The 57671-nt window shown below is 71.3% G+C and carries 43 protein-coding genes and 1 pseudogene (1 of these 44 running past the window's edge); 30 read left to right on the forward strand and 14 right to left on the reverse strand.

The genetic code is table 11. The features are described 5' to 3' along the window. The coding region (locus KUM38_RS20785; protein WP_217130914.1) for a non-ribosomal peptide synthetase at positions 1–4670 on the reverse strand (4670 nt) is incomplete at its 3' end. Positions 4671–4975: 305 nt separating this feature from the next. Here KUM38_RS20785 and KUM38_RS20790 point away from each other — a divergent pair. From KUM38_RS20790 to KUM38_RS20800, 3 genes are all read left to right on the forward strand, one after another. Next, positions 4976–5806, forward strand: coding sequence for an alpha/beta fold hydrolase (locus KUM38_RS20790; RefSeq protein ID WP_217130915.1), 831 nt, complete (start codon positions 4976–4978; stop codon positions 5804–5806). 64 nt (positions 5807–5870) lie between these two features. After that, the gene (locus KUM38_RS20795; protein ID WP_217130916.1) at positions 5871–7064 is read left to right on the forward strand and encodes a cytochrome P450; all 1194 of its coding nucleotides are present in this window, start codon (positions 5871–5873) and stop codon (positions 7062–7064) included. 90 nt (positions 7065–7154) lie between these two features. Continuing rightward, positions 7155–7703 (forward strand): hypothetical protein, encoded by a 549-nt coding sequence (locus KUM38_RS20800; protein ID WP_217130917.1) that lies wholly within the window; start codon positions 7155–7157, stop codon positions 7701–7703. Positions 7704–8256: 553 nt separating this feature from the next. On the opposite strand, the gene KUM38_RS20805 is transcribed toward KUM38_RS20800, so the two are convergent. Continuing rightward, on the reverse strand, positions 8257–10476 hold the full coding sequence (locus KUM38_RS20805) for an MMPL family transporter (RefSeq protein ID WP_217130918.1): 2220 nt from the start codon (positions 10474–10476) through the stop codon (positions 8257–8259). Positions 10477–11219: 743 nt separating this feature from the next. Here KUM38_RS20805 and KUM38_RS20810 point away from each other — a divergent pair. From KUM38_RS20810 to KUM38_RS20870, 13 genes and pseudogenes are all read left to right on the forward strand, one after another. Continuing rightward, positions 11220–11477, forward strand: a complete 258-nt coding sequence (locus tag KUM38_RS20810; RefSeq protein ID WP_217130919.1) for a LysR family transcriptional regulator — start codon at positions 11220–11222, stop codon at positions 11475–11477. An 841-nt stretch (positions 11478–12318) separates the two neighbouring features. Then, positions 12319–12441: pseudogene (locus KUM38_RS20815) on the forward strand (MbtH family NRPS accessory protein); the annotation flags it as partial. Positions 12442–12551: 110 nt separating this feature from the next. Further along, complete coding sequence (locus tag KUM38_RS20820) at positions 12552–12803, forward strand: acyl carrier protein (RefSeq protein ID WP_217130920.1); 252 nt, start codon at positions 12552–12554, stop codon at positions 12801–12803. Between the two features lie 42 nt (positions 12804–12845). Beyond that, positions 12846–14102: a beta-ketoacyl synthase gene (locus KUM38_RS20825; RefSeq protein WP_217130921.1), complete on the forward strand. Its 1257-nt coding sequence runs from the start codon at positions 12846–12848 to the stop codon at positions 14100–14102. After that, positions 14099–15226 carry a beta-ketoacyl synthase N-terminal-like domain-containing protein gene (locus KUM38_RS20830; protein ID WP_217130922.1) on the forward strand — a complete coding sequence of 376 codons (1128 nt, stop codon included), beginning with the start codon at positions 14099–14101 and terminating at the stop codon, positions 15224–15226. Before KUM38_RS20825 ends, KUM38_RS20830 begins: the two co-directional genes overlap by 4 nt. After that, positions 15223–16113 carry a beta-ketoacyl synthase N-terminal-like domain-containing protein gene (locus tag KUM38_RS20835; RefSeq protein ID WP_217130923.1) on the forward strand — a complete coding sequence of 297 codons (891 nt, stop codon included), beginning with the start codon at positions 15223–15225 and terminating at the stop codon, positions 16111–16113. The genes KUM38_RS20830 and KUM38_RS20835 overlap by 4 nt, the downstream gene beginning before the upstream one ends. Next, on the forward strand, positions 16110–16865 hold the full coding sequence (locus tag KUM38_RS20840) for an alpha/beta fold hydrolase (protein ID WP_217130924.1): 756 nt from the start codon (positions 16110–16112) through the stop codon (positions 16863–16865). The genes KUM38_RS20835 and KUM38_RS20840 overlap by 4 nt, the downstream gene beginning before the upstream one ends. A gap of 55 nt (positions 16866–16920) precedes the next feature. Beyond that, positions 16921–17928 (forward strand): hypothetical protein, encoded by a 1008-nt coding sequence (locus KUM38_RS20845; protein WP_217130925.1) that lies wholly within the window; start codon positions 16921–16923, stop codon positions 17926–17928. Beyond that, positions 17925–19031: a beta-ketoacyl synthase N-terminal-like domain-containing protein gene (locus KUM38_RS20850; protein ID WP_217130926.1), complete on the forward strand. Its 1107-nt coding sequence runs from the start codon at positions 17925–17927 to the stop codon at positions 19029–19031. The genes KUM38_RS20845 and KUM38_RS20850 overlap by 4 nt, the downstream gene beginning before the upstream one ends. A 193-nt stretch (positions 19032–19224) precedes the next feature. Beyond that, on the forward strand, positions 19225–19968 hold the full coding sequence (gene fabG / locus KUM38_RS20855; RefSeq protein ID WP_217130927.1) for a 3-oxoacyl-[acyl-carrier-protein] reductase: 744 nt from the start codon (positions 19225–19227) through the stop codon (positions 19966–19968). Further along, a complete protein-coding gene (locus KUM38_RS20860; RefSeq protein ID WP_217130928.1) occupies positions 19965–20666 on the forward strand; it encodes a 2-hydroxychromene-2-carboxylate isomerase in 702 nt (233 codons plus the stop codon). Before fabG ends, KUM38_RS20860 begins: the two co-directional genes overlap by 4 nt. 128 nt (positions 20667–20794) lie before the next feature. Then, positions 20795–21577, forward strand: coding sequence for a thioesterase II family protein (locus KUM38_RS20865; RefSeq protein ID WP_217130929.1), 783 nt, complete (start codon positions 20795–20797; stop codon positions 21575–21577). Between the two features lie 838 nt (positions 21578–22415). Continuing rightward, the gene (locus KUM38_RS20870) at positions 22416–22655 is read left to right on the forward strand and encodes a DUF6269 family protein (RefSeq protein ID WP_217130930.1); all 240 of its coding nucleotides are present in this window, start codon (positions 22416–22418) and stop codon (positions 22653–22655) included. Between the two features lie 73 nt (positions 22656–22728). On the opposite strand, the gene KUM38_RS20875 is transcribed toward KUM38_RS20870, so the two are convergent. Further along, positions 22729–24636 carry an AfsR/SARP family transcriptional regulator gene (locus KUM38_RS20875; RefSeq protein ID WP_217130931.1) on the reverse strand — a complete coding sequence of 636 codons (1908 nt, stop codon included), beginning with the start codon at positions 24634–24636 and terminating at the stop codon, positions 22729–22731. Positions 24637–24851: 215 nt separating this feature from the next. Here KUM38_RS20875 and KUM38_RS20880 point away from each other — a divergent pair, with 215 nt between their 5' ends. Then, a complete protein-coding gene (locus KUM38_RS20880) occupies positions 24852–25004 on the forward strand; it encodes a hypothetical protein (RefSeq protein WP_217130932.1) in 153 nt (50 codons plus the stop codon). A gap of 44 nt (positions 25005–25048) precedes the next feature. Here KUM38_RS20880 and KUM38_RS20885 read toward each other — a convergent pair whose 3' ends face one another. The 4 genes from KUM38_RS20885 to KUM38_RS20900 all read right to left on the reverse strand — a co-directional run bounded on the left by KUM38_RS20885 (position 25049) and on the right by KUM38_RS20900 (position 30926). Beyond that, entirely contained in the window at positions 25049–28042 is a 2994-nt protein-coding gene (locus KUM38_RS20885) for a BTAD domain-containing putative transcriptional regulator (protein ID WP_217130933.1), read from the reverse strand. 100 nt (positions 28043–28142) lie between these two features. After that, positions 28143–28379: an acyl-CoA carboxylase subunit epsilon gene (locus tag KUM38_RS20890; protein WP_217130934.1), complete on the reverse strand. Its 237-nt coding sequence runs from the start codon at positions 28377–28379 to the stop codon at positions 28143–28145. Positions 28380–28390: 11 nt separating this feature from the next. Then, positions 28391–29938 (reverse strand): acyl-CoA carboxylase subunit beta, encoded by a 1548-nt coding sequence (locus tag KUM38_RS20895; RefSeq protein WP_217130935.1) that lies wholly within the window; start codon positions 29936–29938, stop codon positions 28391–28393. Between the two features lie 10 nt (positions 29939–29948). Further along, on the reverse strand, positions 29949–30926 hold the full coding sequence (locus KUM38_RS20900; protein ID WP_254397531.1) for a polyprenyl synthetase family protein: 978 nt from the start codon (positions 30924–30926) through the stop codon (positions 29949–29951). A gap of 209 nt (positions 30927–31135) precedes the next feature. On the opposite strand from KUM38_RS20900, the gene KUM38_RS20905 reads away from it, so the two are divergent. Continuing rightward, a complete protein-coding gene (locus tag KUM38_RS20905) occupies positions 31136–31816 on the forward strand; it encodes a hypothetical protein (protein WP_217130937.1) in 681 nt (226 codons plus the stop codon). Positions 31817–31958: 142 nt separating this feature from the next. On the opposite strand, the gene KUM38_RS20910 is transcribed toward KUM38_RS20905, so the two are convergent. The 4 genes from KUM38_RS20910 to KUM38_RS20925 all read right to left on the reverse strand — a co-directional run bounded on the left by KUM38_RS20910 (position 31959) and on the right by KUM38_RS20925 (position 35534). Beyond that, a complete protein-coding gene (locus KUM38_RS20910; RefSeq protein WP_217130938.1) occupies positions 31959–32720 on the reverse strand; it encodes an IclR family transcriptional regulator in 762 nt (253 codons plus the stop codon). Then, entirely contained in the window at positions 32717–33661 is a 945-nt protein-coding gene (locus tag KUM38_RS20915; RefSeq protein ID WP_217130939.1) for an ACP S-malonyltransferase, read from the reverse strand. The genes KUM38_RS20910 and KUM38_RS20915 overlap by 4 nt, the downstream gene beginning before the upstream one ends. Before the next feature lie 198 nt (positions 33662–33859). Beyond that, positions 33860–34666: a LuxR family transcriptional regulator gene (locus KUM38_RS20920; RefSeq protein ID WP_308409006.1), complete on the reverse strand. Its 807-nt coding sequence runs from the start codon at positions 34664–34666 to the stop codon at positions 33860–33862. 91 nt (positions 34667–34757) lie between these two features. Continuing rightward, the gene (locus KUM38_RS20925; protein ID WP_217130940.1) at positions 34758–35534 is read right to left on the reverse strand and encodes a DNA-binding response regulator; all 777 of its coding nucleotides are present in this window, start codon (positions 35532–35534) and stop codon (positions 34758–34760) included. 1036 nt (positions 35535–36570) lie between these two features. Between KUM38_RS20925 and KUM38_RS20930 the strand changes: the two genes are divergently transcribed. Genes KUM38_RS20930 through KUM38_RS20940 form a run of 3 tightly spaced genes read left to right on the forward strand, consistent with a single transcriptional unit; the run spans position 36571 to position 40824 of the window. After that, entirely contained in the window at positions 36571–39414 is a 2844-nt protein-coding gene (locus KUM38_RS20930) for a non-ribosomal peptide synthetase (RefSeq protein ID WP_217130941.1), read from the forward strand. Further along, positions 39408–40346 carry an NAD(P)-dependent oxidoreductase gene (locus KUM38_RS20935; protein ID WP_217130942.1) on the forward strand — a complete coding sequence of 313 codons (939 nt, stop codon included), beginning with the start codon at positions 39408–39410 and terminating at the stop codon, positions 40344–40346. Before KUM38_RS20930 ends, KUM38_RS20935 begins: the two co-directional genes overlap by 7 nt. 10 nt (positions 40347–40356) lie before the next feature. Then, entirely contained in the window at positions 40357–40824 is a 468-nt protein-coding gene (locus tag KUM38_RS20940; protein WP_217130943.1) for a nuclear transport factor 2 family protein, read from the forward strand. A 109-nt stretch (positions 40825–40933) separates the two neighbouring features. On the opposite strand, the gene KUM38_RS20945 is transcribed toward KUM38_RS20940, so the two are convergent. Then, a complete protein-coding gene (locus KUM38_RS20945; RefSeq protein WP_217130944.1) occupies positions 40934–41965 on the reverse strand; it encodes a polyprenyl synthetase family protein in 1032 nt (343 codons plus the stop codon). An 884-nt stretch (positions 41966–42849) separates the two neighbouring features. Between KUM38_RS20945 and KUM38_RS20950 the strand changes: the two genes are divergently transcribed. Continuing rightward, complete coding sequence (locus KUM38_RS20950) at positions 42850–45660, forward strand: SpoIIE family protein phosphatase/ATP-binding protein (protein WP_217130945.1); 2811 nt, start codon at positions 42850–42852, stop codon at positions 45658–45660. A gap of 389 nt (positions 45661–46049) precedes the next feature. On the opposite strand, the gene KUM38_RS20955 is transcribed toward KUM38_RS20950, so the two are convergent. Further along, positions 46050–46406 carry a hypothetical protein gene (locus tag KUM38_RS20955; RefSeq protein WP_217130946.1) on the reverse strand — a complete coding sequence of 119 codons (357 nt, stop codon included), beginning with the start codon at positions 46404–46406 and terminating at the stop codon, positions 46050–46052. 302 nt (positions 46407–46708) lie between these two features. Between KUM38_RS20955 and KUM38_RS20960 the strand changes: the two genes are divergently transcribed. The 8 genes from KUM38_RS20960 (at position 46709) to KUM38_RS20995 (ending at position 56907) form a co-directional block, all read left to right on the forward strand. Next, positions 46709–47221: an SRPBCC family protein gene (locus tag KUM38_RS20960; protein ID WP_217130947.1), complete on the forward strand. Its 513-nt coding sequence runs from the start codon at positions 46709–46711 to the stop codon at positions 47219–47221. A gap of 74 nt (positions 47222–47295) precedes the next feature. Then, positions 47296–49638: an FdhF/YdeP family oxidoreductase gene (locus KUM38_RS20965; RefSeq protein WP_217130948.1), complete on the forward strand. Its 2343-nt coding sequence runs from the start codon at positions 47296–47298 to the stop codon at positions 49636–49638. Between the two features lie 323 nt (positions 49639–49961). Continuing rightward, positions 49962–52094 carry a cellulose binding domain-containing protein gene (locus KUM38_RS20970; protein WP_217130949.1) on the forward strand — a complete coding sequence of 711 codons (2133 nt, stop codon included), beginning with the start codon at positions 49962–49964 and terminating at the stop codon, positions 52092–52094. A 180-nt stretch (positions 52095–52274) separates the two neighbouring features. Further along, a complete protein-coding gene (locus tag KUM38_RS20975; protein ID WP_217130950.1) occupies positions 52275–52667 on the forward strand; it encodes a VOC family protein in 393 nt (130 codons plus the stop codon). A gap of 395 nt (positions 52668–53062) precedes the next feature. Beyond that, positions 53063–55495, forward strand: coding sequence for a nitrate- and nitrite sensing domain-containing protein (locus tag KUM38_RS20980; RefSeq protein WP_308409007.1), 2433 nt, complete (start codon positions 53063–53065; stop codon positions 55493–55495). Further along, positions 55492–55938, forward strand: a complete 447-nt coding sequence (locus KUM38_RS20985) for a roadblock/LC7 domain-containing protein (protein WP_217130951.1) — start codon at positions 55492–55494, stop codon at positions 55936–55938. The genes KUM38_RS20980 and KUM38_RS20985 overlap by 4 nt, the downstream gene beginning before the upstream one ends. Next, entirely contained in the window at positions 55935–56333 is a 399-nt protein-coding gene (locus KUM38_RS20990) for a DUF742 domain-containing protein (RefSeq protein WP_217130952.1), read from the forward strand. Before KUM38_RS20985 ends, KUM38_RS20990 begins: the two co-directional genes overlap by 4 nt. Next, positions 56314–56907 carry an ATP/GTP-binding protein gene (locus tag KUM38_RS20995; RefSeq protein ID WP_217130953.1) on the forward strand — a complete coding sequence of 198 codons (594 nt, stop codon included), beginning with the start codon at positions 56314–56316 and terminating at the stop codon, positions 56905–56907. The genes KUM38_RS20990 and KUM38_RS20995 overlap by 20 nt, the downstream gene beginning before the upstream one ends. A 45-nt stretch (positions 56908–56952) precedes the next feature. Here the strand turns inward: KUM38_RS20995 and KUM38_RS21000 are convergent, their stop codons facing one another. Then, positions 56953–57671 carry the 3' end of a VanW family protein gene (locus KUM38_RS21000; protein ID WP_217130954.1) on the reverse strand. It continues 1024 nt past the right edge of the window, so 719 of the gene's 1743 nt are visible here — the last part of the coding sequence; the start codon falls outside the window, past its right edge; the stop codon is at positions 56953–56955.

The raw sequence follows: 57671 nt of genomic DNA on the forward strand, positions 1-57671 counted from the left end.
CGCGCGATCAGCTCGTGCGCCAGCCGGTTCGCCCGCACCTCCAACTCGGCATACGACAGGACCTCGTCTTCGAAGACGACCGCGACCGCGTCCGGAGTGGAGGCCGCCTGCGCCTCGAACACCTCCGCCAGCGTCCCCGCGGCCACCTCACGCCCCGTCGCGTTCCACCCCTCCACCACCCAGCCACGCTCGACCGGCGACAGCACCTCCAGCTCACCGACCCGCACCCGCGGATCGGCCGCCACCGCCTTCAGCAGGCGCACCAGGCCCTCGGCCAGCCGGCGCGCGGTCTCCTCGTCGAACAGATCCCGCGCGAACTCCAACCGGCCCTCGACACCACCGGGACGACCCTCCCCGTCCCGCGACTCCACGAGCTCCAGGGTCAGGTCGAAGCGTGCGTTGTCGAGCGGCACCGCGTGGGCGGTGGCCTGCACCCCGTCGAGGCGCAACGACGTCTCGGGGTCGGTGTGCAGCGAGAGGAACACCTGGAAGAGGGGGTGGCGGGCCAGCGACCTGGGCGGATTGAGAATCTCCACCAGCCGCTCGAAGGACAGGTCCTGGTGGGCGTGCGCCGCCAGATGGGTCTCACGCACCCGGTCCAGCAGCTCACCGAACGTCGGATCCCCCGACGTGTCCGTGCGCAGCACCAGCGTGTTGACGAAGAACCCGACCAGATCGTCCAGCGCCGCATCCGTACGCCCCGCGATCGGCGAGCCGATCGGGATGTCCGAGCCCGCGCCGAAACGCGACAGCAGAACCGCCAGGCCCGCCTGGAGCACCATGAAGAGACTGCTGTCACGCTCCTGGGCCAGGGAGAGCAGCCGCTGGTGCGTGGCCGCGTTCAGCCGCACGGGCACGTCGGCGCCGCCGTAGGTCGCCACCGCGGGCCGTGGCCGGTCGGTGGGGAGCGCCAGCTCCTCCGGAAGACCGGCGAGCTGGGAGCGCCAGTAAGTGATCTGCTGCGTCAGTACGCTGTCGGGATCGGACTCCTGACCCAGTGCTTCTTGCTGCCACAGCGTGTAGTCGGCGTACTGCACCGGCAGCGGCTCCCAGACCGGGGCCCCGCCGGCGCACCGCGCCGCGTACGCGACGGACACGTCGCGGGAGAGCGGGGCCATGGACCAGCCGTCACCGGCGATGTGGTGCAGCGTCACCAGCAGCACGTGCTCGTCGGGCGCGAGCCGGAAGAGGTTCACCCGGATCGGTATCTCCGACGCCAGGTCGAACTTCTCCGTGGTGGCCCGGACGAGCGCGTCCTGCAGTTCGTCCTCGCCGACCTGGGTGAGGCGCAGGTCGAGACGGACCTCGTCGCCGGACAGGATCTCCTGTCGGGGCCGGCCGTCCGTGTCGGGGAAGACGGTGCGCAGGCTCTCGTGGCGCCCGATCACATCGGTGAAGGCCAGCCGCAGCGCGTCGACGTCCAACGGGCCGCTCAGGCGCAGGGCCGCGGGCAGGTTGTAGTTGCCGCCGGCGCCCTCCAGCCGGTTGAGGAACCACAGCCGCTGCTGGGCGGGCGACAACGGGATCTCCGCCGGGCGCTCCACGGCGGTCAGCGGCTTGCGGGCGGGGGCCTCGGCGGCCCGGATGCGGGCCGAGATTCCCGCCACCGTCGGGTCCTGGAACAGATCCCGTACCGTCAGCTCCACCTTGAGCTGGCGGCGGACGCGTCCGAGCAGCCGGGTGGCGGTGAGGGAGTGGCCGCCCAGGTCGAAGAAGCTGTCGTCGATGCCGACCCGCTCCACGCCCAGTACGTCGGCGAAGAGCCGGCACAGCTGCTCCTCACGCTCGTTGCGCGGCCCCCGGCCGCCGGTGCCGCCGCCGAACTCGGGCTTGGGCAGCGCCTTGCGGTCCACCTTGCCGTTGGCGGTCACCGGCAGGGCGTCCATGGGGACGAACGCCGAGGGGACCATGTACTCGGGCAGCTGCTCCGCGGTCCGGTCGCGCAGTTCGGCAGTCAGGACGGCCGGGTCCCGGTCGTCGGCCTTCAGCACCACATAGGCGACCAGGTGCTTGTCGCCGGGCTGGTCCTCCCGTACCACCACCGCGGCCTGGGACACCAGCGGGTGGCCGGAGACGACCTTCTGGATCTCCTCCAGTTCGATGCGGAAGCCGCGGAGTTTGATCTGGTCGTCGACGCGGCCGACGAACTCCAGCTGTCCGTCCGGCCTCCAGCGGGCCAGGTCGCCCGTGCGGTACATCCGCTCACCGGGCGCGCCGAAGGGGTTCGCCACGAACCGCTCGGCCGTCAGGCCGGTGCGGCGCAGGTAGCCGCGGGCCAGGCCGGCGCCGGCGATGTACAGCTCACCGGGGGCACCCGCCGGGGCGGGCCGCAGCCTGCCGTCGAGCACGTAAAGGCGTGTGTTGTACGACGGAAGTCCGATGGGCGGGGCACCCTTGCCGGCCTCCAGTGGCGCACTGAAGGTCGCGCCGACGGTCGACTCGCTGGGGCCGTACCCGTTGACCATCCGCAGGCGCGGGGCCCACCGGTCCATCAGCTCGGCGGACGTGGCCTCACCGGCCACCGTCAGGCAGCGGAAGGCGGGGAAGTCCGCGGGCCGGACGGTGGCCAGGGCTGCCGGCGGGATGATCGCATGGGTCACCTCCTGGTCGACGAGCACCTTGGTGAGAGCGTCGTCGGCCAGCGGGCCGAGCGGTGGGATGACGAGCGCGGCGCCCGCACCGTAGGCCATGCAGAGCTCCGCCACCGAGGCGTCGAAGCTGGGCGAGGCGTACTGGAGCACCCGGCTGTCGGCGGTGACGTCGAGCCGGTCGACCACCGTCGCGGCGAGGCTCGCCACGCCGTGGTGGGTGACGACGACGCCCTTGGGGCGGCCGGTGGACCCCGAGGTGTAGATGACGTACGCGGGATGTGCCGACGCGACGGCGACGGTGGGGTTCTCCTCCGTGCTGCCGGTGAGGTCGACGCCGTCGATCAGCAGGCGGGGCACTCGGTCGTGTTCGGGGAGCCGGGTGGCGTGCTCGGTGTCGGTGATGAGCAGGGCGGGGGCGGCGTCCTCGAGGATGTAGTCGATCCGCTCGGCCGGGTAGTCCGGGTCGACGGGCAGATAGGCGGCTCCGGCCTTCATCACGGCGAGCTGTGCGACGGCGATGTCCACGGACCGGGGCAGCGCGAGGGCCACGATCTGCTCACTGCCCACACCGCGCTCGATCAGCAGATGAGCCAGCCGGTTGGCACGGGCGTTGAACTCCGCGTAGCTGTAGGTCACTTCGGTGGAGGAGATCGCGGTCGCCGCGGGAGTGCGGGCCGCGTGGTCCTCGACGATCCGGTGGAAGGGCACCGGGTCGATGGCGCGTCCGAAGTCGTTCCACTCGACCAGGACCTGGTGCCGGCTCCGCCCGGTCAGCAGGTCCAGCTGCCCGATGGGGCGGGCGTCCTTGTCGGCGATTCTGCCGAGCAGCGCGACGAAGCGGTCCAGGACGTCCTGGGCGGTGACGGTGTCGAAGACGTCTCCGCGGTAATCCAGCCGCACCTGCATGCGCTCGCCCGGGACGGCGGTGAGCACGGCGGTGTAGTGGCTGGCGTCGCGGGCGTCGAACCCGGTGATGCTCAGCCCGTCACCGGGGAGCTTCAGGTCGGAGGTGTCGACCGGGTAGTTCTCCAGGACGATGCACGTGTCGAAGAGGTCGCCCACTCCGGCGATCTGCTGGAGATCGGTCAGGCTGACGTGGTGGTACGGGGTGAGGGCGGCCTGCTCGGCCTGGAGCCGGTCGGCCAGGGCGCCGAAGTCCTCGGCGGGATCGAGGGTGACGCGCACGGGCAGCGTGTTGATGAACAGGCCGACCATCGACTCGATGCCGGGAATGTGGGCCGGCCGGCCGGAGACCGCCATGCCGAACACGACGTCGTCACGACCGGTGAGCTGCCCGACCACGGTTGCCCAGGCCGACTGCAGAAGGGAGTTGATCGTACGGCCGTCCGCCCGGCTCTGACCGACGAGCGCGGCGGTCAGCTCGGCGGACAGGGTGGTGGACACCCGCTCGGGCAGGTTGTGGCTCCTGCCCCGGCTGACCGGGGCCACCAGGCTGGGTTCCTCAAGACCGCGGAACGCCTGTGTCCAGGCGGCGTCCGCCGCGGCCTGGTCCTGCTGGGCCAGCCAGCCGAGGTACTCGCGGTAAGGGGTGACCCGGGGCAGGGCGGACGCGTCGCCCCGGGTCCCGTACAGCTCGAACAGCTCGGTCAGCAGGACGGGCATCGACCAGCCGTCGAGCAGGATGTGGTGGTTGGTGAACACCAGCCGGTACTCATCGGGCGCCAGCTTGACGAGCGTGAACCGCAGCAGCGGCGGCCGCTTCAGGTCGAAGCGGCGCGTCCGGTCCTCGGCGAGCCAGCGCTCCCACTCCGCCTGACGGGCGTCCGCGGGCAGCCGGCTGAGATCGGTCTCGGTCCACGGCAACTCCACATCACGTGGAATCACCTGCACGGGCTCGTCGAACTTCTCGTACAGGAATGCCGACCGGAGATTGGGGTGCCGCTGCAACAGAGCCGCCGCCGCCTGCCGCATCCCGTCGGCATTCAGCGGACCCTCGATGTCGAGCACGAGCTGGACGGTGTAGATGTCGTCCGAGGTCTCGTCATAAACCGCGTGGAACAGCAGCCCCTGCTGCAGCGGCGACAGTGGAAGGATGTCCTCAACTCCGGGCCTATTCACCAGAACTACTCCCGATCTATCTGCGCGAAATTCCGCGCCCGCATACAGTCAGTGCATTCCGGCGTTCACTCAACAACGGGGAGTGTTGGCTCACAACCACGACTGCAACAACCTGCCAGGGGGCGGGACGCGGTGTGATGAGCCGCAGGGGGAACAGCAGTTGGCTGTCGCGGTCATGGTCCGTCGAGGGGCCGCTCGATAACGTCCACGGGACGCCTCCGCCCGGGGCGGGGTGAAGGCCGTAACCGGAATCCCCGACGTGGACGCGGGTGTCTTTCCGGCGTGAACGGTGAACAGGGGGGCGTATGCGGATTCCAGTGGGTGACCTGGTATTCGACGTGGAGGTGTCCGGTCCGGAAGAAGGCGATCCGGTTCTCCTGCTGCACGGCTTCCCGCAGAGCAGGCACACCTGGGACCAGGTCGTACCGGAACTGCACGGCGCCGGCCTGCGTACCGTCGTGCCCGATCAGCGCGGTTACTGCGACGGCGCCCGCCCCGCCGGAGCGGACGCCTACGCGCTGCCGCTGCTGGCAGGCGACGCGGTGGGCCTCCTGGACGCCCTCGGCATCGAATCCGCCCATGTGGTCGGTCACGACTGGGGTGCCGTCGTCGCCTGGTGTCTGGCGGCGCGCCACGCCACGCGGGTGCGCACCCTGACCGCGGTGTCCTTCCCGCATCCGGAGGCGTTCTGGTACGCGTTGCGGAACGATCCCGTACAGCGTGAGCTGTCCCGGTACGTCGCCTACTTCGTGTCGCCGGAGAGCACCGCCGGAATGCTCGAGGACGATGCCGCGATGCTGCGGTCCCTCTTCGGCGACGCGGTCGCCCCCCAGCAGGCGAAGCGCTATCTCGACCTGCACACCCGGCCCGGCGTGCTGGACGCGGCCCTGAACTGGTACCGCTCCGGAAGCCTGTTCGCCGAGCACGAGGGCTTCGGCCCCGTCGCGGTGCCCACCACCTACATCTGGAGTGACGACGACAGGGTGGCGAGCCGCGTCGCCGTCGACGGGACGGCGGAGCATGTCACCGGCCCCTACCGGTTCGTACTCCTGGAAGGGGTCGGACACTGGCAGCCGGAGCAGGCGCCGGACCGTATCGCCGCGGAAGTCCTGCTCCGGGCGCGCCCGGGCGGCTGAGCCCGTTTTCCTGCACGGCCGGCGCAGTCGCCCGTCCGTGCTCATCACACGGAGGGAGTGCGGAATGACAGACCTGGCCGACCCGGAACTGCCCAGAAGCGGTCGTACCGAGGAGATATGGGCGGAGCTCCGCGCGCAGTCGCCGCTCTACCGGAACGAGCGGGAGAACGGCCGCCCGTTCTGGGCCGTCCTCTCGCATCCGCTGGCGAATCAGGTGCTCAAGGATTCCGCGAATTTCACCTCGGAGAAGGGGATGCGGCTCGACCACAATCCCCTGGCCACCGAAGCTTCCGCGGGAAAGATGCTGATCGTCACCGACCCGCCGCGACACGGGAGGATCCGGCGGATCATCAACTCGGCGTTCACGCCGCGGATGGTCAGACGGCTCGAGGACACCATGCGCTCCACCGTCGTCGAGACACTGGACGAGGCCCTGGAGAAGGGCACCAGCGACTTCGTCGACGCCGCCGCCCGGCTGCCGGTCTCCGTCATCTGCGACATGCTCGGCGTGCCCAAGGAGGACTGGGGGTTCATGCTGGACAGGACCATGGCCGCCTTCGGCTCTGATGCGGTGGACGGCGGTGAGGATCACGCACTGCGCGCGGCCGCGGCCCACACCGACCTGCTCATGTACTACGACGAGTTGGTGGAACTGCGCCGCAGGGACCCGCAGGAGGACGTGGTCAGCGCCATGGTCCGGGGCGAGGTGGACGGCGAGCCGCTCACCGACGAGGAGATATTCCTCAACTGCGACGGGCTGATCTCGGGTGGCAACGAGACCACCCGGCACGCCACCGTCGGCGGGCTGCTCGCCCTCATGGACAATCCCGGCCAGTGGGACCGGCTGCGCGCCGATCCCGAACTGCTGCCGAGTGCGGTGCAGGAGGTGCTGCGCTACACCAGTCCCGCCATGCACGTGCTGCGCACCGCCAACCGGGACACCGAGCTCGAGGGCCGGCCGATCGCGGCGGGCGACGAAGTGGCGGTGTGGCTGTCGGCCGCCAACCGTGACGGGCGGGTCTTCGAGGATCCCGACGCCTTCGACATCGGCCGCACCCCCAACCGCCACCTCGCCTTCGCCTCGGGCACCCACTTCTGCCTCGGCTCGGCACTGGCGACCATGGAACTGTCCGTGATGTTCGAGGAGTTGACCCGACGGGTCGGGACCGCCGAACACGCCGGGCCCGTGCAGCGGATGCGATCCAACCTGATCTGGGGCTTCGAGTCGATGCCGGTGACCTTGGGCCGCAGAGGTTGACCGCGTGCGCGACCGGTCTCCGCCGCACGAAGCAGCGGGTTCATCCCCGAGGCTGACTTCGGCCACCGAACCCTGCGGAACAATGAAAGCATGGCAATGCCGATGAAGAGTTCAGAAGCGATCGTCACGAGCACCGAAAGGCCCGTGCCGCGCTGGGCGGAGCGGTTCGCCCATCTCATTCCGCTGATCGCTCTGCCGGTGTGTTTGTGGCGAATTCCCATCGCATTCGGATTCACGATGGGAACCGGCCTTCCGCCCATCGACGGACCTCTGTGGGTGTCCATTTCCTACGTGGGCGGACTCAGTGTGGTGTCCGAGTTGTTCGCGCTGGCGTGTTTCAGCTTGGTGCGTCCCTGGGGTGAAGTCCTGCCCGGCTGGGTTCCGGTGTTCGGCGGCAAGCGCGTTCCGCCGTACCTGGTGATCGTTCCCGCCGCCATCGGTGGCCTCGCCATCACCGCGGTGCTGATCAGTTGGTTCCTCAGCACATTCCAGCTCGCGGGATTCGAGCGCGATCAGTTCGACAATGTGTGGTGGGAGTTGCTGGCGGTGTCAAGCAGCGGACTGTTCTCTCTGTGCGGCCCGATGGTGCTGGCCCTGACCTATGCCTACTACCGGCGCCGCTGCCACCCGGAGGGATGAGGAGCAGCAGGACGACGAAGCCCCGACGGCAGGGGCTTCGTCCCGTTTCCCTCAGGGGCCGAACCCGGCAGGTCGACGCCGGGTTCGGCCCCTTCCCCGTGTGAACCGCGCGAGGAGGTGCGAAGCCGCTCGCACCCCGCGCGTACGTGAGCACCGCGGTGCGCGGGCGCGTCGGCACGAACCGGGCCCCGGGCGCGGAAGGAGGCTGCCGGCCGTCGGTTCGTCCGCGCCCCTGCCGGTGACCGGCCGGCGCATCCCGCATCCCGCGTCGCGTGTGTGCCCGAGGCCCTGCCGCGCGTGGAGCACGGGCCGTCCGCCGAGCTGATCGTGACGGCCGTCCCGAGTGCCTGATGCGCGTACTGTTCCCGGCCCGACGATTCACGGTCATCGGGCTTCGACGACCGGGGGAGGAGATCGCCGCACGCCCGGCCGCGACCCGCCGGAGCGGTTCTCCCCCAACGGCCGCCCACGCCAAAAGGGCGGGCTCTCCCGCCCTGTCATGGTGGGAGAGCCCGCACAGCCCATCGGCGTGCCGATGGGCTGTCGATCAGGTTCAGCGCCCGCTCGGGATCAGCCTGTCATCGTCCTTCGTGTCGTCGTCCGTCGCCGGCCGGGGCGCCGGAGCGGGCTCGTCCGGAAGCTCCACCGACAGGTGCGGCATGCGCTTGTCCAGCCAGCCCGGCAGCCACCAGTTGTTCTTGCCGAACAGGTGCATCAACGCCGGGACCAGCATGGTGCGCAGGATGAAGGCGTCCAGCGCCACCGCCCCGGCCAGGCCGACACCGAACATCGCGCCGGCCCGCTGACCCGACAGGACGAAGGAGCCGAACACCGCGATCATGATGACGGCGGCGGCGTTGATCACCCGGCTGGTCTCGGCGAGACCGTTCCGGACCGACGTGGCGTTGTCCTTGCCCTTGACCCACTCCTCGTGCATCCGGCTGACCAGGAACACCTGGTAGTCCATGGAGAGGCCGAAGAGCATGGAGAGCATGATCACCGGAAGGAAGGCCTCGATCGGTCCCTCGCCCACGCCGAGCAGGTCCGATCCGAACCCCCACTGGAAGATCAGCACCAGCACGCCGAAGGACGCGGCGACCGCGAGCACGTTCATCAGCGCGGCGGTGGCCGGAATGACGAAGCTGCGGAACGCGAGCATCAGCAACAGGAAGCCGAGCACCACGACCACCCCGATGAAGAGGGGCAGCTTCTCGGCGAGCGCGTCGGAGAAGTCGTCGGAGACGGCCGTCGTACCGCCGACGTAGACCTCGAGCGAACTGTCGCCGGACGCGTCGGGGATCACGTTGTCGCGGAGCCGACTGATCAGTTCGGACGTCTCCTCGGACTGGGGTGAGGTCTCCGGTACCACCTGCACGATCCGCAACTCGGTGTCCGGCGCGGCCGGGGCGGCCACTACCTCGGTCACCCCCTCGGTACTCCTCACCTTGGCCACCACCGCGTCGAGCGCGGCGCTGTCCTGCGGGGTCTTCACGACGGCCACCAACTGCAGCGGTCCGTTCGAGCCCTCACCGAATCCCTCGGCGAGAAGGTCGTAGGCCTTCCTCGTCGTGGTGGTGGTGGGGTTGTTGCCCTGGTCGGAAAAGCCCAGGCGCAGTGAGAACGTCGGGATCGCCAGCGCCACCATGACGACGGCGGCGACGGCCGACAGGGCCCTCGGACGCTGTTCCACGAAGACCGACCAGCGTGCCGCGAGCCCCGTCGCGAGCTCTCCCTGCGGTCCCCGCTCGGCGAGCTTGCGCCGTTGACGGCGGCTGAGGACCCGGCCCTTCATCAGGCCCAGGAGGCCGGGCAGGAGCGTGACGGCGGCGAGCATCGTGGTCAGCACGACCAGCGAGGCGGCGGCGGCCATGCCGTTGAGGAAGTCGAGGTTGATGACGAACATGCCCAGGAGCGAGATGCACACCGTGCCGCCGGCGAAGAGCACGGCGCGACCGGAGGTGTTGACGGCTCCGGTGGCCGCGTCCTCCGGAGTCATACCGCGGTTGATGTTGCTCCGGTAGCGGGTGACGATGAACAGCGCGTAGTCGATACCGACGCCCAGGCCGATGAGCGTGCCGAGCATCGTCGAAAACTCTGGCACGGACATGACATGACTGGCCAGGGCGACGGCGCTCAGTCCCACGCCGACACTGAACAGCGCGGTGACGATCGGGACCAGCATGGCGAGGAAGGAGCCGAAGGCGAAGTAGAGGACGACGGCCGCGGCGATCACACCGACGATCTCGCTCAGATTGGCCGGCGGCTCGTCGGCGTACGAGATGACGCCCCCGCCCAGTTCCACCTCGAGCTGGTCACCGGAGACGCCCTTCGCCACCTTCACGAGCTTCTTGACGTCCGCGGGCTCGATGTCCTCGAAGGGCACGCCGAAGGTGAGCTGCGCGTAGGCGATCCTGCCGTCCTCGCTGATCTGCGCCGCGCCTTCGGGCCCGTACGGTCCGGTCACCCGGCCGATCTTGGGGAGCCCTTCGACCTCGTCCAGCATGCGGGTGATCTTCTGCTGGACCGCCGGATCCCGGACCGATCCCGACTTCGCCTCCCAGACGATGGACGCGGATTCACCGGCCTGCTCCGGGAACGCGTCCTCCATCAGCTCGAGCGCTTTGGTCGAGTCATTGCCCGGAAGGGTCAACGAGTTGGAGTACTTGGCCCCACCGGCGGCGTTGGTGGCCACGGTGAAACCCGCGAGTGCGACGATCCACAGGATGATGACGATCCACCGGTGTCGGAAACACCAACGGCCTAATGCGCCCACAACTTACTCCACTTCACTGTCGATCGACCGAGTACGGCCAGGGGGTGGGGGTCCGGACACCTCTGGTCCTGGTGGACCGGTGCTCCGGTGGTTCTGGCGGGCCGGCGCTCCGGCGTGCCGCCCGGGCCAGAGGTGACGAAACGCCGCGGCAAGCCTTCATCGGCCGGTTCGGGGCGGTCAACGCGGACTACAGCAACCTGCCAGGCCGAGGGCCCTCCGGCCGGGTGCGGAGCGGACGGCCTCCCCGCCTGCGTGGCGTTCGCCGTCTGCGCACCGGCTGAGGCGTCCACCGGCTTCCCGGCTCCGTCGCCCGGCCGCCCACCGACACGTCCCACACCTGTGCCGGGCCGCTGAATCCGTTGCCGTCGGCCTCCTCGGTCGCTGTCCGCGAGGCGTGGGAAGGAATCCGGGCGATCACCCGTACGCGTCCTGAGAGCCACCGTGCGTTCGGCGTGGCACCGATTCCCCGGCGGCCGGGAAGGCCCCTGACGTGGCAGCAAGTGGCCACCTTCGTGGTGCCCGTGGCGGGGGACCGGCCGCGGGCGCCGGGGCCGGGCACCGAGGAGGAAGATGGCGGCTCGGCGCCGTCACCGCCGTCGCCCACGGCCGGCCGTGCAGCTTCCTGCACCTCCCATTGCCCCCAAACCCCAAGTGAGCTGACATGGAGGGGAATTCAAGGATCCCGGCGCTACGGGGCGGAATCCTTCGAACTCGCTTGTGTTCACCGAGAGACAGGGGGAGTGATGCACGAGCGTGAGTTCCGGGCTTTTGTTTCCGTGGCCGAGACTGGGCGCATGGATCAGGCGGCGAAGGTTCTCGGATATTCGCAACCTGCCATCAGCTATCAGATCAAGTGCCTGGAACAGATCCTGGGTACCAAACTGTTCACCCGGGACTCCACCGGGGCGAGACTCACCAGGGAGGGGCAGATGATACTGCCGTCGGCCCGGGCCGTTCTCGCCCTGATCGACAGCATGAAAGTCGTCTGCTCCCAGGTGTGACGTCTCATGGCTCCTGAGCGGGCTCTCCCCCTCCGGCTCCGGAGCCGCGTCACGCCCGAGGCCGTTGCCGCGACGGCTGATTCCACGTCGTACGCGAACTCGTACAGGAACGCGGGTATGCCCCCGGTGTCCGTGGCGGCATGAACCGCGGCTGACGGCCCCGTCCTTTCGACGGGCGGACCGCCGGCACGGTACAGCCCGCCACGCCGCCGCGGAAGCACCGTGTCCGCCGTCGCCGGCCACTCGACACGTCGTCCAGCCCAACGCACTGTGCCCCACGGGATGTTCCCGTGGGGCACAGTGCGTTGGGCTGCCCGCGGTCCGTGGGCCGGTCGCCGGGGGACTCCCCTGCGGGAGGGGGCACCGGCTCGCTCCACCCGCCGCAGCGATCCGGCCGGATCGGTGGTGACGGCGTCGCGTCACCGGGCGCCGACCGGCGCCTGCCCGTACCGGCCCGGCACCGTCCCGTACCGGCCCCGCCCCGTATCTGTCCGTACCGGCCCCGCCCCGTGCCGCCGACGGCCAAAAATTCTTCGATGTCCCGGCGTGACGCTCAGCGACCACAGGTGCCGGCGGAGTGATCGCGGCGGCCGGTCCGGCCCCGCTGCCCGGCGAAACCGTCCGTGTTCCCGGTGGACGGGAAGCGGCGGACCGTCCGGAAGGGGATCGGCGGAAACAACGCAATGCATTATTCGATTTCTCTCATTGCGAAGTCTCGAACGCGGGGTCGAATCGGTCGCCGGCAGGGCTTGTTGATGTCAAACGATGCTGCTTAGGGTTGTCCCGAATTCGGTGACGCCGCCGGGAAGCGGACAGCTCGACGGCCCCTCCGTTCGAGGGTGACAGCGCCGAGTACCACGTGCTCGTGAGCGGCGAGGGCCGGCACTCCGTCCGGCCCGTCTTCGCCGAGATCCCGCAGGGCTGGGAAACGGTGCACGGTGTGGCCTCCTGCCAGGAGTGCCCCGACCACGTCACCGAACACGGGACCGATACGCGTCCGCGCAGCCTCGCCGCGACCCTGGGCGCCCAGGGCTCCCGAGGAAGACCTCACAGACCGTCTAGGAGAGAAGCATCATGCCGATACTTGCCGAAGACCGCCGCACCACCGTCAAGGAGATCGTCTGCGACATCCTCGAACTCGAGGAGGACGAAGTCACCGAGACGAGCCTCTTCATCGACGAGCACGGCGCCGACTCGCTGCGCGCGATCGAGATCCTGGCCTCCCTGGAGAAGGAGTTCGGCATCACCATCGACCAGTCCGAGCTGGCCCAGATGGTGAACCTGGAGGCGGTCTACAAGGTCGTCGCGGAGGCTCCGACCCGCTGACCCGTCGCCGTCCCGCCGACCCGAAGGTTTAAGGGGAAAAACATGTCCTCAGTACGCCCCGGCGGTATCACCGGGAAACGCCGGGTGGTCCTCACCGGCTTCGGAGTGATCTCCAGCATTGGCATCGGGGCCGAGGAATTCACCGAGAGCCTACGGGCCGGCCGAAGCGGTGTCAGTCCGATCTCGCTGTTCGACGTGGAGGGTTTCGCACACGTCAACGGCTGCGAGGTCAAGGGCTTCGAGCCCGAGCAGTGGATCTCCCGCACCCCGGTACGGGAGTTGGGCCGCGCCAGCCGCTTCGCCGTCGCGGCGGCGGTCATGGCGCTCCGGGACGCCGGACTGGACCCCGTGGAACTCGCCGGCCGACGGGGACTGATCTCCGTCGGCACCACGGACGGCGAGTCCTACGAGCTGGACCGGCTGGTGGCCGCCGAGCTCGCCGACGGACCGGAGAACATGGATCCGGGCATCGTCAGGCGGGTCTCGGCGGCCCGGCTCTCCACCGCCATCGCCCAGGAACTGGACCTCACCGACGTGGAGGCCCCCACCATCGCCACCGCCTGCTCCGCGGGCAACTACGCGATCGGGTACGGCTTCGACGCCGTCAGCTCCGGCGAGGTGGAGTACGCGCTGTGCGGCGGCGCCGACGCCATGTGCCGCAAGACGTTCACCGGCTTCTACCGCCTCGGCACCATCGCCCCCGACAAGGTCCAGCCCTTCGACGTCGACCGCAAGGGCATCCTCACCGGCGAGGGTGCGGGCGTGCTCGTCCTGGAGAGCCTGGACAGCGCCCTGGCCCGCGGCGCCACCATCTACGCCGAGGTGCTCGGCTACGGCCTCAACTGCGACGCGTACCACCAGGTCGCCCCCAACGGCGACAGCGTGGCGCAGTGCATGAGCCTCGCCCTCGACAACGCCGGAGTGAAGCCCGACGAGGTCGACCTCATCTCGGCCCACGGCACCGGCACCAAGGCCAACGACATCACCGAGGCCGGCGCCATCCGCAAGGTGTTCGGCGCGGCCACGCCCCGCACCATCTCGCTGAAGTCGATGCTCGGCCACACCATGGGCGCCGCCAGCGCGCTCGGCGCGATCGCCTGCGGCCTCGCCATCACGCACGGCTTCATCCCGCCGACCATCAACCACAACCGCACCGACCCCGAGTGCGAGATCGACTGCGTGCCCAACCACGCCGTCGAGGCCGACCTGCGCGTGGTGCAGAACAACGGCCTCGCCTTCGGCGGCAACAACGCCATCGTCATCCTCGGCAAGTACGACAGGGACGGTGAGCGCCGGTGACGTACGCCATCGTCGGCACGGGAGCGGTCGCCGGCATCGGCGCCGACCCGGCCGAGATCTTCGACAGCCTGTGCGCCGGGCGCAGCGGCCTCGCCCCGCTGAAGGCCTTCGACCGCACCCGCTTCAAGGCGCAGCAGCTCTTCGAGATCGACGACCGGCCGCAGGACGGCACCGACGAGCCGGGCCGCGCGAGCCGCTTCCTGGTGGAGGCCGTCCGGCAGGCCGTGCGCGACGCGGGGCTGCCGGAGGACCTCTCCGGCGTCCCGGTCCTCGTCGGCACCGGACTGCGCGAGCTGCGCTCCCTGGAGCTGTGGTGGCGTGACGGCGTCCCCTTCGACGCCGACGGACTGCACTTCGAGGACGCCCTGCGCACCGCGTTCGGCGCCGTCGACACCCACACCTTCGCCGGTGCCTGCTCCGCGTCCCTGTACGCCCTGGCGCTCGGCTGGGACCTGCTCGAACTCGGCGAGGCGGAGACCGTCGTCGTGGCCGGGTGCGACGTGGTCACCGAGAGCATGTTCGGCCTCGCCGACCGCGTGCAGTTCGACCCGCCCCCCGCGGTGCGGCCCTTCGACACCGACCGCCGCGGCACCATCCTCGGCGAGGGCGCCGCCGCCGTCGTCCTCACCCGCGCACCGGGCGACCGTCCGGTGCGCGGCCGGCTGCGCTCGGTGGCCGTCAACTGCGACGCCCACCACCAGACCGCGCCCGACGAGGCGGGCGTCACCGCCGCGGTACGCCAGGCGCAGCGACGCGCCGGAGTCGAACCCGCGGACATCGACCTGGTCATGCTGCACGCCACCGGCACCCCGCTCAACGACCGCACCGAAGCCGTCGTCACCGCGCGGGTCTTCGACGGCGCGCGCCCGGCCCTCACCGGCATCAAGTCGCTGACCGGGCACACCTCGGGTTCGGCCGGGCTGCTCGGTCTGATCGTCGCCCTGCACTCGCTCGGCAGCTCGGTGGTGCCGCCGATCGCGGGCCTGGCCGACCCCCTCCCGGAGGCGGACGGCCTGCGCCTGGTGACCGGTGAGCCCCTGACCGCACCGCTGCGGCTGGCGCAGGTCAACAGTTTCGGCTTCGGCGGGGTCAACGCCGTCGCCGTCGTGGGAGGTACCGCATGACGATCGCCGTCACCGGCGTCGCCGTGGCACTGCCGGGCACGTCCGACCCGCGGGACCTCCTCCGACCGGCTCCGCCGGGCGCCGAACCCGTCGACCCCGCGGCCCGCATCGGCAAGAAGGGCCTGCGCTTCAAGGACCGCGCCACCCGGCTCGGCCTGCATCTCGCGCATGCCGCGCTCACCGACGCCGGCCTCCTGGAGGCCGGCAGGACGACCGTGCCCGGCGACCGGATCGCCACCGTGGTCAGCTCCAACCTCGGCAACGCGGACACCGTGTGCCGGGCGGTGGAGACCATCGCCAAGGAGTCCACCGAGGCGCTCAGCCCGATGGACACCCCGAACGCCTCCAGCAACATCATCGCCTCGGAGACCGCCATCCGCTACGGTCTGCGCGGCCCCAACCTCACGGTGTGCAACGGCCGTTCCTCCGGCCTCGACGCGGTCCGCTGGGCCGCCGTGCTGCTGCGCGCTGGCCGCGCCGACCACGTACTGGTCACCGGCGTGGAACCGGACAACGAGGTCACCCGCCGGCTCGTCGGCGGCCCGGTGGCCGACGGCGGTGCCGCCCTGGTGCTCAGCCGCGCCGCCACGGCCCCGGCCCGCGTCCTGCTCGGCCCGGTCGTCCGCACCGCCCGGCCGGACGACACCGTCACCGAACTGGCGCGGCGCACCCCGGACGGCCGGCTCTGGCTCAGCCCCGGCGAGCACCCCGTGCCGACCGGCGCCCGGCGCCTCGACCTGGGCGGCTGGGGCGAACTGTCCGGCGCGCTCGGTGTGGTCCAGTGCGCCGCCGCGGCCGGCTGGTTCGCCGAGGGCGGCACGCCGGTGGCGTACGCCCTGGCCGGCGCCACGGGCGCGGTCCTGCTCGCCCCGGAGCGCACCCGATGAGGAACGTCGTCCTGCTGCACGGTCTCGCCAACAACGAGCACGTCTGGTCCTCGCTCACCGGCCACTGGAACCCCGGCGTCGAGGTCCACGCGCCGCGGCTGCCCTGGCACGGCGGCGGGATCGCCGACTGGCGTCACGAGACGGACTCCGCGGCCCGTCTGGCGGACGTGCTCGACCGGGTGCCGGGCGGCCCCGACCTGGTCGTCGCCCACTCCTTCAGCTCGGTGCTGCTGCTGGAACTGCTCAGCCGCCGTGCCGCGGCGGGCGAACCACCGGGCCTGTCCGGTGTCGTCCTCGTCAACCCCTTCTACCGGAGCGACGCCGACGACTTCCACTGGGACATGATCGCGCCGACCCTGGACGACTTCCCGCGCACCATGGCCGAGTCCATGAGGCTGCGCACCCGGGACCGTCCCGTCGATCCGGACCTCCTCACCGACATGGCCCGGCGGATGACCGAGTGGATCGGACCCTACGGCTGGCTCCGGTTCTTCGACGCGTACCTGCGCACACCGCTGTTCCGGGTCGACCTGGTCACCACGCCGGCCCTGGTGATCGGCGGAGAGGACGACCGGTCCGCGCCCGTGGAGCAGGCCCGTGGGCTCGCCGCCCGGCTGCCCGGGGCGCAGTGCGTGACCGTCCCCGGCTGCGGTCACTTCCCGATGCTCGAACGGCCCGACTGGTTCACGGCCGGCGTGCAGGCCTTCCTCGGCCTCCTCCCGCCCCGCGTCCGGCCCCTGGCCGACGCCTGACCCCGCCGCGCTCGACCCGGCCGACCCGACACGACCCGACACGAAGGAGTCCGTGATGGACCCGACGCCCCACCCCGCGGTGACGGCGCTGCTGCACACCCCGACCACGGCGCGGCTGCGACCTCTGTTCGAAGGCAACAACATCAGTTTCGCCATCGGCTTCAAGCACATCAACTACGTGGCCGAAGCGGCGGTCCTGCACCACTTCAGAGCGGCCGGGCTGCCCGTCGGAGACCTCTACCGGCGCTTCGGGCTCGGCTTCGACGTGGTCGACATCCGCTCCCGGCTCGGCGCGCTCCTCGCCGTGGACGACGAGGTCGAGGCGGTCGTCACCCCGAAGACCAAGGACGGCGAGGGCCGTTTCCGCTTCCGCGTCGAGCAGTTCGTCGAGCGGGACGGCCGCCGCGTGCGGTGCGCCGACTCCACGCTGGTGGTGGCGCTGCGCGTCGACGGCCACATCCAGCCGGAGGAGGCGTGGCCCGCCGGTCTGGACCGGTTCACCACCGCCCGCCTCGGCACCGGCGACCGCCTGGAGCTCGCGGCGAAGCCCGTGCCGTACGGCGAGTTCACCGCCGGCCGCGGCACCAGCGCCGACCCGGTCCTGACCGAACTCATCGGTGAGACCAACGCGTTCGGCTGGCGCTGGCGCGTGGGCTACTTCTACTGCCACTACAACGAGCGCGTGCAGATGTCCGGCTTCCTGCGGATCATGGAGGAGGTCGAGGACCTCTTCCTCGCCGACCGGGGCCTGCCCATCAAGGAGGTCCTGGACACCCGCGGCTGGATCCCCGTCGTCACCCAGTCCCGGATCGAGCTCCTCGACGAGACCCTCATGGAGGAGGAGCTCTACACCGTCTACACCGTGGAGCAGGTCTTCAAGACGCTGCTCTACACCACCCGCATGGACTGCTACGTCCTGCGCGACGGGCAGCTGGTGAAGACGGCCACCGGCACCATCACCCACGGCTACCTCCACGAGACGGCCCCCAACCAGTGGGAGATGGCCGAGTTCGACGAGAGCGCCGTCACCGCCCTCACCACGCCCCGCAAGGCGGCGGCATGAGCGCCCCCGCGACCGCACGGCCGGTCATCACCGGCTGGTCGGCGGTCTCCCCGTACGGCATCGGCGCCGAGGCCTTCGCCGAGGGCCGGCGCACCCGGCGGCCGACCTCCGCTCCCGTGGACACCGAGCGCTGGCGCGTGCCCGCCGGCGATGCCCACCTCGTCCCCGGGTTCGAGGTCCGCGAGGTGCTCGGCAAGAAGGGCACCCGCTCCATGGACCGGGTCACCGGCCTGGCCGTGGCCGCCGTCGGCTCCCTTCTCGGCCGGCCGGAGGCGGAGCGCGAGACGGAGACCGGTGAGCGGGCCGCGCTCGTGCTCGCCACCACCACCGGCAGCGCCGCCAGCATGATGGACTTCACCCGCAGCTCCCTCGAAGGCGCCCGCCCCTACGACGTCGACCCGGCCGTGATGCCGAACGCGGTGATGAACTGCGCCGCCGGCCAGTGCGCCATCTGGTACGGCATCAAGGGTCCCAACACCACGCTGGCCGGCGGCCGCGCGGCCGGGCTGCTCTCCCTCAACTACGCCACCCGGCTGCTGTCCACGGGCCGTGCGGACACCGTGCTGTGCGCGGCGGCGGAGGAGTACTCGCACGCCCGGTACTGGCTGGAGCGGCACAGCCGGGGCACCGAGGCCCCCGGCGCCGCCCTCGGCGAGGGCGCCGCCGTCCTGCTGATCCGGCCCGCCTCCGCGGCGACGCCCGAACGTCCCGCGCTGGCGGAGGTGCTGTCGGTCCGCTCCCGGGTCGCCACCGGCAGCCGGGTCCACGCGGCCCTGGAGGCCTGTGTGCGCTCCGCCCTGGAGGAGGCCGGCGCCGACCCCGGCGACGTGTGGGCCGCGAGCCCCAGCGACGCACCGGGCTCCCTCGGCCGGCTGGAACGGGAGGTCCTCACCGACGTCTGCGGCGGCACGGCGCTGGAGCGGGTGTCGGCCGTCGGCCTCATCGGTGACGTCTCCGCGGCCTCGGCCCAGTTCCAGATCGCCACGCTCCTCTCGGCCGCCGGCGACGACCCCGCGGCCGCCGGCCGCATCGCGGTGGTCACCTCGGCGGACCGCGACGGCTCCCTGGCGTGCGCGGTGCTGAGACTGGCGGACGGTCGATGAGCGTGGCAGCGGGCACCACGCGTGCGGCGGGCGCGACATGCCGCCTCGACGGCGAGACCGTCACGACCGCCGCGCAGCCGGCCTTCCGCCCCGCCGGCCGGCCGCGACCCCGCGGATACGGGGCCGAGTCAGGGCCCGTACCCGGACCCGCCCTTGTCCCACCGTCCGCCGTAAACGGAGAAGAGGCCCAACGATGACCGAAACCAGGCCCGTGGCCCTGATCAGTGGGGGTTCCCGGGGTATCGGCCGGGCCGCCGTGCTGAAGCTGGCGGCAGACGGCTACGACGTCGGTTTCTGCTTCCACTCGCAGCAGGAGGCGGCGGAGATCCTCGGCAAGGAGGCCGAGGCGCTCGGGGCACGGGTGCTGTACCGCCGGGTGGACGTGAGTGACGCGGCCGCGGTGCGCGCCTGGGTGACCGAGACCGAACAGGAGCTCGGCCCCGTCGAAACCGCCGTCACCTCGGCCGGCATCACCCGCGACAAGGCCCTGGTGATGATGTCCGACGAGGAGTGGTCGTCGGTCGTCTCCACCAACCTCGACGGCGTCTTCCACGTCTGCCGTGCCGTCACCTTCCCGATGATGAAGCGCCGCCGCGGCAGCATCGTCAACATCTCCTCGGTGGCCGGGGTCTACGGCAACGCCACCCAGACGAACTACGCCGCGTCCAAGGCCGGGATCATCGGCTTCTCGCGCTCCCTCGCCAAGGAAGTCGGCCGTTACGGCATCCGCGTCAACACGGTGGCGCCCGGTTTCGTCGACACCGACATGGTGGCCGCCGTGTCCGACAAGGTGCGCGAGGAAGCGCTCGCGAGCGTCGCGCTCGGCCGTATGGGCACCGCCGACGAGGTGGCGGAACTCGTCTCCTTCCTTGCCTCCGAACGCGCCGGCTACATCACCGGATCCGTGTTCCAGATCGATGGGGGGATCTCCCTGTGAGCACCGACCGCCGAAGGAAGAAGCACCCCAGGTGGTACTTCTCGCTGCGCAGCCCCTACTCGTGGTTCGCCTACCGTGACCTCACCGAGAAGTATCCGGACGTGCTCGACCGGATCGAATGGATTCCCTACTGGGAGCCCGACGAGGAGTTCACCCGGCTGCTCGCCGAGTCCGGCGTCACCCTGCCGGTGATGCCCATGCACCGCTCCAAGAACTTCTACATCCTGCGGGACGCGCGCCGCTGGGCGCACGCCCGGGGCTGGCAGGTGACCTGGCCGGTCGACCGCGCCCCGCACTGGGAGGTCTCCCACCTCGCCTACCTCGCGGCCGAGGAACAGGGACTGGGACCGCAGTTCGTCGACCTCGCCTACCGGGCGCGCTGGAAGCAGGGCCTGGACCTCGCGGAACGGCAGACCATCGCCGGCATCGCGGCCGAACTCGGCCTCGACGCGTCACTCGCCGACGCGATCGACGACGCGTCCATCCGGAAGAGGGGAGTGGAATGCCTGATCGCGGCCTATCACGACGACGCCTTCGGCGTGCCGTTCTTCCTGCACGGACGCGAAGCCTTCTGGGGCGCTGAGCGGGTCGGGGCGTTCGTGTCCGCGGTGCGCGGTGAGGAGTGGGACGGGCTCAGCGACGCCCCGTTCCAGGCACCGTCGTTCACGGCCATGCCGGACGACCGGTACCCGGCCTGACCCGAGGCGTGACGGCCACCACCGCACCACCAAGGGCCGGCCGGGCGACCGCGGGGGCACTCGGACGACCGAGTGCCCCCGCGCCCGGCAGCCCCTTCTCAGCGGACGACAGTACGAAGGAGGACAGGATGAGCGTCGGCGCCCACCGCACCGCGCCCTCGACAGCCGCCGACAGCGGCAGATGGTTCCGTCGGTACAGGGCGACGGGGAGCGTTCACCGCAGGCTGCTCGTCCTGCCGCACGCGGGCGGTTCGGCCAGCTTCTTCCACGCCTGGGGCACCGCGTTCGACCCCGGCACGGAAGTGCTGGTCGCGCGCTACCCCGGGCGGCACGACCGGCTCACCGACCCCTGTGTCGACAGCATGAAGGAACTCGCCGATCAGGTGACCGAGGCGCTCCTTCCCCTCCTGGACGTCCCGGTGACGCTGTTCGGGCACAGCATGGGCGCGTCGCTGGCCCACGAGGTGGCGCTGCGACTGCGGGACCGGCACGGGGTGCGCCCCGCCGCGCTCCATGTGTCGAGCCGCAGGCCCCCGCACCGGCTGAATCCGAAACGGGTCCACGCGGAGGGCGACGAGGCACTGCTCGAGGAGGTCCGCCGGCTCGGGGGCACCGACGAGGCGCTCCTCACCGATCCCGATCTCCGGGAGATCTTCCTGCCGGCGATCCGGGCCGACTTCACGATCGTCGGTACCTACGGTCCACGGCGTGCCGCCCCGGTGGACTGCCCGGTGTACGCGTACGTGGGGGACCAGGACCCGGACGTGCCCGTGGCGGAGATGTCGGCCTGGTCCGACGTCGCGCGTGGCGCCTTCCGCCTGGACGTGCTGCCAGGCGGTCACTTCTATCTGGTGGACCGGCACGACGTCCTGGTGGGAACGGTCTCGGACCGCCTGCTGGCCGACGGCTGACGGGCGGCTGACCGGCTCCTCCGACTATCTGCGAGACCCTGCGGGATGCGCACCGGCGCATCCCGCTTTCGTCGTTGGCCGCCTTCGCCGACGCATCCGGCGTGCGCGCCCCGTACGGCAGCCGAATCGCTCCCGCACGGTCTCGGTGCGGCCGCCCCCGGTTCACGCGGTACGGGAGCGGGGACCGAGCGGACCGGCGCCGCGGACCGCGGCTGACGGCGAGCACCGGGCCCGTATCCCGTCGCCGCCCGTATCGAGCACGTCCCGCCGGCCGGCGGGACGTGCTCGAGCTGTGTGAAGGCCTTGCCGGCCGACGTGCCCTGATCCTCGTGACCACCGCCTCCGCCCGGGCGCGCATCCGGCGGTCCCGGCCGGTCCGGCCGTCCCCGGAAAAACCTGCCGGGCCGGCGGTCCCGGCCGGTCCGGCCGTCCTCGGAATACCTGCCGGGCGGCGGGCGGCCCCAGCGGTCATCATCCGCCCCACGCGCACGGCGGCACCGTATCGGGGTGATTCCTGAATTCCCTGCCGACGCGCGGCGAGGCGGAATCGTTCGAGGTATTTCCCGCCCTGTCCACGGCTGCTTCCGTGAGAAACGCGTGCCGACGGGCGCCGGCTTCCTCCCTCCTGCTCCGATGCGCGACTCCGCAGGTCAGCACCCCGGTCCTGCGTCGCCCGACACCTGTGGGAGCGTCTGTACGGAATCTGTACGGATCCATGAAAAGCCTCCGGGGATCCTGTACGGGAAAGCAGGGAAAGGGGCGGGAATCCCTATATGCACGTATCCGACTCTGTGAAGGAAGGGCCTCCAGGGGCCCGGTCCCGAGCCGAGGAGGAAAAGTGCTTGAAAAAGAGGAAAACCCGGCCTCTGTTCAGTCTCCACTCCAATTCCTCGAGGAGCTCGAGAAACGCGCGTCGATGGAACAGGAGGCACTGCTGCGCGACAGTGCCGTTTCGTGGGCACAGCTCCTCGCGGAATACGCGGATGCGCTGAACGAACTCGTGGCGCAGGGGTACAGGTTCGACTTCCCGCCCGAGGCGCAGTCCTTCGACGAAGGTCATGCCGGCGGCTGCGGCTGACCCGGGCCGGACATGCTTTCGGGGCCGGCCGCAGTACTGCGGCCGGCCCCGAAGGGGGACGGGGCGGTGGACCTCAGGCGGCGGTGCGGACGGCCGCGCCCTGGTGCCGGCCGAAAAGCCGGATCAGGGACGGGAAGTGGTAGCGCGGCCGGCCGGAGCCGTCCACGCCTCCTCCCTCCAGCAGGTGGCCGTCGACCAGTTGCTCGAGGAGGTCCTCGGCGTCCTCGGTCCCGGTGCCGAGGACGGACGCGGCGTCCAGGGCGGTCAGCAGTGGCGGAGCAGCCGCCGCGAGCGCGAGGAACGCGCCGACCGCGGGGGAAGGCAACCCGTTCAGTGCGTGACGCAGTCTCGAGCCGACGTCGAGGCTGCCGAGGCGCAGCTCGTCCAGTCGGCGTTCCGCGGACTCCAGGCGCGCGGCGAACCGGGTCGCGGACCCCTGCGGACGGGTGGCGATCCGGGCGGCGGCGATCCGCAGCGCGAGCGGGAGACGGTCACAGAACTCCGCGATACGTGCCACGGCCTCCGCTTCCTGCCCGATCCGGGCCGTGCCCGCCACGGTGGCGAGCAGCCGCACGGCTTCGGCCGGCTCCAGCGGACCGAGCCGCAGCAGGCAGGTGCCTTCGAGCGAGGCCAGCTGGGCATGCACCCCGGTGACGACGGTGCGGCTCGCCCCGCCGCCCGGAAGCAGAGGGCGCACCTGGGCGTCGTCCGTCGCGTTGTCGAGGACGATCAGCATCCGCCGTCCGTTCGACAACGTGCGGTAGAGCTGCACGCGCTCTTCGAGGGACACGGGCAGCCGGCCGGGCGGCACGCCCAGGGCACGCAGGAACCAGCCGAGGACCTCCACCGGCCTGCGCGGGCCGTCCTCGGTGCGCAGATCGGCGTAGAGCTGGCCCTGCGGGAACGTGTCACGGCAGCGCTCGGCCGCGTGCAGGGCCAGCGCCGACTTGCCGGTTCCCGGCGTGCCGGTGATCACGACGTCCCGTCGTTCGCCCAGCGCTTCGAGCAGCTCCCGCACCTCGCCGACGCGCCCGACGAAGTCGTACGGGGCGGCGGGCAGCAGCGCGGGCGGCATACCGGGCCAGCCGCCGCCGGCGGCCGGGGCCCCGGGCGTCGACGGTGCCGCCCGGGCGGTCCTCGAGGCCCCGGACCCGTTCGCGCGCGGCGGGTTCTCCGGCTCCGGCGGCGGCTGCGGCGCGGGCTCCGGACGGGCGGCGGCGCCGTGCCCGGGACGCGGTGCGGGTACGGGGGAGAGCTCGCCCGTGAGGATCTGCTCATGCAGTGCGCGCAGCGCCGGGCCGGGATCGATGCCGAGTTCGTCCGCCAGGTACCGGCGCCCCTGCGTGTACGTCGCGAGCGCGTCGGCCTGGCGGCCGCACCGGTGCAGCGCGGTCATCAACAGGGCCCGCAGCCGTTCGCTCCCCGGGTGCAGGGCCACTTCGCGGGTCAGGCCGGTGACCGTCTCGGTGTGGCGGCCCAGGGCGAGCGCCGCTTCGGCGTGCTGCTCCACGGCGGACAGCCGGGCCTCCTCCAGCCGCGGCACCTCGGCCTGCGCGAGGTGCTCGGTGACACCCGTGAGCGCCGGGCCGTTCCACAGCGACAGAGCCGACGCCAGCCGGCGCTCGGCGTCGGCGTACCGCCCTTCCCGCAGGTCGGCACCGCCCGCCTGCGCCAGCTCCCGGAAGGCCTCCCAGTCGAGAGCGGCGTCACCGATGTCCAACCGGTAGCCGGGACCGGTGCGCTCCAGCACGATCCCGGGGCCCATACGGGTGCGCAGCCTCGATGCGTACGTGTAGAGCTGATTGGTGCTGGTCGCAGGGGGGTCCCAGCCCCACAGCAGTGTGGTGAGCCGCTCGTCCGTCATGACCTTGCCGTGGGCCAGCAGCAGGGCGGCGAGCACGCTGCGCTGCTTGCTGCCGTCGAGTGCCACCGCGCGGCCTTCCCGCTCGGCCGACACGGCTCCCAGGATTCTGAAGTCCATGGCACTCCCCTCCGCGCAACCGCGTCTCCCGGTCGCCGCGATACCTGCCGCGCAAGCTACTGAGCTCCCTTTTTCCGTGAGTTTCGAGGCTCTTTCGCCCGCACGAAAGCGAGACGAAACCGCTGGAAAAAGACGTCCTCGTAGCATTCAGGGCATGCTGCGGGGCAATGATCCGCAGCGGTTCCGTACCGTGAAACGACCCTTAGGGGAGTGTCATGCAACGCTGCATCGTCACCACTGCGACAGCCATCGCCACACTGGGATCGGTGCTGATGCTTCTGGCGGCCGGAAACGGTGGCGCTCAGGACGCGGCGACCGCGACGCACCGCACGGTGACGGCGGCGACGGCCGACGATCCGTGGACGTGACGGAGGCGACGGCCGACGATCCGTGGACGTGACGGATCCGTCCCTCAGGGCCGCACCAGTTCGAAGAGTCCTTCCGACTCGATCTGCTCCACCTGCTCGACCAGCGTCAGCAGCCGGGCCGTCCGGTCCTGCCAGACATGAGCACCGACCTCGGCGAAGAGATCGGCCGCCGTCTTGAAGCAGGACACGGCCGAGTCCCTGTCGCCGAGCAGCGCCCGGACACAGCCGAGTGCGACTCCGGCCCGCGCCTGCAGGTAGCGGTCCGGAACCATGCCGGCGGTCACCAGCGCCTGCTCCAGCACCGTTTCCGCCGTCTCGGTCCTGTTCTGGCGCCACAGCGCCTCGCCCAGCGCACGCAGGGTGTGGGCCTCACCGCGACGGTCACCGCTGTCGCGCACCAGCTCCAGCGCGCGTCGGCAGGCCCTCTCCGCTCGTTCGCCGTCGCCCTGGTGGATCAGCGCCTCGGCCAGACGGACCGTGCTCTGCGCCTCACCGCGCACGGTTCCCAGGCCACGGCTCTTGGCGACGGCCTCCGAGGACAGCACCAGACTGGCCTGCAGGTGGCCCCGCTCCAGCTCGATCTGGGACAGCAGACCGAGCATGTGAGCCTCCGCGTAGTGGTCTCCGACCGCGCGGAAGAGTTCCAGGGAGCGCTGCCCCAGCTCCCGTGCCGCTTCGAGATCCTCCCGATGGCGTTCGCACAGGGCCAGGTTGCGGAGCACCAGGGCAGACCCCCTCTGCCCCTCCTCCCCGCCCACCTCCTCGAACAGGCGCAGAGCGGGCTGGAGGTGGCCGAAGGCGGCCTCGTGCTCCCAGGAAACGATCTCGAGCGTGCCGAGCGAATGCAGCATCACGGCCTCGCCGAGCCGGTCGCCGACCCGCCGCGCGGCGAACAGCGCCAGCTCGCTGCAGAAACGCCAGTCCTCCAGGTAGTTGCGGTTCTGGAAGAGGGTGACGCTGGTGATGGCGAGATCCCAGGCGTACGCGGCCTCCCCCTCGGCGGCGGTCTGATCCACCAGGCCGGTGATCGAACCGCGTTCGCTCTCGAACCACTCCATCGGGTCCTCGAGCAGGCCCTGTGTCAGACGACCGGGCAGCGACTGCGGACGAGCGGGGCCGTGGGTGATCGTGTAGTCACCGCCGTACAGCTTGCGATGAGCCTCCGAGGCGAGCCCGAGCCAGGCGCCGGCGGCGCGTTGCAGCGCCGCGCGCCGTTCGTCCTCCGAGTCCTCGGCGAGCGCCACTTCACGGGCGAACAGCCGGGGCAGGTCCTGGAAGCGGTAGCGCACATGACCGGTGGTGGTGGAGAGCGGCACCAGCATCTGGGCGTCGACCAGCTCCTCGATGAGATCCTCCGCGTCGCGCGGGTCGACGTCGAGGAGCGCGGCCCCGGCCCAGGGCGCGAAGTCGGGCACGTTCAGGAATCCGAGCAGCCGGAACATGCGGGCGGTGGTGGCCGGCAGGTCGCGGTAGCTCAGCCGGAGTCCGGCCCGGACGCCACGCTCGTCCGGGCTGAGCTCGTCGAGTCTGCGGTGCTGGTCCTCCAGCCGGGACACCAGGGTGCGCACCGACCAGTGGGGCTTGGCGGCGAGCCGGGCGGCCGCGATGCGCAGTGCGAGGGGCAGCCGGTCGCACAAGGCGCTGAGCCGGGCGGCGGCCACCGGATCCGCGCCCAGCCTGCCGTCCGCGGCGACCTTGGCGAGCAGGGCGATGGACTCGTCCTGCCCCAGCACGTCCAGGCGCAGCGGGACGAAGGCGTAGTCACCGGCGAGCGCGCCGCCCATGGGGTCACGGCTGGTGACCAGGACGCAGCACCGGCCCGAGCCGGGCAGCAGGGGGTGTATCTGCCGGAAGGAGCGGGCGTTGTCCAGGACGATCAGTACGCGCTGGCCGTCGAGGACGCTGCGGAACAGAGCGGCCCGCTCATGCGGATCGGTGGGGACCTCGGGGCCGGGCACGCCGAGGGCGCGCAGGAACCGGTCGAGCACGGCGCTGGGACGGCGGGGGGCTTCCTCGTCGTAGCCGCGCATGTCGGCGAACAACTGCCCGTCGGGGAACCGGCCGACGACCTGGTGGGCCCAGCGGACGGCAAGGGCGGTCTTGCCCACGCCGCCGATGCCGGTGATCGAACCGACCGGCAGGGCCGGACCGTCGAGGAAGTCCAGCAGCCGGTCCAGGGTGGCGAGTTCGGCGTTGCGTCCGGTGAACGAGGCGACGCTGGAGGGCAGATGGGCCGGAACGGTGGGGGAGGGGGCCGATGCCACGGCGTTGGCCGCAGGGATCAGCCGCGGGGAGTCGGCGAGGATCTGCTCGTGCAACTCCTGGAGGACGGGCCCGGGATCGATGCCGAGTTCGTCGGCGAGGAGCCGTCGGCCCTCGCGGTACGTCTCCATCGCCGCGGCGCGCTGCCCCGACCGGTACTGGGCGAGCATGAGGTGCGCGATGGCCTGCTCCCGCAGCGGGTGCTCCCGTACGAAGGCGGCCAGTTCGCCGCTCACCGCACGGTGCTGGCCGAGTTCCAGGCGCAGTCCCATGTACTCCTCGTACACGTCGAGCCGCATCTCGGCCAGCCGTGCCGCCTCGGCCTCGACGCGTTGGGCCGCGATGCCGTCCAGAGCGGGGCCGCGCCACATGGCGATGGCCTCGTCGAAGCGTGCGCAGGCCTCTTCGAGCCGGCCGCTGCGGGCGGCCTCGCGTCCCAGCGCGACCCGCTCCTCGAATTCCACGGCGTCGATGCGGTGGTCGCCGGTGAACAGCATGTAGCCGGGGTGGCTGGTGACGAGCAGGTCGTCGACCCCGGCCGCCGCCTTGAGCGTCTTGCGCAGTGCCGAGACACAGATCGCGATCTGGTTGCGGGCCGTCTGCGGTGGGCTGCCGTTCCATACGGCGTCGGCGAGCGTGTCGACCGAGACGATCCGGTCCGGTGCCAGCAGCAGCATGGACATGATGGTGCGCTGACGGGCGCCGGTGAGAACGATCGGTTGCTCGCCGGCGCTGATGTCCAACGGCCCCAGGATCCTGAACACCACCTGAAGCACGAGCTGCCTCCTGACATCGCGGCCGACCTCTGCGGTACCCGTTCATGCCGCTTTTGTACTGATTAGCAGGGCGGTCGGGGGTCGACAACGAAGATGGCAGCTAGCTGCCAGCCGAGCGCCTGGCCGCCCTCCAGGAAAGTGGCGCGACGCGTTCGGGACGGTCCCATTCCGCGGCCCTCGGCCCTTGCTCGGATCCGGTGCCGTCGTCGTCCTCCGCGGTGCTCGCCAGGGCGGTGAGCAGGAGCGTGACGGCAGCGAGTTCCTCGGCGGAGGGACTGCCGCTGATGACCTTGAACAGGGTGGGGCCGAGAGGCCCGTCGAGCACTGACACCGGCATGCCGGTCTCCTCTACATCGGTGGGTTGCCGTGCTTGCGGGAGGGAAGCGGGCTGTGCTTGGCGCGGAGCATGGAGAGCGCGCCGATCAGCGCGGAGCGGGTGTCGGCCGGGTCGATCACGTCGTCGACGAGGCCGCGTTCGACCGCGTAGTACGGGTGCATCAGCTCGGACTTGTACTCCTTGACCAGCTGCTCGCGCACCGCCTCGGGATCCTGGGCCGCCTGGATCTGCCGCCGGAAGACCACGTTGGCGGCGCCCTCGGCGCCCATCACGGCGATCTCGTTGCTCGGCCAGGCGAGCGAGACGTCCGTGCCGATGGAGCGGGAGTCCATGACGATGTAGGCGCCGCCGTACGCCTTGCGCAGGATCACCTGCACCCGGGGCACGGTGGCGTTGCAGTACGCGTACAGGAGCTTGGCCCCGTGCCGGATGATTCCGCCGTGCTCCTGGTCGACCCCGGGCAGGAAGCCGGGCACGTCGACCAGGGTCACCAGCGGGATGTTGAAGGCGTCGCACAGCTGGACGAAGCGCGCGGCCTTCTCCGACGAGTGGATGTCGAGCACGCCCGCGAAGGACTGCGGCTGGTTGGCGACCACGCCGACCACCTGGCCGTCCAGCCTGGCGAGAGCCGTGACGACACTGGTGGCCCAGCGCTCGTGCACCTCCATGTAATCGCCGTCGTCGACGAGTTCCGCGATCACCTGGTGCATGTCGTACGGACGGCTGCCGTCGAGCGGCACCAGTTCCAGCAACCGCTCGCACCGCCGGTCGGCCGGATCACCCGAGCGCACGTCCGGCGGAGTCTCGCGGTTGTTGGCCGGGAGCATGGAGAGCAGATAGCGGACCTCGGCGAGGCAGGTCTCCTCGTCGTCGTAGACGAAGTGCGCGACGCCGGAGGTCTCGGCGTGCACGTCGGCCCCGCCGAGACCGTTCTGTGTGATCTCCTCACCGGTCACGGCCTTGACGACGTCGGGGCCGGTGATGAACATCTGCGAGGTGTCCCGGACCATGAAGACGAAATCGGTGAGGGCCGGGCTGTAGGCCGCGCCTCCCGCGCAGGGTCCGAGCATCACACTGATCTGCGGAATCACGCCCGAGGCCATGGTGTTGCGCCGGAAGATCCCGCCGTAGCCCGCGAGTGCCTGGACGCCCTCCTGGATCCGGGCGCCGGCGCCGTCGTTGAGGGAGACCAAAGGGGCGCCGGCGGCGATCGCGAGGTCCATCACCTTGTGGATCTTCGCGGCGTGGGCCTCGCCGAGCGCGCCGCCGAAGATCCGGAAGTCGTGGGCGAAGGCGAAGACCGTACGGCCCTCGACCTTGCCCCAGCCGGTCACCACGCCGTCGGTGTACGGCCTCTTCGCCTCCAGGCCGAACCCGGTCGCCCGGTGCCTGCGCAGTTGCTCGATCTCGGTGAACGAGTTCTCGTCGAAGAGGAGCGCGAGGCGTTCGCGCGCGGTCAGCTTCCCCCTGGCGTGCTGGGCCTCGGTGGCTCGGGGAACGCCTTCGAGGACCTCGTCGCGGATCAGTGTCAGCTCGTCCACCCGGTCGCGCATCGTCATGGACAACTCCTCATCGGATCAAGCCGGTTCGTAGGGCCACGACGTCGCAGAGCGCGTACAGCGCGCGGCGCGCGGGCAGCGGGGGCAGGATGCCGACCGCCGAGACGGCGGCGGCCAGCCGCTCGTGCAGGGCGGCCTCGGCACGCCGGGTGGCGGGGGAGGCGCGCAGCAGTTCCAGGGCCCGCCGCCGGGCCGCCCCGGTCGTCGCGCCGTCCGTGACCAGGCGGCGCAGTTCCGCCCCGCGCGCGGTGGTGTCGGTCCGGGCGAGGAGCCGCGGCAGACCGGGGGCCCCGGTGAACGGATCTCCCCGGGCCCCGTCGCCCCCGTCCCCGGCCGGTGCGGTCACGGCGAGCAGGTCGTCGGCGATCCGGAGGGCGGCACCGAGGTGCTCACCGTAGCCGATCAGGGCCCGTACCCAGCCGGCGCGGGTGCCGGCCTGAAGCGCTCCGACGCCGAGGGACAGGGAGAGCAACGCGGCGGTGGCACCCGCGGTCACCTCGAAGTAGTGGGCGACGGGGTCCTCCCCGGGAGCCGGCCCGGCGAGTTGGCGCAGTTGTGCCCCGACGAGCCGTCCCGCGGTCCGGGCGTTGAGCTCCAGGGCCCGGGGCCCGAGGCCCGCGGCCAGCTGGGCGGATCGGGCCAGCAGCCAGTCGGCGCCGGACTCCGCGCCGGCGACCGACGACACGTGCAGCAGCTCCACCATGACGGCCGCCTCGGTCACCCCGTTCTCCCACGACTCACCGAACTCGGCGCCGAGCAGGACGAGGAAGGGACGCAGTCGTCCGCCCGCCGACCCGCCGAGGAGGTCGGACACATCGGCGACTCCGGGCCTCGGGGCACCGCTCACGTGGCCCCGCAGGCGCCCCTCGACCACCTCCAGCGCTTCGGACATGCGCGACTCGAACTCCGGCTGTGCCAGGCCGAGCAGCCCCGGAAGCGACGACTCCTGACGCACCGGTGCCGACGTCACGGCCACGCGCATGTGCATGAGACCCACGCGGGTAACTCCTCTGTATCACCGACGGCGTAACTCGTCCTCGTCCGGAAATGGGTGGTCAACGAAGACTGACAGTGCACTCGATTCCCTCCCACAGAGGTGACATGAAGGTGCCAACCTTTCCCTCCATAACCTGCCGGTAAAAAAGAGCCATTACTCTCACGGATCGAAGAACTTGCAGCCGAGCCAAGGAATTGAATATGGGATACACGCGCCGTGCCGCCGCCGTGACCGCCGCCGTCGGGCTCCTTTCCGTCCTCGGCGGTACGGCGTCGGCCGCGCCGGTGGCCGACCGTGACACCCCGCGGTCGTGCGGGTCCGTCCGCTTGGCCGGTTCGCTGCCGGTGCCCCCGGCCGGCATGTCCGTACGGCAGACGGTCACCATCGGGGAGGACTGTGAACCACGACTGGGGCCCGTGCGTCATGTGCCGGCCTCCGCCGCGGCCGGGTCCCCGGCGCGTACCGGTGTGACGGCCGCCTCGGCCTCCCGGCAGGTCCGCAGCTGGAACGAGATGTACGACTGCTGCAACATCCGGATGACGGGGCTGTACTCGACGGCCACCTGGAGCACCGCCGACGGCCGGATCGACTCCGCCGCCACCACCGCGACACAGGAGTGGAACCGCGAGCCGTGGAACGCCGGCTGGTCGCTGAAGTCCGCCACCGACAAGCAGGACTGCGCCACCGATTGCTCCGTCGTCAACCACGAGGCCCACGCGGACTTCACGTACCAGGGCGTCTTCGACCCGACCGGCGAGTGGTACGCGAACACGCACCACTCGTCCGTGAAGCTGAACGCCGACGCGACCGCGGAGTGCACCTTCGACGTGGAGCTCAGGCACACCTTCGTCGGCTGGAACTGGCAGCGGGGCTGCGAGTGACCCTGCCGGGAGCGGTCGGCCGGATCGGTACGGTCCGTACGGGCGGCAGGACCCCGCCGCGTCGGTGAGGAGCGGCCGGCGCCGCCCCCTTCCCGGAGCCGCCGGGGCGGAGCCGCCGTCCGCACGGCCGCCGGAGGCGGGACTACCGGGAGTGGGCCCGCAGGACCGGGGCGGTGTCCATGCGCATGTCCCCGAGCTCGTTCGCCGCGTCGACCATCGCACCGAGCAGGAGGCGGTCCGGCGCGGCGGGCATCCGCGGACGCGGCCCGGTCAGGGAGAGGGCGGCCACCACTTGTCTCCCCATGGCACGTACGGGCACCGCCAGGGAAACGGATTGCGGCGCCATGGCGTCGGGACCGTACGCCCAGCCGCGGCGGCGCACGAGGGACAGCTGAGCGGCGGTGAAGCGGGCGCCCCGGAGCCCTTCGTACAGTTGCTCGGGTTCCTCCCACGCGAGCAGGACCTGGGCGACCGGGCCCGCCTTGAGCGACCGTGCCGTGCCCACCGGCAGCCACTCCCGCCCCTGGACGGTGCCGGTGGAGGTGCCGAGACAGATCTGCACCGCGCCGCGGCGGCGCAGGAGATGCGCGTCGAAACCGGTCAGGGTGTGCAGGTCCGCTAGGACCGGGGGCGCCGCGCTGACCAGCCGGCTGTGCTGCACCTCCACCGCCATGGTGCCCAGTCGGGGGCCGAGGACGAACCGGCCCCGGATGTCCCTGGCGAACAGCCCGAGGCTCTCCATGCCGCGCGCGATCCGGTGCACGGTGGGACGTGTGTATCCGCTCCCGTCCACCAGCTGGGCCAGGGACGCCGGCCCCTTCGCCACCATGTCGAGGAGGATCGAGGCCTTGTCGAGCACTCCGATTCCGCTGGTCGTCTCCGGCCGTTGCGTCGTGACGGTCATCGTTCCCTCACCGGCCGGGCGGGAACGGCGGCCGGAGAGTCCACAGAAACGACCTCGACGTCCCCGTCGATGCGGCGGATCATCCCGGCCAGGGTCCGCCCGGGGCCCAGTTCGACGAGCCGGCGGCAGCCGAGCCGGCCGGTGAGCGTCCGTACGCTCTCCTCCCACAGGACCGGGGAGGTGAGCTGCCGGACGCAGAGAGCGGGCCAGTCGCCGTCGTCCGTGTGCGGCGCCGCGTCGACGTTGGCCACCACCGGCACACGCGCGGGAGTGAACGAGGTGTCCCGCAGGGCAGCGCCGAGCGTCTCCGCGGCGGGGGCCATGAACGGGCTGTGGAAGGCACCTCCGACGCGGAGGGTGATCAGCTTGCCCCCGATGGACGGGGCGCGCGACCCGGCTTCCGCGACCGCCTCGGGCGCTCCGGAGATCACGGTCTGTCCTGGGGCGTTGACATTGGCGATCCACACCTCGCCGCCCTCGGCCCGTATCTCGCTCACCAGCGTCTCCACTTCCGCGACGGGCGCCGCGACCACCGCGCCCATCGTGCCCTCGCGGGTCAGGGCCGCCTCGCGCATGGCGCGCCCCCGGGCGGCGACCAGGGCTGCGGCCCGGCCGACGGTGAGGGCCCCGGCCGCGACGAGGGCGGCGTACTCGCCGAGGCTGTGTCCGGCGCAGGCGACGACGCGACCACCGAGTGCGTCACCGCGTGTCGCCTCGGCGTGTGCGATCAAGGCGACGGAAAACACGGAGAGCTGCGCGAGGTCGGTGCGCTGGAGGTGGTCGCCGGGAGTATGCAGGAGCAGTTCGGCGATGTCCTCCCCCGTGACGGCGGAGATCTCCGCCGTCAGCTCCCAGGACGCGGTGTCCCGCCACGGCTCGCCCATTCCCTGTTTCTGTGTTCCCTGTCCGGGAAACACCAGGCCGACCGGTACGTGATTCATGAACTCGCCTTCCGCACGAAGCTCATCGAGGGGCACGCAGCGCCGGTCACCTGGCATCCAGGTGACCGGCCGCGTACGCCGACGGCCCAACGGGGAGGGGGGAACCCGGCCGCCGGGGAAAGGGGCGGTCATCCGGACACAGCCCCGATCCTGACGCCTCATACAACTGCGCGGTGCGACCGGGCGGCAATGGTGCTTTCAGGATATTGCCATCGGACCGCCGCGTTCGGCGCCCGGTCCCGCCGCCGGTGGCAGCAATCCCAGTTCTGCGGCGCGAACCCCCGCCTGGAAACGGGAGTTGGCTTCGAGCAGAGCCATGATCTCCGCGACGTGACGCCGGTAGGTGCGGACGGAGACCGTCAGTTCACGAGCGGCCACCTCGTCCGTGACGCCGGCCTGGAGCGCACCGAGTATCTGACGGGCGAGCGCCGCCCGGTAGCGGTCCCCGAAGACCATGCGCTCGCCGGCGGGCACCGCGCGGACCCACACGTTCTCGAAGAGGATCTGCAACGTGGTGAGGACTTCCGGCACCCGGATCACCGAGGCCCGCCGACCGACCGCGGAATCGGCGACCACCAGCGCGGTGTCGCCGTCCACGATCATCGCCTGCAGCGGTGGGATGCGCGCGATGCGAATGGCGACCGGACGTTCCCTGCTGAGCTGTTCGCGTACGTAGTCCTCGTCGAGCAGGGCGGGGCTCGTGAGCAGTCGTACGCTCACGCCTTCACGCGCACCGTAGATCAGTTCCCGCTCCGTCCGTCCGGACACCGCGTCGGTACCCGTCCGACGCGCGTGCACGAGGTCGATGCTGCGGGTGGCGTCCAGAATGAGCTGCTGGGCCGTGTTGAGAACGATGTCGTAGTCGTTCTCGAGGCCGGTGATCAGGCTTTCCTGAAGATTTCGATCCCGATGAAGGGCGACCGTCGACTCGATGAGCGCCCGGACCTGGAGCAGGGCGTGCTCCAGGTCGTCGTTGCCCCCGTTGGACACGACGTATTCCACCACCTTGACTTTTGTTGTCGGGGTACCGTCGGGCACAGGTCCTCGTGACGGGCTGCTCCACTCGTGCGGTTCTGTAACCCTCGACAGGGCGCTCCTATTCCGACAGCAGCCCGAACTCCACGGCTCGGACGCCTGCTTGGAATCGGGAGTTGGCGTGGAGTTCACGCATGATCTCGGCGACGTAGCGCCGGTACGTCCGCAGGGAGACGTTGAGTTCGCGGGCCGCGGTCTCGTCGGTGTGGCCGGCCCGCAGCCGTTCCAGGATCCTCCTGGCGAGTTCGGTGCGAAGTCGTGGGCTCAGCCTGAGGTGATCGGCGAGCCTGCGGCCGCGCGACCAGGCGCCGGCGAACAGCAGCTCCAGGGCGCGCACCGCGGCGGCGTCGTTCACCACGGCGGCCTGCCCGCCCTTCTCCTCGGTCGCGCGCACCAGGGCGGTCGCACCGTCGACCACCACGGTCTCGCGCAGCTCGTTCTCCGACACCCGCAGCTCGAGTCGGGTGTCGGCGAGCTGGGCCAGCCGTGACAGTGACGAGTTCGTCGTCTCGGCCGTGCAGAGGATGCGCACGGCCGCACGCTCCGGGACCGCGTCCAGCGACCGCACGACGGCGTCGGTGAACTCCCCGGTGTCGGTCATCGCGACGCACAACGTGTGGCGGGTCCGTCCGACGAGTGACTCGAGCGCCTCGCCGAGCGGTGCGATGCCGGTGCGCGCCACGGGTGTCGGTAACTCGGACCGCTGTCGGTGCAGCAGCACCGTGGAGTCGATCAACGCGCTGGCCTGAAGCAGTGCCTGCTCAAGGTCGGCCGCGACCTGAACGGTCGTCGACTCCTCCGATGGGCCTTCCGCCTCTTCAATTGCTGCATTCGACATAAAGCTCCCCCTTGGTCACCAAACAGGATCGCTCCGCGCGGTGTCTGCGTCTTTATGGTTGACGCTTAAAGGAATTCGATGGGCGCGCGGAGCCGGCCAGCGGTTCGAGTGATCGGTTTCAGTCTACTGGATCAGTCCCGGATACCTCGAGCCCTAAGAGCTGTCCGCATACTGGATGTATGCGGACGTTCCGGCAATGCGGCGAAGTGTCGTAGTCGGCGCCATGTGCCCGCCGGAGATTAGGGGTAGTTCTTGGGGGAGGGGCGGTCGAGGGGGCGTCTTCCGGCCGGGCCCGCTGCCGCCGGCCCGGCCGCCGCGATGCACGCACCCCCGCAACCATCTGGCCTTCCCCGGTCCCACCGCGGCCGTCTGCCGCTCCGGGCGGCTCCTCGAGAATGTTGTACGGGGCACGATTCCCGTGCGCGTAATAGTGCTGCGTGATGGAGGAGTTGAACGCCTTGCGGTCGTTGTCAGCAAACTGCCCTCAATCCCCGGAAGCGGAAACTCGTGTTCCTCTTTTAGGTCATTACTGCAACGTAACATGTACTGGTTGTCGCGTCACTGTCCGCTAGCGGTCAACCGTCCTGCAGTGTGGGCGGCCTGCGCCTAGGTTTCCGCCGTGACGATGTTCCGGCGTGGATGCCGCAGACGTCGTCGGCCGCTGCAATCCTTCCTGACGGACGAACCACGGGAAAATGTCCACAGGAAGTGGATGCGGAGAAAACTGATCCGTGAATACCCGCTTTGTTACAGGTCACTTGATTCCGTAGAGCCAAGTACAGTCGCCGGGGGGATGAATGAAGTACGGGTTGTCGGCCGGTGTGGACCGGCCGATCCGTAGCAACTGTCTTTGGGCTCCGGCCATTGATTCCGCGCGATCCGCGCCGGGCGGGCCGTGTCCCGTCCGGTCGGCACCTGTTCCCACTGCTTAGCCGGTCGCGTATCCACGAGTCCCGTCTCACACATTCCACATCGCGGCACGTCCGGTTCTCGCCTCGTCGGTGCGCAGGGCCAGGATTCGACGTGTCATCAGGCAATGGAGACAAACGTGAACACTTCCCAGCAGAGCATCACCGACCTCCTTCTGCAGGCCGCGCGGAACCACCCCGACTCCGGCATCCGATACTGCCTCGGAGGCGCGGACGCCGCGTTCCAGGATCAGAGCCATCCCCAACTTCTCGACGACGCCCGGCGCACGCTCGGTGGACTGCGGGCCCAGGGCCTGCGCCCCCGGGACAAGGTCGTCCTGGTCCTCGAGCAGCCCAGGGAGTTCCTCACCGCGTTCTGGGCCGCCGTGCTGGGCGGCTTCATACCCTGCCCCATGGCGCCGTTGCGCGGCGATCCCGAGCGCTGGGCCGCTCAGCTCACCCATGTCGACGCACTCCTCGAGGGACCCCTGATCGTCACGAGCGGGTCCGTGGCGGCCGAGCTGCCGCGGGTGAACGGCCTGCGCGTCGGCCTGCTCGAGAGGCTGTACACCGCGGAGCCGGCCGAGCCGTACCGGGCCGCACCCGAGGACACCGCGCTCCTCGTGCTGACGTCGGGCTCGACCGGGAACTCCAAGGCCGTCATGCTCAGCCACGCCAATCTGCTGGCCTCCATGACCGCCAAGAACGGCCACCACTGGCTCACCGCCGCGGACACGACCCTGAACTGGGTCTCCTTCGACCATGTGGCCGCCCTCCTCGAATGCCACCTGCTCCCGCTGTCCACCGGCGGTCGCCAACTGCACGTGGAACCCTCGGTGATCCTCCAGGAGCCACTGGAGTTCCTGCGGATCTCCTCGCGCCACGGCGTGACCATGACCTTCACCCCCAACTTCCTCCTGGGACAGCTCAACGCCGCGGCGGAACGGCTCCGGGCCGGTGACGAGCGGCTCGACCTCACCCGGCTGCGCCACATCGTCAGCGGTGGTGAGGCAGTGGTCCGCACCACGGGGGAGGGCTTCCTCGACCACTTCGCACCGCACGGCCTGGCGCGCGACGCGCTGTGGCCGGCCTTCGGAATGACCGAGACCTGCGCCGGCAGCGTCTACTCCCGCAAGGCCTTCCCCGAGGTGGACCGCGGAAGCGAGTTCGCCTCCCTCGGCACTCCGGTCCACGGCCTGAGGATGCGCGTCGCGGACGCCGACGACCGTGAGCTGCCCGAGGGCGCCGTCGGCGAACTGCAGCTGTCCGGTCCCATGGTCACCAGCGGCTACTACAACAACCCCGGTGCCACCGAGGAGGCGTTCACCGCCGACGGCTGGTTCCGCAGTGGCGACCTGGGCCGGATCGAGGCCGGACGGCTCTCCCTGGTCGGCCGCAGCAAGGACAGCGTCATCGTCAACGGCGTCAACTACTTCAGCCATGAGATCGAGGCCTCGCTCGAGCAACTGCCCGGGGTGGCCGGGGCCTACGTGGCGGCCTTCCCGACCCGCTCGGCGGGTGCCGACACCGAGCAGCTCGTGATCGCCTTCCACCCGGACGTCCCCGACGACGACGAGGCGATGCTGCACCAGGTGCTCACCGCCGTACGGAGCAGCGTGGTGCTGCACTGGGGTTTCCGGCCCTTCCTGGTCCTGCCGCTGCCGAAGGAAGCATTCCCCAAGACCAGTCTCGGCAAGATCCAGCGCTCCCTGATGCGTCAGCGCCTGGAGTCGGGCGCGTACGAGGCCGAGGCGCACGCCGCCGCCGAGCTGACGACCCGCATGCTGGGCGGCCACACCCCGCCCGAGGGCGCCACCGAGCAGGCCCTGTGCGAGATCTACGCGGAGATACTCGACGTCGACCCCGGCTCGCTCAGTGCCAGTGCCGCCTTCTTCGACCTCGGCGGCACCTCGCTCGACATCCTCCGCCTGCGCAGCAAGGTCGCCGAGCGCCTCGGCGCCACCGACCTGGAGATCATCACCCTTCTGCGGGCCCCCACGGTCCGCGCTCTCGCGCAGCGGCTCACCCAGGGGGCGGTGTCCGGCGCCCCCGAGTACGACCCGATCGTGCCGATGCAGACGAACGGCACCAAGACCCCGCTCTTCTGCGTCCATCCCGGGGTCGGCGAGGTCCTGGTCTTCGTCAACCTCGCCAAGTACTTCGTGGGCGACCGGCCGTTCCACGCCCTGCGCGCCCGCGGCTTCAACGAAGGTGAGAAGCCCTTCGCGACCTTCGAGGAAATGGTCGACAGCTATGTGGAAGCCGTGCGCGCACGCCAGCCGCACGGCCCGTACGCCCTCGCCGGTTACTCCTACGGCGGCGCGGTGGCCTTCGAGATGGCCAAGGTGCTGCGCGAGCAGGGGGAGCGCGTCGACTTCGTCGGCAGCATCAACCTGCCACCGAACATCAAATACCGCATGGCCGAGCTCGACTTCGCCGAGACGGCGGTCAACCTGGCGTTCTTCCTGTCCCTCATCGACCGGACACAGGCCGCGGAACTGCCCGGCCGGCTGCGTGACCTGCCGGAGGAACAGCAGGTCGAACGGCTCGTCGAGCTCGCGCCGCCCGACCGGATCGCCGAACTCGACCTGGACATCGACAAATTCGCGAACTGGGCGGCGCTCGCCAACGCGATCACCGACCTGGGCCGCTCCTACCGGCCGACCGGAACAGTGCCGTCCATGAGTGTCTTCTACGCGGACCCCCTGCGCGGGACCAAGACGGACTGGCTCGAGAACGAACTGCGCCGCTGGGACGAGCACACCACCGGACCCAACCGCTACATCGAGGTGCCCGGTGAGCACTACACGCTGATGGGTCCGCAGCACGTGGCGTCCTTCCAGGCGATCCTGCGCCGCGAACTCGATCACCGCCTGGCCGACGCCGACCGCATCGCACGCGAACGGGCGCACGGCGCGTCCGCCGGCGTCACGGCCGACACCACCACGACGGAAACGGGGAGATCATGCTGAAGGGGAAGAAAATCCTGGTCACCGGCGGTACCGGGCAGGTCGCCCGGCCGGTGGCGGAAGCGCTGGCCGAACACAACGACGTCTGGTGCCTCGGCAGGTTCGGCACCCCGGGCGTGGAGCGGGAACTGAACGAGAAGTCCCTCACCACCTGGCACTGGGACATGGAGGACGCCTCACCGGACACCCTCAAGGGCCTGCCCGAGGACTTCACCCACGTCATCCACTCCGCGGTGCGCCGCGGCACCGACGCGGACTTCAACGCCGCCGCGGAGGTCAACGCGGTGGCGACCGGCCGCCTCATGGCACACTGCCGCACCGCCGAGGCGTTCCTGTACGTGTCCACCGGCGCCCTGTACGCGCGGCAGACCCTGGACCACCCGTACACGGAGGACGACCCGGTCGACGGCGTCGCCGACTGGCTGCCCGCCTATCCCGTCGGGAAGATCGCGACGGAGGGCGCGGTGCGCGCCTTCAGCCAGGTGCTCGGCCTGCCCACCACGATCGCGCGGCTCAACATCGCCTACGGGCCCGGCGGTTACGGAGGCGTCCCGATGCTGTACTTCAAGCGGATGCTGGCGGGCGAGGCGATTCCCGTGCCGGTGAACGGACAGAACTGGTGCTCCTTGCTGCACACCGATGACATCGTGGCGCAGGTTCCTCATCTCTGGCGGGCCGCGGCGACGCCCGCGACGCTGGTCAACTGGGGTGGTGACGAACCGGTCGGCATCACCGACTGCATCGAGTACATGTCCGAACTGACGGGCGTCGAGGCGCGTCTGGTGCCCAGCGAGGTCACCCGCGAGACGTACAGCTTCGACCCGACGCGCCGCCGCGCACTGACCGGCCCCTGCGAGGTGTCCTGGAGGGACGGCCTGCGCCGCACCCTCGAAGCCCACTTCCCCCAGCACGTCCGCCGGTTCGCCCACAGCTGAGGAGATGTCGATGCCCGAGTCCCGGAGAAAGCCGCAGTCGCAGCTCCCCGAGGCGGGGGAGCCCGGACGACCCGACTCGTCCGGCTCACCCAATCTCGAACTCGTCCGCGCCGCCTACCGCGCCTTCCACCGACGGGATGCCGACGCGCTCCTCGACGTCCTGTCGCCGGACGTGCGCTGGGTCCACCCCGAGGGCATGTCCAAGTACGACCTGGGCGGCACCCGGCACGGGCACGCCGGTGTCAGAAGCTTCCTGTCCCGGGTGCCGACGGTGCTGAACGGCATGCGGCTCGAGCCGGAGGAGTTCGTGGAGGCCGGCGACCGCGTGGTGGTGTTCGGCGTGCGCCACGTGACGTCGGTGCGGGGCCACACGAAGCGTTTGAAGTTCGTCCACTCGTGGACGTTGCGCGAGGGCAAGGCCACCGTCATGGAGGACATCTTCGACACCGTCCTCTTCCACCGGCTCATCGACGCCTGACCCGCGGTTTCCGCGAGACGAGGCGGGACGGCCCGGCCACGTGGCCGGGCCGTCCCGCGGGGGCCGGCCACGGGTCGGGCGCGCGGCGGCCCGGCGGCCCCGGCGTCGGCTAGGCGGTGCGGTTGGCCACGAAGTCGCAGAGGGCGTCGAGTGCCTCGTACGGTGCGCCGGACGGCAGCGCGTCGGCCAGCGCCGACCGCGCCCTGGCGAGTCGTTCGTCCATGAGCACGCGGGCCCGGTCCATCGCCTCGGACCGCCGGAGCAGGGTGAGCGCCCGCAGGTGCCGCTCCCCGCTCAGCCCCGCGGGATCGGACAGCAGGGTGCGCAACTCCTCGTCCTCGGGCCGTCCGCCGTCGAGCACGAGCAGGACGGGGAGACTGGCCACCGCCACGGCGAGGTCCTTGCCCTGTTCCTTGCCGAGGTCCGCGGACGAGGAGGTGACGTCGAGCAGGTCGTCGGCGATCTGGAAGGCCACGCCCAGGTGTTCGCCGTACACCGCGAGCGCGTCGCAGACGCGGGCGGGCGCGCCCGCCTGGATGGCGCCGAGCCGCAGGGACAGCGATATCAGGGAGGCCGACTTGTCGGAGACCACGTCGAAGTAGTGGGACATGTGGTTCTCGTCGAAGGCCGGGCCGACGAGTTCCCGCACCTGGCCCCGGACGAGACGCTCCGAGGCATCGGCCTGAAGCGGTACCGCCTCGGGGGTCAGTCCCGCCGACATCTGGGCGGCCTTGGCGAGCAGCCAGTTGCCCGACCTGACAGCGACGGTGTTGCCCCAGCGGGCGTTGACGCTGCTCACCCCGTGGCGGGTGAGGGCCTCGTCCATGACGTCGTCGTGGTGGAGCGAGGCCGTGTGGACGAGTTCGGACAGCACGGCCGCCTCGATGACGCCCGGTGCCCGGGGATCGCCGAACTCGGCGCCGAGCAACGTGAGCAGGGGACGCAGGCGTTTGCCGCCGGCCGTGATCAGATGACCGACGACCGCCGCCAGGCGCGGATCGTCGGCCTCGCGTGCGCACTCCTGCAGCCGCGTCTCCACCTGCTCGAGACCTCGCAGGATGCGGCGCTCCAGACCCTTCTCCCGTACGGCGAGCCGGGTGATGAGCGATCGCCCCCGCCTCCTCGCAGTCAGCGCGGACATGCACGTCCTCTCCGAGTCGTGGACCGTTCCCGACGGTTCCTCCCACCGGAGCGTAGGAACGTCCTGTCGGGCCGGGGCGGGTCCACCGCTGATCCTGGCCGTAATCGGACATGGATCGACAGGAACCGGACGGCTGTCCGAAAAGAACGCCGGGGAACTGGCAGCAACCTGCCGTGATCGTGCGCCCGGCCGGCACCCGCGGCCTCGGGCCCGGCAGCGCCGCCGAACTGCCCGAAGCGGGGCCGCGGAACGAGTTCGCCCCGCATCGCAGGCCCGTCGGCCGACCGGGACGCCCGGCCTCCAGAGCGTCCGGGGCGTGTGGTCCGGGTCCTCGCCGTGTCGGTGTCGGGCTGTTCGAGGACGATCCGGTGCCGCGGCTCGCACTACGGTGAGTGACGCTCATCGGTTCCTGTCGTCAGGTCCGCGGCCGGCCGTGTCTGATCGGACGAGGTGCCGTACCACGCGAGGGTGGTGTCGACGAGGGGCGCGGCGACGGTGCGCTTGAGGCTCGAAGCAGCGGGTGGAGCGGTTGCGGGCGACGGCATCGGCACCGCTGTCCCGGGCGTTCCTCCCGGGTGCCGTGCCGTGCCGTGCCGTGCCGTGCCGTGCCGTGCGCGTGCGGCATGCGGACGGGCCCTGCCCACGGGCCGTGTCCGCGACCGCGGCGTGGGGCCTGCGCCGCGGCCGCATCCCTGCCGGGCCGGTGTTCCGCATCACTCGCGCGGTCCGCTTGTGGCCGGCCCGTCGGCCGTCGTCGCGAGCCCGGCTGTGCTCTCCAGGACGCCGTGGGCGCACGCAAGGCCGTCCGGTGTCGGTCCGGGTTCGGCTCCGGCTGTCACTTCCGGCTGTCGCTTCCGGCCTGCAAAGCGAGGTAGAAATTGGTCATGGAAGGAGAGCGGTCATTCCGCCCGAACCGACGGTCGCGAGACCGCTTTGATCAACTCGGAACCGGCGGCTCGCGGCGCGGCCCGAAGCCGGGGCTGCGTTCACTGCTGAGCCCGCGCACCACGGCGGGGCAAGCGTTCCTGCTCCAGGTCGTCACCGTGTTGCTGCTGGTCGGAGCCGCGGTGGTGGCCTTGGTGGTCCAGGCCGACGGCGACAGCGGGAGAGAAGCCGAGCGCGTGTCGGTGACGGCGGCCGAATCCTTCGCGAACGCTCCGGGCACGGCCGAGGCGCTGGACGCCCGGAATCCGACAGCCGTCCTCCAGCCGCGTGCCGAAGCGGCCCGGCAGAGGGCGGGCGTGGACTTCATCGTGGTCATGAACACCGAAGGTGTCCGTCTCACCTACCCCGATCCGAAGGAGATCGGGAAGAAGTTCGTCGGCGCCATCGAACCGGCGCTGGAAGGCCGCACCGTCGTCGAGCGGGCCGGCGGACCGGCGCTGCCCACAGGCGAAGGAGACGCCGTGCAGGCCGTGGTCCCGGTGACCGGTGCCGACGGCTCCGTGGTCGGCCTGGTGTCCGCGGGGATCACGGTGGAGAACGTGGGCGACATGGTCGACCGGCAACTGCCGATCATCCTCGCCGCCGGCGCGGCCGCCCTCGTGCTGTCCACCGCGGGGGCGGCACTGGTGTCGGGCCGGCTGTGGCGGCAGACGCGCGGCATGGGCCCGGAGGAGATGACCCGGATGTACGAACACCACGACGCGGTGTTGCACGCCGTGCGGGAGGGCGTACTGATCACCGGGGCGGAAGGGCGGGTGCTGCTGGTCAATGACGAGGCCCGACGGCTGCTGGACCTCCCGGCGAACGCGGAGCGGCGCCGGGTGGCGGACCTGGGGCCGGACGAGGAGACGGCGCGGCTGCTGGCGTCGGACGAGCCGGTCACGGACGCGGTGCGTCTGGTCGGGGACCGGCTGCTGGCGGTGAACAAACGGTCCACGGCCCCGTACGGGGGCCGGGCGGGCAGCGTGGTGACGCTTCGGGACACCACGGAGCTGGCGACGGTGACGGGGCGGGCGGAGGTGGCACGGGAGCGGCTGAAGCTGCTGTACGAGGCGGGGGTACGGATGGGCACCACGCTGGATGTGACGCGTACCGCTCAGGAACTGGCGGAGGTGTCCGTGCCGAGGTTCGCCGACGTCGTCACCGTGGAGCTGTGGGATTCCGTCCTGCGGGGCGAGGAGCCGCCCGGCGGGGGCACCGAGTTGCGGCGCACCGTCGTCCACGGCCGGGAGGGTGACTACGGCCTCTCTCCCGTCGGCGAGCTGATCCGGTTCTCGCCCGGCGGCCCCGGCGTCGCCGCGGCGGCCGACTGCCGAGCGGTCCTGGAGACGGATCTGAGGACGTCCGACGGCTGGTGGGCACAGGACCCCGAGCGCGGGCGGCGGGTGCTGGAACGGGGAGTCCACTCCCTCGTCGTGGCGCCGATGCGGGCGCGGGAGGCACTGCTGGGAGTGGCCCACTTCTGGCGGGCGGACGCCTCCGCACCGTTCGAGGAGGAGGACAAGACCTTCGCCGAGGAGCTGACCGCCCGTGCGGCGACCGCCATCGACAACGCCCGCCGTTACACCCGCGAGCACACCATGGCCGTCACCCTGCAGCGCAGCCTCCTGCCCCGGGGCATGCCCGAGCAGAACGCGCTGGAGGCGGCCTACCGGTACCTGCCGGCCCGGGCGGGGGTGGGGGGCGACTGGTTCGACGTCATCCCCCTGTCCGGCGCCCGTGTGGCGCTGGTCGTCGGCGACGTCGTCGGCTACGGCCTGCACGCCGCGGCCACCATGGGTCGGCTGCGCACCGCCGTGTACAACTTCTCCACCCTGGACATGCCGCCCGACGAGCTGCTGAGCCATCTGGACGAGCTGGTGGCCCACATCGACACCCACGAGGCCGCCGCCGCGGAGCAGGACGGGCAGGAGATCACCGGGGCCACGTGCCTGTACGCCGTCTACGATCCCGTCTCCGGGCAGGTGACCGCCGCCACCGCCGGCCACCCGGGGCCCGCGGTCGTCCGTCCGGACGGGAACGTGACCTTTCCCCGCCTGCCGGTCTCCCCGCCGCTGGGCCTGGGCGCGGCCCTGCCCTTCGAGGCGGCGGAGCTGACCCTGCCCGAGGGCTCGAAACTGGTGCTCTACACCGACGGGCTGATCCGGGACCGCTACCGCGACCCGGACACCGGCCTGGAGGCACTGAGCGCCGCCCTGACCGGGCCCGACCGCACCCCGGAGGCCCTCTGCACGGCGGTGATCGAGGCCATGCTGCCCGACCGGCCGAGCGACGACATCGCGTTGCTCGTGGCCCGCACGCGTCGCCTCGCCCCCTCGGACTTCGCCGAGTGGGACGTGGCCCGCGACCCCGCGGCGGTGGCGCCGGTCCGCGCCGCCTGCGCCCGGCAACTGGCGGACTGGGGTCTGGAGGACATCAGCTTCACCACCGAGCTGATCCTCAGCGAGCTCATCACCAACGCCGTTCGCTACGGCGGCGACCCGATCACCGTGCGGCTGGTGCGCGGCCGGAACCTGATCTGCGAGGTGTCCGACGGCAGCAGCACCTCACCACGTCTGCGCCGGGCCAAGACCACCGACGAGGGCGGCCGCGGCCTGTTCCTCGTCGCCCAGTACGCCGAGCGCTGGGGCACCCGCTACACCCCTGCGGGCAAGGTCATCTGGACGGAGCAGTCCCTTCACGGCGGTGCGGCGGAACCCAGTGACTTCGGCGCCACCCTGCTCGACCAATGGAACGACGAAACCCTCTGACGAGGACGGTGCCCGGGCCGGACCCCGGGGTTTCGTGTGCCGGCACGAGTCCGGTGCTCGTTCGCGGCGGACGGGCCGCTGCCGTACAGCTCCGTCACGAGGGCCTGTGCGTCGGCGGACCCCACACACGGCCCACCACCGGCACCGGACCGGAGCGCGGCCGCGCGTGAGGGCTGTGCGCGCCGGGCCCGGATCACCACGTCGCTGACGCCGGTGGTGGCGTCGAGCCACAGCGCCCGAGCCACAGCGCCCGAGCCACAGCGCCCGAGCCACAGCGCCCGAGCCGCAGCGCCCGAGCCACAACGCCCGGGTACCGGCCGCCGCCGCGGCCGACGGCTGCTCGTCCCGGCCGCAGGACACCCGGTGCGGCGAGTGGCCTGCCTCCCGGGTCAGCAGGAACTGCCGCAGGACGACGAACTGCTGCCGCACGACGAGGAACCACCGCACGACGAGGAACTGCCGCAGGACGAGGAACCGCTCCCGCAGGACGACGAACCGCCGCTGGAGCAGCCGCTCGACGAACCTCCGCCCGTGCCCGTCTCCCACCAGGACGAGTGGGCGAAGGAGCCGCCGGCGCCGTGCGCCGACGTTCCGCCGTGCGGGCCGGTCCCGGCACCCGAGCCGAGCGCGGTCGCCCGCGTGCCCAGATCGTCCCAGGCGCGGCGCCACGCCCGGCGCACCATCCAGGTGACCACCGTGACGAGCGCCAGTACGCACCCGCCCACCCCCACGAACACGATCAGCATGACGTCCCCCCTTCCGCCGGGCCCGCGCACCGACTGCCCGCAGGATGCCCCGCGTTCCGGTGACCCGAAGCGGCCTTTGAGCAAGTCCAGAGCTTCGGCTCCCCCCGCGGCGACGCCGGTCTGCCGCCCGCGGTCCGGAGCGGCACGACGGAGCGCGCCCCGGTCACCCGTATGCCATGCCGTCCAGGGGCTTGAGACGGTGCTTCCCGGATACTTGGTGGGGCGAGCGCGGACGAGTCGCGCCCGGTGCCGCGCCACGCGACCACCGGTGACGGCGAGGAGACGGGCAGGGTCCTGAGTCGATGAGCACCACCGAAGAGTCGATCGACATCGACGTCCCGGTCCATGTGGCGTACAACCAGTGGACGCAGTTCAGGACGTTCCCCCGCTTCATGGACGGCGTCAGACGCGTCGACCAGATCCAGGCGGCGACGACCCACTGGGTGATCCGGTTCGGCCCGAGGACGTACGAGTACGACGCGGAGATCGTGGAACAGGTCCCGGACCGGCTGGTCCGTTGGGAGGTCCGCGACGAACCCCGGCACACCGGCACGGCGACCTTCGAAGGACTCGACGCGGGCCACTGCCGGGTGACCCTGCGCGTCGACCTGCGGCCCGGGGGAGTCGTGAGGCGGGCGGCGGCCGCACTCGGCGTCGCCCGCCGTGCGGTCCGCACCGCTCTGACGTCCTTCAAGGAGTTCACCGAGGGGCAGGGCCGCGAGACCGGCGCCTGGCGCGGCGAGATCAGCAAGGGCCACGTCCAGCCCACCGAGGGCCGGAGCCGTCCCCACGTACCGACCTGGCCGACCGGCTGACCGGCCCGTCCGCCCGGCCGGACCGGGGGCCGCGTGCGGGCGCCGGGGGCACGACACGGAGCGAGGAGAGCACGTTGCAGAAGCCGTCGAGCGAGGAACCGGCCGACGACCGCCTCGAGGTCACTCCACCCGAGACCTGGGCCGCGGGCGTACCGGCGGTGTACCACGCGATGAAGTACTCCCTGGACCAGACGTCGGCCCGGCGCACGGGGCTCACGCTGCTGAACCTCAACCAGGTCCGGGGCTTCGACTGCCCCGGCTGCGCGTGGCCCGAGCCCGAGCCGGGGCACCGCCCCATGAACGAGTACTGCGAGAACGGCGCCAAGCACACCAACGACGAGGCCACCTCACGCCGTGTCACACCCGATTTCTTCCGCCGGTACCCGATCAGCGAGCTGGCCGGGAAGTCCGACCGGTGGCTCAACCAGCAGGGCCGCCTCACCCGGCCCATGGTCAAGCGACCCGGCTCCGACCACTACGAGCCCATCAGCTGGAGCGACGCCCTCGACCTGCTCGCCGACGAGCTGGCAGCGCTGGACTCCCCGAACGAGGCGGTCTTCTACACCTCCGGCCGTGCCAGTAACGAGGCCGCGTTCGTCCTGCAGCTCTTCTCCCGGGCGTTCGGCACCAACAACCTGCCGGACTGCTCCAACATGTGCCACGAGTCCAGCGGTACCGCGCTGAGCGAGACCCTCGGCACGGGCAAGGGCGACGTGTCGCTGCGCGACATCCACCACGCCGACCTCATCCTGACCGTCGGTCAGAACCCGGGCACCAACCACCCCCGGATGCTGTCCGCGCTGGAGGAGTGCAAGCGCCGCGGCGGCAGGATCGTCGCCGTCAACCCGCTGCCCGAGGCGGGGCTGGCCCGCTTCAAGAACCCCCAGCGCCCCCGCGGCGTCATCGGCCGCGGCACACGGATCGCCGACCGCTTCCTCCACATCAGGATCGGCGGCGACCTCGCGCTGTTCCAGGCGCTCAACCTCCTGCTCCTGGAGGCGGAGGAGGCCGCGCCCGGCACCGTCCTCGACCGGGACTTCATCGACGCCCACACCGAGGGTTTCGAGGAGTTCGCCCGGCACCTGCGCGCCACCGTCTCCTGGCCCGAGGTCGAGAAGGCCACCGGGCTGGCCCGCGCCCGGATCGAGGAAGTGCGCGACATGGTCCTCGGGAGCGAGCGGGTGATCGTCTGCTGGGCGATGGGCCTGACCCAGCACAGGCACGGCGTGCCCACCATCCGCGAGGTGGTCAACTTCCTGCTGCTGCGCGGCAACGTCGGCAGGTTCGGAGCCGGTGCCTGCCCCGTGCGCGGTCACAGCAACGTGCAGGGCGACCGGACCATGGGCATCTGGGAGCGGATGCCGGACCACTTCCTCGACGCCCTCGCCCGCGAGTTCCACTTCGAGCCGCCCCGCGAGCACGGCTGGGACTCCGTCGCCTCCGTCCGGGCCATGCGCGACGGCCGCGCCAAGGTCTTCCTCGGCCTGGCCGGGAACTTCGTCCGTGCGATCTCGGACAGCGAGGTCAGCGAGGCCGCCATGCGCACCTGCCGGCTGACCGCGCACATCTCCACCAAGCTCAACCGCTCCCACGTCGTGTGCGGCGAGACCGCCCTGATCCTGCCCACCCTCGGCCGCACCGAGCGGGACGTGCAGGCCACCGGCGAGCAGTTCGTCACCGTCGAGGACTCCATGAGCCGGGTCCACGCCTCCCACGGCGTCCTCGAACCGGCCTCCAAGCACCTCCTCAGCGAGGTCGCCATCCTCAGCCGTCTGGCCCGCCGCACCCTCGGCGACAAGGTCCCCGTCCGCTGGGAACGCTTCGAGGCCGACTACGACTGCGTCCGCGACCACATCTCCCGCGTCGTCCCCGGCTTCGAGGACTTCAACACCCGCGTCCGCCGCCCCGGCGGCTTCTGCCTGCCCAACCCGGTCAACGAGGGCGTCTTCCCCACCCCCGCCGGCAAGGCCCTCTTCAGCCGCAACGACTTCGAGGCCCTGACCGCCCCGCCCGGCCATCTGATCCTGCAGAGCCTGCGCTCCCACGACCAGTGGAACACCGTTCCGTACACGGACGACGACCGTTACCGCGGCATCCACGGCTCCCGCCGCGTCGTCCTCGTCAACCGGTACGACATGCGCGAACTGGGTCTGGAGGAAGGCGCGCCGGTCGACCTGGTCGGTGTCTGGGAGGACGGTGCCGAACGCCGGGCGGAGAACTTCCGGGTGGTCGGCTACCCGACCTCACGGGGCTGCGCGGCGGCCTACTACCCGGAGACCAATGTGCTGGTGCCGCTGGAGAGCGTGGCGTACCGAAGCAACACGCCGACGTCGAAGGGGATCGTGGTGAGGCTGGAGCCCCGGGAGGGGGCGGCCCGTGCGACGGCGCCGGCGGTGGGAGAGGGCGCGCCGTCCTGATCCCGGCCGCACCGCCCGGCGGTGAGCGGGTGCCGGAAGACCCGTACGTCCTGGTCCGCGCCGATGCGGTGCGGCGCGGTACGGACGGGACGGCGTTGCCACCGAGTCCGCCCCTCTGTTGACAGGACGTCACACCACTCTCATCATGGGAGCGCTCCCATCGGCGGGTTCCGCCGCGCGACGCCCGTGCACGACCGCACCGCATCCACGCACCGTTTCCTGTGCCGCCGGCGCGGAACGTCCTGCTGCCGCACCGGTACTCAGCCTGTCCGGCCGCAGGGCCCGGCACCCGCCGCCCCGCCGGACCCCGAGGGAGGATCCCCATGTCCTTGCCGCAGAGACCCGGCCGGCCGACCGGTACCGGCACCCGCCACCTCGCGCGCGCCGCCGCCGCCCTGGCCGCCGCGCTCGCCCTGCTGGCCCCGCTGAACGCCGCCGGTACCGCGTCGGCCGCCGCTCCCGGGACCGCCGCCGCGGACGTCGACGTCCGGGTCAACACGCAGGCGTCGCTGGGCCGCATGCCCGACACCGCACGCGGAGTCAACGCGGCCGTCTGGGACTCGCACATGAACGATCCCGAGGTCGCCGGCCTGATGAAGGCGGCCGACGTCGGGGCGATGCGCTACCCCGGCGGCTCGTACGCGGACATCTACCACTGGGAGACGCACACGGCGCCCGGCGGATACGTCGCACCCGGCACCGACTTCGACTCCTTCATGGGCACCGTCCGGGCCACCGGCGCCCAGCCGATCCTGATCGCCAACTACGGCTCCGGCACGCCCGAGGAGGCGGCCGGCTGGGTCCGGTACGCCAACGTCACCAAGGGGTACGACGCGCGGTACTGGGAGATCGGCAACGAGATCTACGGCAACGGCCACTACGGCAACGGCTGGGAGCACGACGAGCACGAGGACAAGAGCCCCCGGGAGTACGCCCGTCAGGTCCGCGCCTACGCCGAGGCCATGAAGGCCGTCGACCCCACCATCAGGATCGGCGCGGTGCTCACCACCCCGGGCCACTGGCCGGACGGCGTCGTCGGCGAAGGCGATCCGGGCGACTGGAACCACACCGTGCTCTCCGAAGTCACCGACGTCATCGACTTCGTGAGCGTCCACTGGTACGCGGGCGGCGCCGACACCACCGCCGAGGACGCCATGACGAGGCTGACCAGGCTGCCCGGTGAACTGCGGGAGGTGCGCAACCAGATCGACCGGTACGCGGGCGTCGACTCGCCGCGCATCGGCATCGCCCTCACCGAGATCAACACCAACACCGGCGGCGCCATGCTCACCGCCCGCCCCAACGGGCTGTTCACCGCCGACGCGTTCATGACGGCCCTGGAGAACGGCGTGTTCACCGTCGACTGGTGGAACACCCACAACGGCGCGGGCCGGATCACCACCGTCGACGGCGAGACCGACTACGGCGACATGGGGATGCTCTCCAGCGGCGCCTGCACCGGTGACGTCTGCGAGCCGGCGCCCAACACGCCGTTCCACCCCTACTACGGCATGAAGATGACCAGCGAACTGGGCACCGCGGGCGACACCCTGGTCGCCGCCGCCTCCTCCGCGCAGGACGTCTCCGCCCACGCCGTGCACCGTCGCGACGGACGTCTGAGCGTCCTGCTCGTCAACAAGGACCCGGACGCCGCCCGGACCGTGGACCTCGAGTACGCGGGCTTCACCCCGTCCGCCGCCGCACCCGAGGTCAGCCGTTACGCGCGCGGCGACAGCGACGTCACCGACGTCACCGACGGCGCGGCGTCCGCCTCCCGGGTCACCGTGCCGCCGTACGGGATGCTCACGCTCACCCTCACCCCGCAGGCCGGCACCGGGCCGGGCGCCTCCGACGCCGGGGCCCCGGGGACGCCGCGGCTGGAGACGGCGACCGACACCACCGCGCGCCTGTCCTGGGAGGGCGCGGCGGGCGCCACCCGCTACCTGGTCCAGGCGCGCGACGGCGCGCACACCCACGTGGTGGGCGAGACCACCGGCACGTCCGTGACCCTGCGGAACCTGCCCCCGGGCAGCACCCACACGGTCAACGTGCTGGCGGCCGACGCCGCGGGCCGGCTCTCCGCACCGTCCGCTCCGCTGACCTTCACCACCGGCACTCCGCCGGACGCCCCCTGCGCGGTGACCTACCACCGCGACACGAGCTGGGGCAACGGCTTCGTGGCCACGGTCACCGTCCGGAACCTCTCGGACACCCCGGTCACCGGCTGGACCGTGGACTGGGACTGGCCGACCGACCGTCAGACGGTGTCCTCCGGCTGGAACGCCACGTTCCACCAGAACGGCACGCATGTGCGGGTGACCGCCCCCGAGGGGGCCGGGCCGCTGGCCCCGGACGGGGGGTCGACGGCCTCGTTCGGCTTCGTCGGCGCCAACGACGGGCCCAACCCGCAGCCGACGGTCTTCCGCCTCAACGGCGCCGTCTGCTCGGGAGGCTGACGCCCGGCCCGCCCGGGGGCCGGTGGCAGGGTGACCTGCCCCCCGGGCGGGCCGGTCTCCCCGCGGGGTGAAGGGCGTACGACCATCCGGCGGCCGTCCGAGTGGCGCGCCCGGCGCGGTGGTGTGCATGGTGTGGTCCGGGACGTGTGGGACGGTCCACCCACGGAGGAGGCACGGAGCATGTTCGGTCAGGCGCAGGCGTTCAGCGGTTTCTCGGTCGACGACCTCGGCGAGGCCCGCCGGTTCTACGGCGAGACCCTGGGCCTTCCGGTGGAGGAGAGCGGGCAGGGGGACATGCGGGTGCTGGCCCTCACGCTCGGCAGCGGTGCGCGGGTCTTCGTCTACCCGAAGGAGACGCACACTCCCGCGACGTTCACGATCCTCAACTTCCCCGTCGACGACATCGTGTCCGCCGTCGCCGAACTGGAGCGGCGCGGCGTCACCCTGGAGCGCTACGCGGAGTTCGACCACGACGAGAAGGGCATCGTCCGGGTCGGCGGCGACGGCCCCGCGGCGATCGCGTGGTTCACCGACCCGGCAGGGAACGTCCTCTCCGTGATCCAGGAGAACTGACCGGGAGCTGTCGGGCGGTACGGCACGGACGGTGCGTGCCTTTCCCCCGGCCCACGGTGCGCGCCTCCCTCCGGCCCACGGTGCGCGCCTTCCTCCCCGCCCGTGGAGCACCCGCCGATCCCGCGGTACGGCCGCGGAGCCCTTCCCCCGGCCGTGGCCGGGCGTCCGTGGTACCGGTCCCGGCCGGCCGCCGGCCGCTGTGACGAGAACGTCGGAATCAGATATTCCGTTACGGGCCGACAGGTCCGGTTTCGGCGGGCCGCGTTCGCCCGCTCCGTCGAATGCGTTTTCGGCCTCCGTGCACTGTATGGCTAATATCAGGCCACCAACCGCTACTGTCTGGCGCGTTCTCGTCGCAGGTGCGGCTGACCGGTGACGAGGAGAGTGGCCTGCGGGTGAGCGGAACGAACAGAGACGGACGGCGCGGAACGGACAGCGTGCGGGCCGTCCGCCGACGGAGGGGCACGACGGACGAGCAGCCGTGGGCGGCCGGCGAACGGCGCCTGCCGCTGCGCACGGTGCTGCTCGTGCTGCTGCTCGTGCCGAGCGCGGCCCTGGTCTCGCTGTGGGGCCTGGCCACCTACGAACTGGGCAACGAGTACCGGGTGCAGGCCGCCCAGCTCGACCTGAAGACGACCGTGGGCCCGCGCAACGCGGCCCTGTTCAACGCCCTGCAGCGGGAGCGGCGGCTGACCCAGGAAGCGCTGGCCTCGCCCCGGGCCTCCCGGGCCGACCTGACCCGGCAGCGCACGGTCACCGACCGGGCCCTGGCGGGCTTCCGGCCGCTGGCCTCGGCGGACACCAGCGACGGCCAGCAGGGCCTGGCCGCCGCGCTCTCCCGGACCGTACGGGTGGCCGACCGGCTCGCGCAGGAGCGCCGCGCGGTGGACACGGGGACCGCCGACGAGGACCGGGCGTTCACCTACTACACCGAGGCCATCGGAGCCAGCACCGAGGTCTTCGCGGCGATCTCCCGCGGTGCCAACGGTGAGGTGACCGGCCTGTCACAGGTCCTGTTCGACCTGAACGGGGCCGTGGACATGATCGGCCGCGAGGACGCGGTGCTGGCTCGCGGCTGGGCCTCGGGCCGGCTGTCCGCCGAGGACTACGACCTGGTCACCGACGCCGTCGGCACCCACGAGTACCTCCTCAAGTCGCGCGTGGCACCGAACCTCAACGCCGAGGAGAGCCGGCTGTACACGGCGATGACCCGGAGCAGGGAGTGGCAGACGCGGGTCGAGCTGGAGGAGTGGCTGCAGGCCGCCGGAGGTGAGGGTGTCGCGCTGTCGCCGGCCCGTGCCGAGCAGTGGCGGACCGCGGCGGACACCTCGGTCGCCCGGCTCGAGGAACTCATCGGCGCGCACAGCCGGATCTCCAACGCCGCCGGCGCCGACGCCGTGCGGAAGCTGGAGCTGTACCTGTACTCCGTGGCCGCCCTGGGCCTGCTCGCCGTCCTCCTGGTCGTACTGATGACCTGGCGGCTGACCGCGGTCCTGCGCCGGCGCGTCCTGGCCGTGCACGGCCAGGCACAGGACCTGGAACAGCGGCTGCCACAGGTCGTCACCCGGCTCGAACAGGGCGAGGACGTGGACGTGGACGCCGAGGTCCCGGAGCTGTCCCCGGCCTCGGACGAGTTCGGCGAGCTGAGCCGGGCGCTGAACCTGGCCAGCCGCACCGCGGTGCACACCGCGGTGCGCCAGGCGGAGCAGCACCGGGGCTTCGAGCGGCTGCTGCAGCGCATCGCGCGCCGCACCCAGCTGCTGATCGGCCTGCAGCTGAAGAAGCTGGACGAGCTGGAGCGCCGGCACGAGGACCCGCAGGTGCTGGAGGGCCTGTTCGACCTGGACCACCTCACCGCCCGGCTGCGCCGCTACGAGGAGAACCTGGTGATCCTCGCGGGCGGCCAGCCCCGGCGCCGCTGGCGCAAGCCGGTGCCGCTGCTGGACGTCCTGCGCGCCGCGCAGGGCGAGGTTCAGGACTACCGGCGCATCGAGATCGACGTCGAGGGCCGGCCGTGGATCTCCGAGCGGGCGGTGGGACCGCTGATCCACATCCTGGCCGAGCTGATGGAGAACGCGACCGCCTTCTCCAAGCCGCCGGCTCCGGTCGAGATCAAGGCGGCGCCGGTCAGCCGGGGTGTCGCGGTGGAGATAGAGGACCGCGGACTGGGCATGGAGGCCGAGCAGTACGAGGCCGTCAACGCCCTGATGCAGGCGCCCCCGCAGATGGACGTGGTGACCCGCGCCGACGACGTACGCCTGGGCCTGTACGTGGTGGCCCGGCTGTCGGCGGGCCTGGGCCTGCAGGTGGAACTGCGGCCGTCGGCGTTCGGCGGCACCCGCGTCATCGTCCTCGTCCCGCAGGACCTCGTGGCCGAGCGGCCCCGATCGGTGCCGGACGCGGCCGACGGCCCGTCGCCCGACGACGCCGGCGCCCTCCACCTCCCGCCGCGCCGGCACACCGGTCCCCGTCCCGTGGACGGATCCCGCCGCGCGGACGGCCCGGACGGCCTGCCGGTACGGTCGCGGGGGCAGGCGATGGCCGACGTCACCGCACCGGTGCCGGCCCCCGCGGGTCCGCCGGACCCGCAGGACGGACCCGCACCGCTGCCTCGCCGGACGCGTCAGGCCAGCCTGGTGGCCGAGCTGCGCGCACCGGCTCCGCAGGACTCCCCGGCCGCCCAGGCCCCGCCCGGCGCCCCGGCCCGCTCCGGCGCCACCATCGGCGCCTTCCAGCGGCAGTCCCGCAAGAACCGCGCCGCCGGCGCGCGGCCGTCCGCGCCCGGCACCGACCAGACCGAACCGCCCACGAGGGAAGACCGAGGATGACTCAGCGAACCACCGCCACCGACGCAGACCTGGACTGGCTCCTCGACGGACTGGTCGACCAGGTGGCCGGTACCCGGCACGCCGTCGTGCTGTCCGACGACGGCCTGGTGATCAGCCGCTCGAAAACCATCGAGCGCTCCGACGCCGAGCGCCTGGCCGCGATCGCCACCGGTCAGCAGAGCCTGGCCCGTGGCGTCGGACAGCTCTTCCAGGGCGGTCCGGTCCACCAGGTCATCGTCGAGATGGCCGACCTGTGGCTGTTCGTCACCGCGGCCGGCCGGGGCACCCACCTGGCCGTGGTCACCTCCCAGGAGGTCGACGCCGAAGTGATGGCGGTCGCCATGCACACCCTGGTCCAGCAGGTGGGCCAGAAACTGGGCACCGACGCACGCACCCCGCAGTCCGACCCGTCCCCGCCCGCCGGTCCCGGGGCCGGCGCATGAGGCACTGGACGGACGACCTGGAGGACGACGCCGACGAACCGCTGGTCCGTCCCTACACCATCACCGGCGGCCGTACCACCGCCGGCCGTGACGACCTGACCCTGATCACCCTGATCACGGTACGGACCACGGCGGGTACGGACACCGCGGCCGGCCGGCCCGCACTGCAGCCGGAACACCGCACCGTCCTGCGCCTGTGTGCGCGCAGGCCCGTCGCGGTGGCCGAGATCGCCGCCGAGCTCGACCTGCCGGTGTCGGTGACCAAGATCCTCATCGGCGACCTGATCGACGCCGGCCGGGTACGGGCCCGGCCGCCCCTGTCCTTCGCACACAACGGCACCCTCCCCGACATGACGATCCTTGAGGCGGTGAGAGATGGGCTCCGCGGGCTCTGATCCGGCACAGACGGCCCAGGCCGTGAAGATCCTGGTCGCCGGTGGCTTCGGCGTGGGCAAGACCACGCTGGTCGGCGCGGTCAGCGAGGTCGCCCCCCTGCACACCGAGGAATACCTGACCCGTGCCAGCGTCGGCGTGGACGACCTGGTCGGCATCGACGGCAAGACCACCACCACCGTCGCCCTGGACTTCGGGCGCATCACCATCAGCGACGAACTGGTGGTCTACCTGTTCGGGACCCCCGGCCAGGAACGCTTCTGGTTCATGTGGAACGATCTGGTGCTCGGAGCCCTGGGGGCGGTGGTACTGGTCGACACCCGCCGCCTGGAGGTCAGCTTCGCCTCCATCGACTTCTTCGAAAGCCGCGGTGTCCCGTTCGTCGTCGCGGTCAACTGCTTCCACAACGTCCGCGACCGCACGCCCGAGGAAGTCCGCACCGCCCTGGACCTGGACCCCCAGGTCCCCCTGGTGATGTGCGACGCACGCGAGCGGACCGAAGGCCGGGACGTCCTGCTCACCCTGGTCGAACACCTCATGGCCCGCAGCTCCGCACCCCAGCCGGCCGGGAGGTGAGACGGCGCGGCGGCCTTCGCCGTCACCCCCGACGGGGCCGCGTCCTCAGGGCTGACGCCCGGTCGGCGCCGCTTCGCAGGTGATCTCGTCACGCGGGGTGTAGTGCGTGCGGAACGGTTCCCGCCGCACTTCCCGGCCGTCGTCGTGGAAGACCCGCTCGACGGTGACGTCGAAGCCCTCGAGCGGGGTCTGCGGCACGCACTGCTCAGCGGTGCTCACCCGCTTCGCCGGCTGCCGCACGTCGGTGCGCGGCCCCTTGACCGACGTGATCCGGTCGTACTTCTTCGTGCCGAGGAAGCTGACGGTCAGCGAGGTGTCGGTGGACTCGGCCTGGATGTAGATGGCCTTGCCGGAGTCGTTGGTGAACCTCAGGTCCAGGCTGCCCCAGGCGACCGTCGCCTCACGGCCCTCGGGGTAGCGCTCGATGTAGAAGGAGTGGGCGCCGTACTCGACGGGCTCGACCCCGGCGAAGAACATCGCGTTGAAGACGGTCGTGGCCACGGCGGAGACACCGCCGCCGGGAGCCTTCCGGTACTGGTCGTCGTAGATCATGACGCCGTCGACGAAGCCGTTGGCCTCGGTGCGTTCGCCGACGGTCCGGTTGAAGCTCCAGGTCTCGCCCGGCATGACGACGGAGCCGTTGATGAGTTCCACGGCCCGGCCGATGTTCGTCGTGCGGTAGGCGGCCGGCTCGAAGTCGACGGTGAAGGAGGACATCTTCTCGGTGAGCCCCAGCTGGGCCGCGTTCTCGCGGGTGACCTCCG

The organism is Streptomyces sp. AC558_RSS880 (genome assembly GCF_019049255.1).
In the GTDB taxonomy this organism is placed as follows: domain Bacteria; phylum Actinomycetota; class Actinomycetes; order Streptomycetales; family Streptomycetaceae; genus Streptomyces.

What these genes read in the sequence shown, in the direction of transcription:
- KUM38_RS20955 (WP_217130946.1), bottom strand. Translation starts at nt 46,406, where the DNA reads ATGCTGATCGTGTTCGTGGGGGTGGGCGGGTGCGTACTGGCGCTCGTC.
- KUM38_RS20915 (WP_217130939.1), bottom strand. Translation starts at nt 33,661, where the DNA reads ATGAATCACGTACCGGTCGGCCTGGTGTTTCCCGGACAGGGAACACAG.
- KUM38_RS20975 (WP_217130950.1), top strand. Translation starts at nt 52,275, where the DNA reads ATGTTCGGTCAGGCGCAGGCGTTCAGCGGTTTCTCGGTCGACGACCTC.
- KUM38_RS20900 (WP_254397531.1), bottom strand. Translation starts at nt 30,926, where the DNA reads ATGCACATGCGCGTGGCCGTGACGTCGGCACCGGTGCGTCAGGAGTCG.
- KUM38_RS20835 (WP_217130923.1), top strand. Translation starts at nt 15,223, where the DNA reads ATGACGATCGCCGTCACCGGCGTCGCCGTGGCACTGCCGGGCACGTCC.
- KUM38_RS20790 (WP_217130915.1), top strand. Translation starts at nt 4,976, where the DNA reads ATGCGGATTCCAGTGGGTGACCTGGTATTCGACGTGGAGGTGTCCGGT.
- KUM38_RS20865 (WP_217130929.1), top strand. Translation starts at nt 20,795, where the DNA reads ATGAGCGTCGGCGCCCACCGCACCGCGCCCTCGACAGCCGCCGACAGC.
- KUM38_RS20850 (WP_217130926.1), top strand. Translation starts at nt 17,925, where the DNA reads ATGAGCGCCCCCGCGACCGCACGGCCGGTCATCACCGGCTGGTCGGCG.
- KUM38_RS20800 (WP_217130917.1), top strand. Translation starts at nt 7,155, where the DNA reads ATGGCAATGCCGATGAAGAGTTCAGAAGCGATCGTCACGAGCACCGAA.
- KUM38_RS20995 (WP_217130953.1), top strand. Translation starts at nt 56,314, where the DNA reads ATGGGCTCCGCGGGCTCTGATCCGGCACAGACGGCCCAGGCCGTGAAG.
- fabG (WP_217130927.1), top strand. Translation starts at nt 19,225, where the DNA reads ATGACCGAAACCAGGCCCGTGGCCCTGATCAGTGGGGGTTCCCGGGGT.
- KUM38_RS20875 (WP_217130931.1), bottom strand. Translation starts at nt 24,636, where the DNA reads ATGGACTTCAGAATCCTGGGAGCCGTGTCGGCCGAGCGGGAAGGCCGC.
- KUM38_RS20880 (WP_217130932.1), top strand. Translation starts at nt 24,852, where the DNA reads ATGCAACGCTGCATCGTCACCACTGCGACAGCCATCGCCACACTGGGA.
- KUM38_RS20840 (WP_217130924.1), top strand. Translation starts at nt 16,110, where the DNA reads ATGAGGAACGTCGTCCTGCTGCACGGTCTCGCCAACAACGAGCACGTC.
- KUM38_RS20890 (WP_217130934.1), bottom strand. Translation starts at nt 28,379, where the DNA reads ATGCCGGTGTCAGTGCTCGACGGGCCTCTCGGCCCCACCCTGTTCAAG.
- KUM38_RS20810 (WP_217130919.1), top strand. Translation starts at nt 11,220, where the DNA reads ATGCACGAGCGTGAGTTCCGGGCTTTTGTTTCCGTGGCCGAGACTGGG.
- KUM38_RS20960 (WP_217130947.1), top strand. Translation starts at nt 46,709, where the DNA reads ATGAGCACCACCGAAGAGTCGATCGACATCGACGTCCCGGTCCATGTG.
- KUM38_RS20935 (WP_217130942.1), top strand. Translation starts at nt 39,408, where the DNA reads ATGCTGAAGGGGAAGAAAATCCTGGTCACCGGCGGTACCGGGCAGGTC.
- KUM38_RS20795 (WP_217130916.1), top strand. Translation starts at nt 5,871, where the DNA reads ATGACAGACCTGGCCGACCCGGAACTGCCCAGAAGCGGTCGTACCGAG.
- KUM38_RS20910 (WP_217130938.1), bottom strand. Translation starts at nt 32,720, where the DNA reads ATGACCGTCACGACGCAACGGCCGGAGACGACCAGCGGAATCGGAGTG.
- KUM38_RS20940 (WP_217130943.1), top strand. Translation starts at nt 40,357, where the DNA reads ATGCCCGAGTCCCGGAGAAAGCCGCAGTCGCAGCTCCCCGAGGCGGGG.
- KUM38_RS20845 (WP_217130925.1), top strand. Translation starts at nt 16,921, where the DNA reads ATGGACCCGACGCCCCACCCCGCGGTGACGGCGCTGCTGCACACCCCG.
- KUM38_RS20925 (WP_217130940.1), bottom strand. Translation starts at nt 35,534, where the DNA reads ATGTCGAATGCAGCAATTGAAGAGGCGGAAGGCCCATCGGAGGAGTCG.
- KUM38_RS20945 (WP_217130944.1), bottom strand. Translation starts at nt 41,965, where the DNA reads ATGTCCGCGCTGACTGCGAGGAGGCGGGGGCGATCGCTCATCACCCGG.
- KUM38_RS20905 (WP_217130937.1), top strand. Translation starts at nt 31,136, where the DNA reads ATGGGATACACGCGCCGTGCCGCCGCCGTGACCGCCGCCGTCGGGCTC.
- KUM38_RS20985 (WP_217130951.1), top strand. Translation starts at nt 55,492, where the DNA reads ATGACTCAGCGAACCACCGCCACCGACGCAGACCTGGACTGGCTCCTC.
- KUM38_RS20820 (WP_217130920.1), top strand. Translation starts at nt 12,552, where the DNA reads ATGCCGATACTTGCCGAAGACCGCCGCACCACCGTCAAGGAGATCGTC.
- KUM38_RS20895 (WP_217130935.1), bottom strand. Translation starts at nt 29,938, where the DNA reads ATGACGATGCGCGACCGGGTGGACGAGCTGACACTGATCCGCGACGAG.
- KUM38_RS20825 (WP_217130921.1), top strand. Translation starts at nt 12,846, where the DNA reads ATGTCCTCAGTACGCCCCGGCGGTATCACCGGGAAACGCCGGGTGGTC.
- KUM38_RS20930 (WP_217130941.1), top strand. Translation starts at nt 36,571, where the DNA reads ATGGAGACAAACGTGAACACTTCCCAGCAGAGCATCACCGACCTCCTT.
- KUM38_RS20950 (WP_217130945.1), top strand. Translation starts at nt 42,850, where the DNA reads ATGGAAGGAGAGCGGTCATTCCGCCCGAACCGACGGTCGCGAGACCGC.
- KUM38_RS20970 (WP_217130949.1), top strand. Translation starts at nt 49,962, where the DNA reads ATGTCCTTGCCGCAGAGACCCGGCCGGCCGACCGGTACCGGCACCCGC.
- KUM38_RS20990 (WP_217130952.1), top strand. Translation starts at nt 55,935, where the DNA reads ATGAGGCACTGGACGGACGACCTGGAGGACGACGCCGACGAACCGCTG.